Annotated in this window: 50 protein-coding genes (1 of these 50 running past the window's edge); 26 read left to right on the forward strand and 24 right to left on the reverse strand. The window is 57.9% G+C overall.

The features are described from left to right. Nucleotides 1-711, reverse strand: partial view of an FAD-linked oxidase C-terminal domain-containing protein gene (locus AC2FHX_RS17835; RefSeq protein ID WP_496703049.1) — the beginning only. 744 nt of this gene lie to the left of the window's left edge; the window shows 711 of its 1,455 coding nt (coding positions 1-711); its start codon is at nt 709-711; its stop codon lies off the left edge, out of view. A gap of 82 nt (nt 712-793) precedes the next feature. Here AC2FHX_RS17835 and AC2FHX_RS17840 point away from each other — a divergent pair, with 82 nt between their 5' ends. Beyond that, a complete protein-coding gene (locus AC2FHX_RS17840) occupies nt 794-1,504 on the forward strand; it encodes a DUF599 domain-containing protein (protein WP_496692691.1) in 711 nt (236 codons plus the stop codon). A 233-nt stretch (nt 1,505-1,737) separates the two neighbouring features. Here AC2FHX_RS17840 and AC2FHX_RS17845 read toward each other — a convergent pair whose 3' ends face one another. Next, nucleotides 1,738-3,273 carry a winged helix-turn-helix domain-containing protein gene (locus AC2FHX_RS17845; protein ID WP_496703047.1) on the reverse strand — a complete coding sequence of 512 codons (1,536 nt, stop codon included), beginning with the start codon at nt 3,271-3,273 and terminating at the stop codon, nt 1,738-1,740. A 131-nt stretch (nt 3,274-3,404) separates the two neighbouring features. Here AC2FHX_RS17845 and cysK point away from each other — a divergent pair, with 131 nt between their 5' ends. The 3 genes from cysK (at nt 3,405) to AC2FHX_RS17860 (ending at nt 6,514) form a co-directional block, all read left to right on the forward strand. Further along, nucleotides 3,405-4,451, forward strand: coding sequence for a cysteine synthase A (cysK, locus tag AC2FHX_RS17850; protein WP_496703045.1), 1,047 nt, complete (start codon nt 3,405-3,407; stop codon nt 4,449-4,451). Continuing rightward, entirely contained in the window at nt 4,451-5,929 is a 1,479-nt protein-coding gene (locus AC2FHX_RS17855) for a pyridoxal phosphate-dependent decarboxylase family protein (RefSeq protein ID WP_496703043.1), read from the forward strand. Before cysK ends, AC2FHX_RS17855 begins: the two co-directional genes overlap by 1 nt. 237 nt (nt 5,930-6,166) lie before the next feature. Further along, nucleotides 6,167-6,514, forward strand: a complete 348-nt coding sequence (locus AC2FHX_RS17860) for a hypothetical protein (RefSeq protein ID WP_142638371.1) — start codon at nt 6,167-6,169, stop codon at nt 6,512-6,514. A 2-nt stretch (nt 6,515-6,516) separates the two neighbouring features. Here the strand turns inward: AC2FHX_RS17860 and AC2FHX_RS17865 are convergent, their stop codons facing one another. From AC2FHX_RS17865 to AC2FHX_RS17880, 4 genes are all read right to left on the reverse strand, one after another. After that, entirely contained in the window at nt 6,517-7,002 is a 486-nt protein-coding gene (locus AC2FHX_RS17865; protein ID WP_496703041.1) for a flavodoxin family protein, read from the reverse strand. Nucleotide 7,003: 1 nt separating this feature from the next. Then, nucleotides 7,004-7,474 carry a 23S rRNA (pseudouridine(1915)-N(3))-methyltransferase RlmH gene (gene rlmH, locus AC2FHX_RS17870; RefSeq protein WP_496703039.1) on the reverse strand — a complete coding sequence of 157 codons (471 nt, stop codon included), beginning with the start codon at nt 7,472-7,474 and terminating at the stop codon, nt 7,004-7,006. Nucleotides 7,475-7,518: 44 nt separating this feature from the next. Continuing rightward, entirely contained in the window at nt 7,519-7,881 is a 363-nt protein-coding gene (gene rsfS, locus AC2FHX_RS17875; protein WP_496692685.1) for a ribosome silencing factor, read from the reverse strand. 161 nt (nt 7,882-8,042) lie between these two features. Next, nucleotides 8,043-9,395, reverse strand: coding sequence for a mechanosensitive ion channel family protein (locus AC2FHX_RS17880; protein ID WP_496703038.1), 1,353 nt, complete (start codon nt 9,393-9,395; stop codon nt 8,043-8,045). 102 nt (nt 9,396-9,497) lie between these two features. On the opposite strand from AC2FHX_RS17880, the gene AC2FHX_RS17885 reads away from it, so the two are divergent. The 6 genes from AC2FHX_RS17885 (at nt 9,498) to AC2FHX_RS17910 (ending at nt 14,507) form a co-directional block, all read left to right on the forward strand. Next, nucleotides 9,498-9,596, forward strand: a complete 99-nt coding sequence (locus AC2FHX_RS17885) for an isopropylmalate isomerase (protein ID WP_271950909.1) — start codon at nt 9,498-9,500, stop codon at nt 9,594-9,596. 52 nt (nt 9,597-9,648) lie between these two features. Next, on the forward strand, nt 9,649-11,052 hold the full coding sequence (leuC, locus tag AC2FHX_RS17890; protein ID WP_496697309.1) for a 3-isopropylmalate dehydratase large subunit: 1,404 nt from the start codon (nt 9,649-9,651) through the stop codon (nt 11,050-11,052). A gap of 37 nt (nt 11,053-11,089) precedes the next feature. Continuing rightward, the gene (locus AC2FHX_RS17895) at nt 11,090-11,644 is read left to right on the forward strand and encodes an HdeD family acid-resistance protein (RefSeq protein ID WP_271950915.1); all 555 of its coding nucleotides are present in this window, start codon (nt 11,090-11,092) and stop codon (nt 11,642-11,644) included. A 42-nt stretch (nt 11,645-11,686) separates the two neighbouring features. Next, nucleotides 11,687-12,292, forward strand: coding sequence for a 3-isopropylmalate dehydratase small subunit (gene leuD / locus AC2FHX_RS17900; RefSeq protein ID WP_496703036.1), 606 nt, complete (start codon nt 11,687-11,689; stop codon nt 12,290-12,292). Nucleotides 12,293-12,654: 362 nt separating this feature from the next. After that, on the forward strand, nt 12,655-13,485 hold the full coding sequence (locus AC2FHX_RS17905; RefSeq protein WP_496692682.1) for a hypothetical protein: 831 nt from the start codon (nt 12,655-12,657) through the stop codon (nt 13,483-13,485). Continuing rightward, complete coding sequence (locus tag AC2FHX_RS17910) at nt 13,482-14,507, forward strand: endonuclease/exonuclease/phosphatase family protein (RefSeq protein WP_496703034.1); 1,026 nt, start codon at nt 13,482-13,484, stop codon at nt 14,505-14,507. The genes AC2FHX_RS17905 and AC2FHX_RS17910 overlap by 4 nt, the downstream gene beginning before the upstream one ends. Nucleotides 14,508-14,513: 6 nt before the next feature. On the opposite strand, the gene AC2FHX_RS17915 is transcribed toward AC2FHX_RS17910, so the two are convergent. Continuing rightward, the gene (locus AC2FHX_RS17915; protein WP_496703033.1) at nt 14,514-15,413 is read right to left on the reverse strand and encodes a sugar nucleotide-binding protein; all 900 of its coding nucleotides are present in this window, start codon (nt 15,411-15,413) and stop codon (nt 14,514-14,516) included. Nucleotides 15,414-15,499: 86 nt separating this feature from the next. On the opposite strand from AC2FHX_RS17915, the gene AC2FHX_RS17920 reads away from it, so the two are divergent. Together AC2FHX_RS17920 and leuB are read left to right on the forward strand one after the other, a co-directional pair. Then, the gene (locus AC2FHX_RS17920) at nt 15,500-16,393 is read left to right on the forward strand and encodes a LysR family transcriptional regulator (protein WP_142638394.1); all 894 of its coding nucleotides are present in this window, start codon (nt 15,500-15,502) and stop codon (nt 16,391-16,393) included. Nucleotides 16,394-16,534: 141 nt separating this feature from the next. Next, nucleotides 16,535-17,638 (forward strand): 3-isopropylmalate dehydrogenase, encoded by a 1,104-nt coding sequence (gene leuB, locus AC2FHX_RS17925; protein WP_142638396.1) that lies wholly within the window; start codon nt 16,535-16,537, stop codon nt 17,636-17,638. A 176-nt stretch (nt 17,639-17,814) separates the two neighbouring features. On the opposite strand, the gene AC2FHX_RS17930 is transcribed toward leuB, so the two are convergent. Together AC2FHX_RS17930 and AC2FHX_RS17935 are read right to left on the reverse strand one after the other, a co-directional pair. After that, a complete protein-coding gene (locus AC2FHX_RS17930) occupies nt 17,815-19,152 on the reverse strand; it encodes a metal-dependent hydrolase family protein (RefSeq protein ID WP_496703031.1) in 1,338 nt (445 codons plus the stop codon). Between the two features lie 233 nt (nt 19,153-19,385). Continuing rightward, on the reverse strand, nt 19,386-21,569 hold the full coding sequence (locus tag AC2FHX_RS17935; protein ID WP_496703030.1) for a transglycosylase domain-containing protein: 2,184 nt from the start codon (nt 21,567-21,569) through the stop codon (nt 19,386-19,388). A gap of 258 nt (nt 21,570-21,827) precedes the next feature. Between AC2FHX_RS17935 and AC2FHX_RS17940 the strand changes: the two genes are divergently transcribed. Continuing rightward, nucleotides 21,828-22,166: a P-II family nitrogen regulator gene (locus tag AC2FHX_RS17940; protein WP_496694078.1), complete on the forward strand. Its 339-nt coding sequence runs from the start codon at nt 21,828-21,830 to the stop codon at nt 22,164-22,166. Between the two features lie 33 nt (nt 22,167-22,199). Then, nucleotides 22,200-23,522 (forward strand): ammonium transporter, encoded by a 1,323-nt coding sequence (locus tag AC2FHX_RS17945; protein WP_281973849.1) that lies wholly within the window; start codon nt 22,200-22,202, stop codon nt 23,520-23,522. Nucleotides 23,523-23,586: 64 nt separating this feature from the next. On the opposite strand, the gene AC2FHX_RS17950 is transcribed toward AC2FHX_RS17945, so the two are convergent. The 4 genes from AC2FHX_RS17950 to AC2FHX_RS17965 form a co-directional block, all read right to left on the reverse strand. Continuing rightward, nucleotides 23,587-24,771 carry an amino acid aminotransferase gene (locus AC2FHX_RS17950; RefSeq protein WP_496703028.1) on the reverse strand — a complete coding sequence of 395 codons (1,185 nt, stop codon included), beginning with the start codon at nt 24,769-24,771 and terminating at the stop codon, nt 23,587-23,589. After that, nucleotides 24,771-25,625, reverse strand: a complete 855-nt coding sequence (sseA, locus tag AC2FHX_RS17955; RefSeq protein ID WP_496692677.1) for a 3-mercaptopyruvate sulfurtransferase — start codon at nt 25,623-25,625, stop codon at nt 24,771-24,773. Before sseA ends, AC2FHX_RS17950 begins: the two co-directional genes overlap by 1 nt. An 80-nt stretch (nt 25,626-25,705) precedes the next feature. Continuing rightward, nucleotides 25,706-25,975, reverse strand: coding sequence for a CBU_0592 family membrane protein (locus AC2FHX_RS17960; RefSeq protein ID WP_142638410.1), 270 nt, complete (start codon nt 25,973-25,975; stop codon nt 25,706-25,708). Continuing rightward, nucleotides 25,972-26,535, reverse strand: coding sequence for a helix-turn-helix domain-containing protein (locus tag AC2FHX_RS17965; protein WP_496703158.1), 564 nt, complete (start codon nt 26,533-26,535; stop codon nt 25,972-25,974). Before AC2FHX_RS17965 ends, AC2FHX_RS17960 begins: the two co-directional genes overlap by 4 nt. 107 nt (nt 26,536-26,642) lie before the next feature. Between AC2FHX_RS17965 and ilvD the strand changes: the two genes are divergently transcribed. After that, a complete protein-coding gene (gene ilvD, locus AC2FHX_RS17970; protein ID WP_496703026.1) occupies nt 26,643-28,475 on the forward strand; it encodes a dihydroxy-acid dehydratase in 1,833 nt (610 codons plus the stop codon). Between the two features lie 184 nt (nt 28,476-28,659). On the opposite strand, the gene AC2FHX_RS17975 is transcribed toward ilvD, so the two are convergent. Next, on the reverse strand, nt 28,660-29,478 hold the full coding sequence (locus tag AC2FHX_RS17975) for a sulfotransferase family protein (RefSeq protein ID WP_282027281.1): 819 nt from the start codon (nt 29,476-29,478) through the stop codon (nt 28,660-28,662). Between the two features lie 142 nt (nt 29,479-29,620). Here AC2FHX_RS17975 and AC2FHX_RS17980 point away from each other — a divergent pair, with 142 nt between their 5' ends. Then, on the forward strand, nt 29,621-31,198 hold the full coding sequence (locus AC2FHX_RS17980) for a DUF5928 domain-containing protein (protein ID WP_282027282.1): 1,578 nt from the start codon (nt 29,621-29,623) through the stop codon (nt 31,196-31,198). A 38-nt stretch (nt 31,199-31,236) separates the two neighbouring features. On the opposite strand, the gene amaB is transcribed toward AC2FHX_RS17980, so the two are convergent. The 7 genes from amaB to AC2FHX_RS18015 all read right to left on the reverse strand — a co-directional run bounded on the left by amaB (nt 31,237) and on the right by AC2FHX_RS18015 (nt 40,983). After that, a complete protein-coding gene (amaB, locus tag AC2FHX_RS17985) occupies nt 31,237-32,733 on the reverse strand; it encodes an L-piperidine-6-carboxylate dehydrogenase (protein ID WP_496703023.1) in 1,497 nt (498 codons plus the stop codon). An 18-nt stretch (nt 32,734-32,751) separates the two neighbouring features. Further along, the gene (locus AC2FHX_RS17990; RefSeq protein ID WP_496703022.1) at nt 32,752-33,858 is read right to left on the reverse strand and encodes a saccharopine dehydrogenase family protein; all 1,107 of its coding nucleotides are present in this window, start codon (nt 33,856-33,858) and stop codon (nt 32,752-32,754) included. Nucleotides 33,859-33,997: 139 nt separating this feature from the next. Continuing rightward, nucleotides 33,998-35,707, reverse strand: a complete 1,710-nt coding sequence (locus AC2FHX_RS17995; protein WP_496703020.1) for an ABC transporter ATP-binding protein — start codon at nt 35,705-35,707, stop codon at nt 33,998-34,000. Nucleotides 35,708-35,711: 4 nt separating this feature from the next. Beyond that, a complete protein-coding gene (locus AC2FHX_RS18000; RefSeq protein WP_271950952.1) occupies nt 35,712-36,662 on the reverse strand; it encodes an ABC transporter permease in 951 nt (316 codons plus the stop codon). Continuing rightward, nucleotides 36,659-37,636 (reverse strand): ABC transporter permease, encoded by a 978-nt coding sequence (locus tag AC2FHX_RS18005; RefSeq protein WP_142638424.1) that lies wholly within the window; start codon nt 37,634-37,636, stop codon nt 36,659-36,661. The genes AC2FHX_RS18000 and AC2FHX_RS18005 overlap by 4 nt, the downstream gene beginning before the upstream one ends. Before the next feature lie 96 nt (nt 37,637-37,732). Beyond that, nucleotides 37,733-39,298 carry an ABC transporter substrate-binding protein gene (locus AC2FHX_RS18010; RefSeq protein WP_496703018.1) on the reverse strand — a complete coding sequence of 522 codons (1,566 nt, stop codon included), beginning with the start codon at nt 39,296-39,298 and terminating at the stop codon, nt 37,733-37,735. 104 nt (nt 39,299-39,402) lie between these two features. After that, nucleotides 39,403-40,983, reverse strand: coding sequence for an ABC transporter substrate-binding protein (locus AC2FHX_RS18015; RefSeq protein WP_185956712.1), 1,581 nt, complete (start codon nt 40,981-40,983; stop codon nt 39,403-39,405). 567 nt (nt 40,984-41,550) lie between these two features. Between AC2FHX_RS18015 and AC2FHX_RS18020 the strand changes: the two genes are divergently transcribed. The 4 genes from AC2FHX_RS18020 to AC2FHX_RS18035 are packed head-to-tail and all read left to right on the forward strand — an operon-like array spanning nt 41,551 to nt 44,774. Next, on the forward strand, nt 41,551-43,038 hold the full coding sequence (locus tag AC2FHX_RS18020; RefSeq protein WP_496703016.1) for an FAD-binding oxidoreductase: 1,488 nt from the start codon (nt 41,551-41,553) through the stop codon (nt 43,036-43,038). Next, a complete protein-coding gene (locus tag AC2FHX_RS18025) occupies nt 43,035-43,445 on the forward strand; it encodes a hypothetical protein (RefSeq protein WP_496692670.1) in 411 nt (136 codons plus the stop codon). Before AC2FHX_RS18020 ends, AC2FHX_RS18025 begins: the two co-directional genes overlap by 4 nt. After that, nucleotides 43,442-44,494, forward strand: a complete 1,053-nt coding sequence (locus AC2FHX_RS18030; RefSeq protein WP_496703014.1) for a hypothetical protein — start codon at nt 43,442-43,444, stop codon at nt 44,492-44,494. Before AC2FHX_RS18025 ends, AC2FHX_RS18030 begins: the two co-directional genes overlap by 4 nt. Further along, complete coding sequence (locus tag AC2FHX_RS18035; protein ID WP_496703012.1) at nt 44,484-44,774, forward strand: hypothetical protein; 291 nt, start codon at nt 44,484-44,486, stop codon at nt 44,772-44,774. Before AC2FHX_RS18030 ends, AC2FHX_RS18035 begins: the two co-directional genes overlap by 11 nt. Nucleotides 44,775-44,790: 16 nt before the next feature. On the opposite strand, the gene AC2FHX_RS18040 is transcribed toward AC2FHX_RS18035, so the two are convergent. Genes AC2FHX_RS18040 through AC2FHX_RS18050 form a run of 3 tightly spaced genes read right to left on the reverse strand, consistent with a single transcriptional unit; the run spans nt 44,791 to nt 47,899 of the window. Then, nucleotides 44,791-45,747 (reverse strand): sensor histidine kinase, encoded by a 957-nt coding sequence (locus AC2FHX_RS18040; RefSeq protein ID WP_496703010.1) that lies wholly within the window; start codon nt 45,745-45,747, stop codon nt 44,791-44,793. Then, entirely contained in the window at nt 45,744-46,421 is a 678-nt protein-coding gene (locus tag AC2FHX_RS18045; RefSeq protein WP_496703008.1) for a response regulator transcription factor, read from the reverse strand. Before AC2FHX_RS18045 ends, AC2FHX_RS18040 begins: the two co-directional genes overlap by 4 nt. Continuing rightward, the gene (locus AC2FHX_RS18050; protein ID WP_496703006.1) at nt 46,418-47,899 is read right to left on the reverse strand and encodes a DUF4153 domain-containing protein; all 1,482 of its coding nucleotides are present in this window, start codon (nt 47,897-47,899) and stop codon (nt 46,418-46,420) included. The genes AC2FHX_RS18045 and AC2FHX_RS18050 overlap by 4 nt, the downstream gene beginning before the upstream one ends. 158 nt (nt 47,900-48,057) lie before the next feature. Here AC2FHX_RS18050 and AC2FHX_RS18055 point away from each other — a divergent pair, with 158 nt between their 5' ends. The 6 genes from AC2FHX_RS18055 (at nt 48,058) to AC2FHX_RS18080 (ending at nt 51,569) form a co-directional block, all read left to right on the forward strand. Next, nucleotides 48,058-48,429: a YciI family protein gene (locus AC2FHX_RS18055; RefSeq protein WP_142638441.1), complete on the forward strand. Its 372-nt coding sequence runs from the start codon at nt 48,058-48,060 to the stop codon at nt 48,427-48,429. Between the two features lie 4 nt (nt 48,430-48,433). Further along, complete coding sequence (locus tag AC2FHX_RS18060; RefSeq protein WP_496703004.1) at nt 48,434-49,669, forward strand: RNA polymerase sigma factor; 1,236 nt, start codon at nt 48,434-48,436, stop codon at nt 49,667-49,669. A 67-nt stretch (nt 49,670-49,736) separates the two neighbouring features. Then, nucleotides 49,737-50,123 carry a VOC family protein gene (locus AC2FHX_RS18065; protein ID WP_142638446.1) on the forward strand — a complete coding sequence of 129 codons (387 nt, stop codon included), beginning with the start codon at nt 49,737-49,739 and terminating at the stop codon, nt 50,121-50,123. 24 nt (nt 50,124-50,147) lie between these two features. Further along, a complete protein-coding gene (locus AC2FHX_RS18070; RefSeq protein WP_496703002.1) occupies nt 50,148-50,546 on the forward strand; it encodes an MAPEG family protein in 399 nt (132 codons plus the stop codon). Further along, entirely contained in the window at nt 50,546-50,890 is a 345-nt protein-coding gene (locus tag AC2FHX_RS18075; RefSeq protein ID WP_496703001.1) for a TfoX/Sxy family protein, read from the forward strand. Before AC2FHX_RS18070 ends, AC2FHX_RS18075 begins: the two co-directional genes overlap by 1 nt. Nucleotides 50,891-50,906: 16 nt before the next feature. Beyond that, entirely contained in the window at nt 50,907-51,569 is a 663-nt protein-coding gene (locus AC2FHX_RS18080) for a DUF2461 domain-containing protein (RefSeq protein ID WP_496703000.1), read from the forward strand. Nucleotides 51,570-51,749: the final 180 nt, after the last annotated feature.

Raw genomic sequence — 51,749 nt, forward strand, 5'->3', positions numbered from 1 at the left:
AAACCCCATCAGGACGGGCCGTGCGCCTTCTGGCTTGCGCAGGATGCGCAGGGTCGCTTCGGTGACGACGCCCAGTTGCCCTTCGGACCCGCAGATCACCCCCAGCAGGTCAAGACCCGGCGCGTCCAGATGAGCGCCACCGATTTCGACTACGCAGCCATCCATCATCACCAGGGTCACACCCAGCAGGTTGTTCGTGGTCACCCCGTATTTCAGGCAATGCGCCCCGCCGGAATTCATCGCGATATTGCCCGCAATCGCGCAAGCCAGTTGCGACGACGGATCGGGGGCATAAAAGAAATCCTCTTCCTCGACCGCGCCGGTGACACTCAGGTTGGTGCGCCCAGTCTGGACCTTGATGAATCGGTTGTCATAATCAATCTCTAGCACGTCGTTCATCCGGGCCACGCCCAGTATGACGCAATCAGCTGTTGGCAGCGCGCCCCCGGCCAGCGACGTACCCGCACCACGCGGTACCACCGGCACGCCTTCGTCATGGCAAATGCGCAAGATATCCGAGACCTGCTGCGTGGTCGAAGGCAAAACCGCCAGCATCGGCGGGCATCTATAGGCGGTCAAAGCATCACATTCATAGGCGCGTGTCTCGGCCGGGTCATGAATGATCGCGTCGTCCGGCAGAACCCCCGACAGGCGCGCCACCACCGCATCTTTGCGACGCAGGACATCAGGGCTTGGCTTTGGCATTTCCATGGCAGGCTCCTTGGTTTGGTAAAATAATATTACCAATTTGTCAGTATGGCAAGTTCCGACTTCCGGAAGTACTGTCACGGCCATGACCTGGATTGACCGCGCCGCTCTGTTTGCCCCTTTGGATTTTGCCGCCATAACGCTGATGATGGGGGCCTGGCTGTGCCTTGGGTGGATGATCGAAAACCCGTCGCCAAAGAAGCGGTCAGTGGCCTTGATGATGGATGAGTATCGCCGCGACTGGATGCGCGAGATGGTCACACGCCAGCCAAGGATGTTTGACGCGCAGGTCGTGGCCACGATGCGGCAAGGCAGTACCTTCTTTGCCTCGACCACGATGATTGCCATCGGTGGTGGCCTGGCCCTGCTGGGCAATACCGAGCGTCTGGCCGGTGTCGCCAGTGATCTGGCCATCGGCAGCTTTCCAGCCCTGGTGTGGGAGATCAAGATACTCGCCGTCGTCCTGCTGCTGGCCAATGCCTTTCTGAAATATGTCTGGGCGCATCGTCTGTTCGGCTATTGCGCGGTACTGATGGCCGCGGTCCCGAATGAGCCCGAAGATCCCATCGCCTATCCCCGCGCCACGCAATCGGCCGAAATCTGCGTCACCGCAGCCCGCAGCTTTAACCGCGGGCTGCGCTCTACCTATTTCGCACTGGCCTTGCTTGCATGGTTTCTGGGGCCACTCGCGTTGATCGTCGGCACAGTTATCACTGCAGGCCTGCTTTACCGACGCGAATTCGCCTCGCAATCCCGCGCGATCCTACTGGCACAGGCAGACAATACGCCGTCGTGATCTAATGCCATGGCTGTGGCGTTACTGCGCCGCCTTTAGTTCTTCCTTGTTACGAGCTGGTTTTCGTGTGGGTCGAAACGAACTTTTTGATCAACGCACAATGAATTGCCGATTTGAGCCCAAAATGCCGATTGCTGCGCCTCAATCCAATGATTACTTATCGTTGGTAACGGCGCTCATTACTTTTTGGTCGCCCACCAAAACCAATCACGGCGCTGATTTCTGACGTAATCCTAGAATCCTAACGCTGTGAGCGCTGCACGTGTTGTGTTTCTTGCCTCACCCTTAGGAAGGGGGAAGGCCGCGAAAAAATGATCTAGTGACGCGTCCGGGCGACGCTTGCGGGCGCAATCAGCAAATCTACGGCCGTCTTCTATGTTTCCATTCGCCTGATGGGCCATAGCCGCTAACATATCGATGAGGAAATGCGCGCCGGGTGTGCGTGCAGACAGATCCCCCCAATGCGCGGCCTCTTCCCATTGGCAACTGTTGATCCGTGCCCATGCTTTCATGCCGTGCATTCCATAGAGCAACGGGTCTAGCGGGCTGAGGCGCGTCGCCAGATCTGCACGTTGGTCAATGTTATCACTGACGCCGTTCAACGCTTGCACTAGACCGAGCGAGTAGTGACCCTGCGCATAATTTGGATTTAGCGAAACAGCCTGTTGCAAGTAATGCACCGCGGTATCCAAATCTTGCTGAATCCAATAGCTGCGCCCAAGCACAAAATTGGAAAACGGGTCATCGGGGGCCTGTTCCATTGCCCGTTCAGCAGCAGATAAGGCATCCTGAGCGGCAACACCGCGATCGGCGCCGAAACCGGTAAACGCCTTCTGGAAAGAAACGAAAGAAAGCCCGGCATGGGCACGTGCAAAATTGGGCGCACGGGCAAGAGCTTCTTTGAAATATCTGGCAGACAAAGCGTTGTCTTCTTGGGTGAACCGATAAATGTGGTTTAGTCCAAGGTGGAAAAAGCTCCAGGCGTCGAGGGATTCAATATCCTGCCGTCGGGCCTCGGCGGCCTGGTGGCGCGGAACATGGAGTTCGACCGCTGCTACTACAGAATTGGTGACATCTGCCTTGATAGAAAAAATGTCATCAATCAGGCCAGTGTAGCGATCAGCCCAGATCACTTGTCCAGAATCCGCAGCAGCAAGCACCGGCGACACGGTCAGATTTGGTCCGTTAATCTCGACGCTACCCGACAGCACATATCTTACATCTAACTGCTCGCGCACACTTTGCGTGTTTGCAACGCTACCGAGTTGGAAACTTGAGGCGCGCGCAATGACCGTCACCCACTTTGTCAGCGACAACGACACAATCAATTCATGTGCAAGGGCCGGAGCGATCACCCTAGCCTGATCTGTTTCTCCAAAGGCCTGAAACGGCAACACGGCAATGGATGGAGCGACCCCTTCATTGATGATCAGCGTCTCTGCGAGGTTTGCGTCGACCTTTTTGGTCACCGGCAATTCGAACCGAAAGCCCTGTCCCCGGATCGTGCGGATGATGCTTTGCGTTTTCCCGTCATCCCCCAAAGCGGCACGGGCAGATCGGATACGGCTTGCAATAGCGGCGTCTGAAATTGGTGCGCCATTCCAGATTTTGGTGACAATTTCGTCCAATGTCGTCACGCGCGAGCCGTTTTGGACCAATAAGCTCAGCAACAGGAAAACTTGCCGTTCAAGGTGAACGCCTTGACCGTCCGAATACCGCAATTCAGCGGCAGCGTGGTCCAGCTCGAAATTGCCAAAACAGAATTTCATGAAAGAAATCTATCAGAAGTCGCGAAATTCTACACCATTTCTACAAGCTGTCTGCAAGCTTGTGCGCGAACCATGGGGCAAAGTCAGTACATTAATGCAGATCATCATCCATTCAAAGAGGGGCTAGGAAAGTGATTTACGCAAATATCAACGAAACAATCGGACAAACGCCGGTCGTCCGGATCAACAATCTAGCACCCGATCACGTAGAGCTTTTTGTCAAAGCCGAGTTTTTCAACCCCGCAGCATCTGTCAAAGACAGGTTAGCGCTTAGCATTATCGAAGAAGCCGAGAAAAGCGGGGCGCTAAAACCAGGCCAAACGGTTGTTGAGGCAACCAGCGGCAACACCGGAATTGGTCTGGCGATGGTGTGTGCTGCAAAGGGCTATCCATTGGTGATCGTAATGGCGGACAGTTTTTCCGTCGAACGGCGGCGCCTCATGCGGGTGTTAGGGGCGAAAGTGGTGCTGACACCGCGGGCCGAAAAGGCGATGGGAATGTACAACAAGGCGGTAGAGCTGGCCGAGGCCAACGGTTGGTTTCTGGCCCGTCAATTTGAAACGGACGCGAATGCAAAAGTTCATGAAATGACAACAGGTCCTGAAATTATCGCAGATTTCAAGGATAAGCGGCTGACGCATTTTGTAACGGGATTTGGCACAGGAGGCACATTGACCGGAGTCGCGCGCGTACTGCGCCGCGAGTCACCCGATACCCGGATTATCCTGACCGAACCTGAAAATGCCGGACTCGTAGGAAGTGGGATTGCGCAGGATCGCAATTCTGATGGCAGCCCTGTCGCCGGTCATTCGGCTTGGCAACCACACCCGTTTCAAGGTTGGTCACCTGACTTTATCCCGGCTGTGTTGCAAGAAGCTTTGGACAATGGATCATTTGACGAACTGATGCCTGTCGCCGGTCCTGGCGCGATCAAAATGGCACAGCAGCTTGCCCAGAAAGAGGGCATTCTGACGGGGGTGTCAGGTGGCGGCACGGTTCTGGCAGCACTGCAAGTTGCTAAGAACGCCCCGGAAGGATCCGTTATTTTGGCGATGTTGCCAGATACGGCTGAACGCTATCTTTCGACGCCTTTGTTTGACGACATCGAGGCCGAGATGACCAACGAGGAACGCGCGATTTCCCTGTCCACACCAAGTGCGCAAATGGCGGGCGAGTAATGGACAGAATGCTGCATCAGGAAGAAACACTCGACCCGGAAGACTGGGAGGCCATGCGTGCCACGGCGTACCGCATGGTGGATGAAGCTGTGTCTCGGCTTTCCAATGTGCGCGAATCTCCTGTTTGGCAAAACATGCCAGACAGCGTGCGCGCGACATACAAAGAAGCGCTACCGAGATCGGGAATGCCACTTGATACAGTCTTTGAAGAGATGAAAACCAACTTGCTGCCCTATCCAATGGGTAACATCCATCCCAGATTTTGGATGTGGTATATGGGTGCCAGCAATTTCACCGGCGCTCTCGGCGACTTTTTAGCTGCCATTCTGGGGTCAAACCTCGGCGGCGGAAATCACGCCGCAGCCCTTATGGACCAGCAAGTGGTGGACTGGCTCAAGACCATGGTCGGGTTCCCGGCTGGTGCTAGTGGAACCTTGACCAGTGGTGGCTCCGTAGCCAACCTGATAGGCCTCACGGTTGCGCGCAACACAGCTCTCGGCCAGCAAACCATCAGGGAACATGGGGTCGGCGGTGCTAGGCTGGCGTTTTATGCGTCCGATCAGGTTCATGGCTGCCATCTGACTGCAATGGAAGTGCTGGGCCTTGGATCAAATTCCCTGCGGTGCCTGCCATCCCGATCAGACTATACGATGGACGTTACAGCCTTGCGTGCACAGATTGCCGAAGACCGCGCGCATGGCATCCAGCCAGTCGCCATTATCGCAACAGCTGGAACTATCAACACCGGCGCAATTGACGATTTGTCCGCACTCGCAGATGTGTCCCGGCGCGAAGGTCTCTGGCTTCACGTGGACGGTTGCATCGGAGCACTAGCCGCTATTGCTCCTAAAAACGGAGATAAGCTAAAAGGTCTGGACAAAGCTGACTCTGTTGCGCTGGACCCACATAAATGGCTGCATGCACCGTTTGAGGTTGGCTGTTGTGTGGTCAAAGACAAATCGCAACATGTTGATACTTTCGCACTTAGCCAGTCATACCTGGAGAAGGAACCACGTGGCGTCGCCGCTGCCGATTGGCTACATGATTTTGGCATTCAGACATCGCGCGGGTTCCGGGCGCTTAAGGTTTGGATGAGCCTGAAGGAGCATGGTGTCGAAAAATTTGGTCGGCTGATCGACCAGAACATCAACCAAGCAGAGTATCTGGCGGATCGCATCCGAATGGCACAGGATATCGAACTTTTAGCCGATCCTGTGTTGGACATCGTGTGCTTTCGCATTTGCCTGCCCAACATGACGGAATCCAATCTCGAAGCCCTCAACCGAGAAGTCATGCTGCGACTGCAGGAAGATGGGGTTGCGGCGCTCTCTGACACGAGAGTTGGGTCGACCTATGCGCTGCGCTGCGCCATTTCCAATCACCGAACGCAACTGAGTGATCTTGACATACTTGTGGAGCAAATAGAGGAATTGATCCCGACATACAGATCGACCTTGCTCGATAACGAACCATACTGAAGGTATTGGTTGTGCGAGCAAAATACGTTTCATATGATGCTCTGATACCATAGTGATTGCAACTGGTTGCATAGAAGTTGTCCACGTGCTGTTGGCGATCTGGCAGCACTAGGATGTCGGTTTGCTGCCGTGGACAATTCCCCAGCCCTCCGTTTGGAGTCGGATCTACCCGCGTAAAACGCTATGTAGCCAAAAAGAAAACCTTTGTGGGGCCCGCCAAGAGTTTAGGATCGAAACATGCGATATGTGATTCTCTGCACCTTTCTGGCCAGCCCCACCTTAGCCGATCCGCCAACGATCGAGCAGGTCAACGCCTCGTCTAGCGGTGGCAGTTGGCGTTTCGACGTGACGATCCGGCATCCGGACACCGGATGGGATCACTATGCCGATGGCTGGCGTGTGCTGGATATGGATGGGAATGAGCTGGGGATGCGTGTGTTGCATCACCCACATGAGACGGAACAGCCCTTTACCCGCTCGCTGGGCGGGGTGGCAATTCCGGATGGTACATCGCAGGTTCAGATACAGGCCCGTTGCAGCGTGGATGGCTGGGCGGACGAAACCATTGTTGTGCCGCTGAACTGACCTCAGAACACGCCCAACGTCAGCCCTGCGGCCATCGCCTGCCCCAAGTCGCGGCATGTCTGCAGCGCCTCTTCGGGGATGCGTTTTTCGGCCAGGATCGCCTCGGGCGTTTGTGCATGGGTGCATATGATCAACGGCAACTGAACTTCTTTCAGCCGCCATCCGGTTGCAATTCGGGCCGTCTGTCGTGCCGCATTCTGCCCGTCTGACCCGGCACAGATCATCTGGGCATAGGGGCGACCTTCGATGCGACCAAGAACCGGATAATAACAGCGGTCGTAAAACTCTTTCATCACGCCCGAAATCGCCGCCAGGTTTTCGGGTGCGCAGAAGATATAACCATCTGCGGTCAGCAGATCTTGGGGTCCGGCCCGCTCTGCGGGCTTCAAAACGGTGTCGGCCTCATCGCGCGCGCCTTCGGCTGCAGCGTCGGCCATTTGGTGGCTGCCGCCGGTGCGTGAATGGTAAACGATCAATAGCTGCGCCATGTCAGACCCGGTGATAGGGACCGCCCGACAGGATGGTTGCGGCCCGATAAAGTTGCTCGGCCAGCATCACACGGACCAGCATGTGGGGCCAGACCATGGACCCGAAAGAGATGGAGAAATCCGCCTCGGCGCGCAGATCAGGATCTATTCCGTCGGCACCGCCAATGATCAGCGCCAGATCCTGCCGCCCCGCATCGCGCCAACTGCCCAGCTTTTGGGCAAAATCGGGCGAGGACATCACCCGCCCCCGTTCATCCAGCGTGCAGATTACGGTGCCTTTGGGCAGCGCCTTGCGCAGCAATGTGGCCTCGGCCCCCATCCCTGCGTTTTTCTTGTCTTCGACCTCGATCACCCGCGCAGGCCCAAGGCCCAGCGCGCGGCCGGTCCGATCAAATCGGGTAAGGTAATCATCAAGCAGGGATTTCTCGGGTCCGGCACGCAATCGCCCGACCGCAACTATGCTGATCCGCATATCTCTCTCGCCTCCGGCCCGTTAATGCAGGCCGGGATAGCGCCTCAGTTCGCCGAGGCGCTGCTGCCCGCAGGCTGCCACATCTTTTCCAGCTGATAGAATTCACGCACTTCGGGGCGGAAGATATGAACGACCACGTCGCCCGTATCGATCAGCACCCAGTCGCCGGCATCCTTGCCTTCGACCTTCGAGGTGAATCCGAATTCCTGCTTGATGCGATCCGTAAGCTTTTCCGCCATGGCCGAGACCTGACGGGTCGACCGACCCGAGGCAATAACCATGTGATCCGCGACAGACGACTTGCCCTGCAGGTTGATCTGCACGACGTCTTCGGCCTTGTCATCGGAAAGTGAGGAAAGGATACGTTCAAGCAGCTTGTCGCTGATTGACTGAGAGTGGGCCATCATATTGGCCCCATCTTCGGCGGGCAAACCCGCCTGAGTGTGTAGAGACAGGACATAGTCCTCCTTTGCTGCGCGCCATGATATCCCGGCGCCGGGGTACTAATAAGGTAGCAAGGAGATTGCAACATTTCAATGAACACAGACCAAAGGGTCGCAACGATTGCTTAGTCGGTGGCAAGCTGTTGCGCATCCGTGTCGTCATTCAGCACGCGCACCTCTCGCTGCGGGAATGGGATCGAGATGCCTTCGGCCTGAAACGCGTCCCACAGCGCCAGATAGACATTGCCCCGTATATTGGTCAGCCCTTTGGTCGGATCGCTGATCCAGAATCGCAGCACGTAATCCACGCTGCTGTCGCCAAACCCCGTAATGTGGCAGACCGCGTCATGTCCGTGGCCACTGAGCACACGCTCGACAGATTTAACCGCTTGGATGGCCGTTGCCCGCACATTATGGGGGTCATCCGTGTAACTTGTGCCAAATGTCAGATCCAGCCGCACGAACCGGTCCGAATGCGACCAGTTCACCACCTGATTGGTGATCAAATCCTCGTTCGGGATCAGGTATTCGCGCCCATCCCGCGTTACCACCGAGACATAGCGCGCGCCCAGCGCGTTGATCCAGCCAAACGTGTCGCCCAGCGAAATCACATCGCCCGGTTTAATCGACCGATCCATCAGGATGATGATGCCCGAGATCAGATTCGACACCACTTTCTGCAAACCAAAGCCGATGCCGACACCAATGGCCCCCGACAACAGCGCAATACCAGTCAAATCAAAGCCCAGCGTCCGAATGGCGGCCATGAAGACGGCGCCGTAGATGACGACCTGTAATCCCTTGGCCAACAAGACCTGCATTGACGGCGAGATATCGTCATTGCGTTTGAGGCCACGTTCAGCAGCACCGGTGCCAAGACGGGCCAGCGTCAACAACACGCCAATCAGCAAAAGCGCCTTGAGGATACCCAACGCCGAGAGGTGCAGATCCCCGATCGAGATCGCCACCCCATCCAGAAACCCAGCGACGTCATCGGTCAAGTTCAGCGCAATCAGCGTCGCATAAGCCCACATTGCCCATTTGAAAATTCGCCGCAGCGTCCGGTTTCGGACCAGACGGGCCACTAACGCAATCGCCAGCCAGGCGGTCGCCAATGTTGCCACCACCCCGATGATATAGCTGCGCGATGGCCAGGTGATCTGCTGCATCACCAGATACAGCATCCAGGACAGCGTGACGAAATAGACAAGTGTCAGACGCTGCATCAGCTGGATCAGCGTGCGCAACCGCCATTTGGGCCAACCAGAGCGGGCACGGGCCCAGGCCTCCCATCGGCCCTGCGTAACCAGCTTCAACACATAGGCCAGCGCCCAGAGACCCAGGATGATGACCAGCTGATGTTGACGCCAGCCCGGTGTAATGACCAGATCGACCAGTCTATCGAATTGCAGGGAAAAGGCCTCGATCATGGTCTGATACAGATCAGACAGCGAACTGGGTATCAGGTCTGGGTTCATGCACGTCTCCTGCTTGCCAGCTTGGACAGCGTTGACGCATGATGCAAGCCCGTCGCCGGATTGCGCCTTGATTGACGGACTGACGCGATATATCTGATGCGCATGAGACTCAATCTGACCCCAGCACCTACGTTGCAAGACCGCACGCGACTGCGTGAACGGTTCTTTGGGGCCGCCCGCACGGTTCTGGCCCGCCTATAAGCGGCGTCCAGCCACTCGCCAGCTAAATCTCAATACATACGGGAGAGGACCGATGTCCCCCAAAACACTCTATGACAAGATCTGGGATGCCCATGTCGCGCACGAAGCCGATGATGGCACCTGCCTGCTGTATATCGACCGCCATCTGGTCCACGAAGTGACCAGCCCGCAGGCCTTCGAAGGCCTGCGTATGGCGGGTCGCCCGGTACGCGCACCGGAAAAGACCATCGCGGTACCGGATCACAACGTGCCCACCACGCCGGATCGCGTGAACGGCATCGAAAACCCCGAATCGCGCATTCAGGTCGAGGCACTGGACAAGAACGCCAAGGATTTCGGCATTCACTATTACCCGGTGAATGACGTTCGCCAGGGCATCGTGCATATCGTCGGACCCGAACAGGGTTGGACCCTGCCCGGCATGACTGTTGTTTGCGGCGACAGCCACACCGCTACCCATGGCGCGTTTGGTGCTCTGGCCCATGGCATCGGCACCTCTGAGGTCGAGCATGTTCTGGCCACGCAAACCCTGATCCAGAAGAAATCCAAGAACATGAAGGTGGAAATCACCGGCACACTGCAGCCGGGCGTGACCGCCAAGGATATCACTCTGGCCGTGATCGGCGAGACCGGCACTGCTGGTGGCACCGGCTATGTCATCGAATATTGCGGCGAAGCGATCCGCAATCTGTCGATGGAAGGCCGCATGACCGTCTGCAACATGGCCATCGAAGGCGGTGCCCGCGCCGGCCTGATCGCCCCGGATGAGACCACGTTCGAATATGTCAAAGGCCGCCCACACGCACCGAAAGGGGCCCAGTGGGAAGCGGCGATGGACTGGTGGAAAACGCTGTTCACCGACGAAGACGCGCATTTCGACAAGGTCATCACCCTGCGCGGCGAAGACATCGCGCCGGTCGTCACCTGGGGCACCAGCCCCGAGGACGTGCTGCCGATCACTGCATCCGTGCCTCACCCCGAGGATTTCGAAGGCGGCAAAGTCGATGCGGCCCGCCGGTCGATCGAATATATGGGTCTGGAAGCCGGTCAGAAGCTCAGCGACGTTGAAATCGACACCGTCTTTATCGGGTCCTGCACCAACGGCCGCATCGAGGACCTGCGCGCCGCTGCCGAGATTCTGAAGGGCAAAAAGATCAAGGACGGGATGCGGGCGATGGTTGTGCCCGGTTCAGGCCTTGTCCGCGCGCAGGCCGAGGAAGAAGGTCTGGCCGAGATCTTCAAAGAGGCCGGGTTCGAATGGCGTCTGGCGGGATGTTCCATGTGCCTTGCGATGAACCCCGACCAGTTGCAACCGGGCGAGCGCTGCGCTGCAACCTCAAACCGCAACTTCGAAGGCCGTCAGGGCCGCGGCGGGCGCACCCACCTGCTAAGCCCCGCAATGGCTGCCGCAGCGGCAATCACAGGACGGCTGACAGACGTCCGCGAGTTGATGTAAGCTGCCCTCATAACTGGATATTTGAGGGATTTAAGACATGAGTGACTGGATCAAATGGCTCCTGATGGGGCTTCTGTCCATAGTGTTCGGCCTTTTTGTGCTGGGCGCGCCTGCAGTGGCGTCGATTGCCGTAACGGTGGTGACCGGCGTACTGCTGCTGATTTCAGGGGCATTGCAGGTGGTCGGCGGGTTCACCGTCGAGGGTACCGGCAACAAGATCCTGTCGCTTATTATGGGTGCGGTGATGCTGTTTCTGGGCTGGTCCTTCCTGGATCACCCGCTGCAGGGCACCGTGACGCTGGCGACGGTTTGTCTGATCCTGTTCATGGCAGGCGGTATTGCGCGGGTCATTTTGTCGTTCCAGATGAAAGGTACGCAGTATTTCTGGGCGACACTGATCTCGGGCGTGATGTCGATTGTTCTGGCGATGCTCATCTGGCGGTTCGCAGCAACCGATCCCGTCGTGCTGTTGCAACTGCTCGGCATCCTGTTGGGGATCGAAATGGTGTTCAACGGTCTGGGCCTGGTCTTCATGGCGCTCTTCATCAAAGACGCACCCAAAGGCGAAACAACTGAAGCGAAACAAGCTTAAACGCGGGGCATGGGCGCGGCCCTCCCCCGCAGGAGTGTAGACATGGAAAAGTTTGACAAAGTCCACGGGGTGGCCGCCCCGATGCCATTGATCAATATCGACACCGATATGATCATTCCGAAAGTGCACCTGAAAACGATCAAACGATCCGGCCTTGGCGTCGTACTGTTTGACGAGATGCGCTATCACGATCACGGCGGTGAGAATGAAGAGTTCATTCTGAACAAACCCGCCTATCGGAAAACCGAGATTCTGGTGGCCGGCGACAATTTCGGCTGCGGCTCATCGCGCGAACACGCGCCCTGGGCGATCAAGGATTTCGGCATCAAGGTTGTGATCTCGACCAGCTTTGCCGACATCTTCTTCAACAACTGCTTCAAGAACGGCATCCTGCCCATCGTGGTCGAGGAAGAACATCATGCGGTTCTGATGGAAGACGCGCATAGAGGCGAAAACGCCCGCATGACCGTGCATCTGGAAGATCAGCAAATCACCACATCCGATGGTGTCGTGATCGAATTCGAGGTGGATTCTCATCGTAAGCACTGCCTGCTGAACGGTCTGGACGATATTGGCCTGACGATGGAAAAAGACCATCACATCGAGAAATTCGAGGATCATGCGGGCCAGGCACGCCCCTGGGTGTGATTCTGGGAACGAATCTGTTGATACTCAACTTTATGGGGACGCCACGGCGTCCCCATTCGCCTTCTTGGGGTTCTGAACGGCGAAACCACTACATATAGGTCTCGACTTGAAACACACGTCGGATTTGCGTCAAAAATGATGCAATCCCGCACCAGTTGCGCCATCATTTTGCCCAAAATTGAGTGTTTTCTGCCACCTGGCTTGAGCGAAATGTCGCTTATCGCCAATGTCGGCGGGTACAGGCACCCACCATGGCAAAACATTGGTGAGAGATGACATCTGCTGCAACGGTAACGTGGCAGGCACAAGTTGGAATGAAGTCGGCAAAGAATCGGCTAATCCAGTTTGAAAGGGTTCGGATAGTGATTGCGCGCACAACAGGGGCGGCAATTCGGGGAATATTGGTTGCACTTTTGGTGCTGACACCCGCGTTGTACTTGCCCGTATCATCAACGAATGGGACCGAGATTGTCGTCTTTCTCGCCATTCTCGCGTTTTTCCTGACCTTCGCCGAATATAATTCGGCCTTCCCAAGCTTTATTGAATTTCGCGACGCACCACCAGTGAACCGCTTGCGCTTTGTTGGGCTGGTTTCGATGGTCGCTTTCCTGACGCTGATCTGCAAAAACGCCTATTCGCCGACAGAATTGACCTCAGGTTTTTATGTGATCGGGTTGGGCGTCGCCAATGTGGTCGATTTCCCCTATTCACCCGTGCGTCTGATCGTGTTGATGCTGCCTGTCAACGCAAGCGCGCCGCTGATCGAACTTGTTCGTATCGCTGCCAGTGTGGCCTATGTCGCAGCTATGGTCACAATCGCCAGTTTCTACTACGCGGTGAAAATACGTGGTTGGCCCACCGGAAACGGAGCCTTCAACGTCTGGACCAATCTGCCGCTGTTCGATCCGACCAAGGGTGGCGATGTCGTGACCCGTCTGCAGCGTGATGGACGGTTGAACATCTCGATCGGCGTCCTGCTGCCGTTTGTAATCCCGGCTCTGATCAAGATCCTGACCGATTATGTGAGCCCGATCTCGCTGAACAGCCCCCAGACGCTGATCTGGACGTTGAGCGCTTGGGCCTTTCTGCCTGCTAGCATGATCATGCGAGGAATGGCGACACTGCGCATTGCAAACCTGATTGTCGAAAAACGCCGCGCCTATTCTACGACTGAAACAACACAGACCGCATGATTCGTGTTTTTCTGCTGCTTTTGCTGCCATTCGCAGCACAGGCAGAGACGATACGCATAGCCACCTTCAACACCGAACTCAGCCGTAAAGGACCGGGCATTCTGCTGCGCGATATCCGGCGCGGGGATGCGCAGGTTCGTGCTGTGATGCGGGTGTTGATGGAAACCCAACCCGATATCGTTGCCTTGCAGGGCATCGACTGGGATCTCAATGGCGAAACGCTGACCGCATTCGGTGAGGCGCTGCGCGACGAGGGGCTGGACTATCCCTATCACTTTACCGCCAAGCCTAATTCAGGAATGGAAACCAGTCTGGATCTGGACGGGGACGGGCAGGCCAATGGACCAAGAGATTCCCAAGGCTATGGCGAGTTCACCGGTCGGGGCGGGCTGGCCATTCTGTCCCGGTTTCCCATAGGCCATGACGTGCAGGATTTCTCGGGAGTACTGTGGCGCGACCTGCCGGGGGCTGATCTGCCGACGGTCGATGGCACGCCATTTCCCTCTGAAGCCGCCCAGCGCATTCAGCGACTGTCCTCGGTGGCACATTGGATCGTACCAATCGAGTCCCCGATCGGCCACCTGAACCTGATGACATTTCACGCGACCCCGCCCGTTTTCGACGGACCCGAGGACCGGAACGGGTTGCGCAATCGTGACGAAATTCGCTTGTGGAACGCTGTGCTGGACGGTGCTCTGGGCCCTGCCCCACTCGGGCCCTTCGTGATTGCTGGGGATGCAAATCTGGACCCCACGCGCGGGGAAGGCCGGAAAGAGGCTATCCAGGGCTTGCTGGCAGACCCGCGGTTGCAGGATGCAAGGCCTGCCACCCCCTCGGGGGCATTGGCCACGGTTGAGTGGAAAGCCGTCGGAGAGATGCGGGTTGATTACGTTCTGCCCTCGGCAGATCTACGCGTTGTGGATGCGGGCATCTTTTGGCCCGACACGGGCGCAGACCTGCGCGCAATCGCCGAACAGGCCAGCCGGCACCGGCTTGTCTGGGTGGACCTGGGACATCGCTAACGCTGGTCAGGCCCGGGCAGTTCTGACCAAAGTCGCTTTCTGCTTGGCTGTTTTCGGGATCGCAGAAGCCATCGCCGTGTCCAAGTCGGTCGTCTGAAATCCAGGGATAAGGTCGTCAAAGAATGCGCCGTCCAAACTATGCGGCAGATCCCATAGATAGCGCATCTCAACCAGATGTGGCGCCAACTTCCAGAAAGGCCGCAGTGCCTGAATCGGCCACCATTTCATGGGGCTGACAGCTATTTCGGCACCGGTCACCCGCGACAAGGATTGCGCAATATCCCGGCCGGTCAGGGTAAACCCGGCATAAGGAACCTCGCAGAAACGGGGAAGGTCCTGGCGGATATCAGCCAACGCAACGGCCGCTCGGGTCAGGTCGGGCAGATAGGCCCAGGCGTGTGGTATATCCGGGCGACCGGGATAAACCATCTTGCCGCGTGCCAAAGGCTTGATCATGACCTGATCGAACCAGTTCCCCGAGGCGCAAGTGTCAATAAAATCACCTGCCCTGAGAAGAATCGTTCTTACCGAGGATTTTCGATAGGCTTCTTCCATCTCAACCCGGATCCTGCCCAGGGGATTATGCGCCGCATGCGGTGTTGCACCCGACCATGGCCCCGGCGTTTGCGCGCCAAAAACATAGACATTGCCGGGAAGGATCACAGTTGCACCGTGATCCGCTGCCGCATTGATCACGTCACGATGCAGTTCGGGGACTTGTCGCGCCCAGTCCGGATAGGCCGGATTCCAGGCATTGACGACAACATCCACCCCTTCGACAGATCGCTTCAGGTCCTGCGTCTTGCGATCAAAGCAGTGTACGGTCCAGCCCGCCTCGCGAAAAGCTATTGCGGCATTGCGTCCAAACCGACCCGTCGCACCCAGAATAAGGACTGTTCCCGTCATATAAGCCTCCTCTTGTCCATCTAATATGAGCCATTCAGTTCAATTCAGGAATTGCCGCCAAACGCAGAACGTGTATTCATTTTTGAATGGACAAATCTATCACCCACTCTGACTGGTCTCTGATCCAAAGCTTTCTGGCCGTAGCGGAAACCGGATCTTTGTCTGCCGCTGCCCGGCAGTTGAACCGCAGCCAGCCCACCCTGGGTCGCCAGATCCACGCACTTGAGGATGAACTTGGAGTCTCGCTGTTTGACAGGCATGCGCGGGGCTTGAAGCTAAGCGAAGTTGGGGCGCAACTTTTCCCGATGGCACAACAGATGCACGTAGCCATGAACGCGTTCAGCCTGACGGCCGCAGGCCAGTCTCAGGAATTGGAGGGGTCGGTGCGCATCACCGCGTCGGTCTTTGCCTCTCATCACCTGCTGCCGCCGATTCTGGCCCAAATACGGGCAGCAGAACCCGCGATACAACTGGAACTGGTCGCCACCGATGCCACCGAGAACCTGCTCTACCGCGAGGCCGATATCGCAGTGCGGATGTTTCGGCCGGAACAGATGGACATCATCACGAAACATCTGGGGGAAATCAGACTGTGCTTTTGCGCAAGCCGGTCCTATCTGGATCGTGCCGGCCGCCCCAATTCTCCCGACGATCTGTTGAGCCATGACCTTGTCGGGTTTGATGCGAACGAGCAGATCATTATCGGCATGCGCGAAATGGGCTGGCCAGTGAACCGGGACAGCTTTGCCACACGCTGCGACTTTCAAACAGCCTATTGGGAACTGGTCCGCGCGGGCTGCGGTATCGGTTTTAGCGCCGTGAGAGTTGCCGAGGCCGACCCAGAGGTAGAGGTTTTGGACATAAACGTCGAAATCCCTGCGCTGCCGGTTTGGCTTGCCGCACCGCAGGCGATGCGGCAAACGACACGAATCCGACGAGTCTGGGATATGTTGGCCGAAGGGATAAAGGCCGATCTCTGACTGATTCACACTATCCGTGACGTAGCAAGGGCACGGAAACCCGATTTCCCGTGCAGAACCTGCGTTTAGGCCGGTTCGTCTCATTGACCCGATGCGGCGCAGGCGCTAGGGCCTTTGCTGTCAAACGCAAGGAGATCCTTCATGTCCAACCCCTCGCTCCTCATCCTGCCCGGAGACGGAATTGGCCCCGAAGTCATGGCCGAAGTGCGCCGTATCATCGACTGGTTCGGTGCCAAGCGCGGCCTGGAATTCGACGTGAGCGAGGATCTGGTCGGCGGTGCCGCCTATGACGCCCATGGCAAACCGCTGTCGGACGAAACCATGGCCAAGGCGCAGGAGGCGGACGCAGTTCTGCTAGGTGCTGTTGGTGGACCCAAATACGACGATCTGGATTTCAGTCTCAAGCCCGAGCGCGGCTTGCTGCGGCTGCGCAAAGAGATGGACCTGTATTCGAACCTGCGCCCGGCACAATGCTTTGACGCGCTGGCGGATTTCTCGTCGCTGAAGAAAGACATCGTTGCCGGTCTGGATATCATGATCGTGCGCGAGCTGACCTCGGGCGTCTATTTCGGTGAGCCGCGCGGCATCTTCGAGGAAGGCAATGAACGCGTCGGCATCAACACCCAGCGCTATACCGAATCCGAGATCGAACGCGCCGCACGCTCGGCTTTTGAGCTGGCGATGCGCCGGAACAAGAAACTGTGCTCGATGGAAAAGGCCAATGTCATGGAATCCGGCATTCTATGGCGCGAAGTCGTAAACCGGGTCGCTCAGGACTATCCCGAGGTCGAGCTGAGCCACATGTATGCCGACAATGGCGCGATGCAGCTGGTGCGTGCGCCCAAGCAGTTTGATGTGATCGTCACTGACAACCTGTTTGGTGACATCCTGTCGGACTGTGCCGCGATGCTGACCGGTTCACTGGGCATGCTGCCGTCCGCCTCCTTGGGCTCACCAATGGCCAATGGCCGCCCCAAGGCGATGTACGAGCCGGTCCACGGTTCCGCCCCCGATATCGCCGGTCAGGGCAAAGCCAACCCGATCGCCTGTATCCTGAGCTTTGCCATGGCCCTGCGCTACAGCTTCGATCAGGGGGCCGAGGCTGACCGTCTGGAAGCTGCGATCGAAAAAGTCCTGGCCGATGGTGTCCGCACCGGCGACCTGCTGGCCGACGAAGGGGTCACGCCGGTTTCCACCACGGAAATGGGCGACGCGATTCTGGCAGCGCTGGACGACAGCCTCTGATCAGAGGTCACACCCGAAAATAGAGGCGGCGCCAGATGCGCCGCCCATCTATAGCCGATGGCGTGGATCACTGGCACGTAGTCTGCTCGGGCTCTTGCCACGGACGACGTTAGTCCGCTCTGAGCCCAAAGCAGTTGTTACAAAGTTGGCTTTGAGCAAAGGACTTCATCTGGAACTCAGTCCAGCGTGTTCTTGTAGACTTTGCCGTCTTTCATGATCAGATCGAAATTCTCATGCGGGTCTGCGATCAGGTCGATATCTTGCAGCGGATTGCCGTCCACAAGGATTAAGTCGGCATAAGCGCCCTTTGCGATTACACCCAAATCGCCTTGTTGATAGGGGTGGCGCGGGCCTGAGAGTTTGAGCAGTTCAGCATTGGTTGAAGTCGCCATTTTCAGCACCTCGTATGGCGTGTACCAGCGCTGCAACTTGGCAAGGAACGCGCCTTGACGTTCGGCCAGTTTGGGATCGAACAGGATGTCGGTGCCGAAAGCGACTTTCACGCCAACTTCTTTCGCCGTTTTGTAGGTGAAATCTGTACCGTTGGTGACGTCGATCCATTTCTGCTGGCTAACAGGGTCGTCGAAAGAAAAGCCATCCTCGTCATCCAGAAGAGGCTGCACTGACAACCACACGTCGTTGTCGCGCATCAGTTCCATCGTTTCGCGGCTCATCAAGAAGCCATGCTCGATGGACTTAACGCCAGCGGCAACGGCTATCTCCACTGCCTCGTCCGTGAAGACATGAGATGCAACATAGGTGTTGTAGGTGTCAGCCACCTCTACGAATGCCTCGATTTCGGCCTTGGTGTATTGGCGTACATCCAGAGGGTCATAGGTAGATGACACCCCGCCGCCGGTGGAAATCTTAAGCTGGGTCGCGCCCATGCGCATGATCTCACGCGCGCGTTTGACCACTTCCGGAACACCATCAGCCTGCGCCATCAAACCAACGCTGTACCAGTACCATTGCGAATCCGCGCCGTTCGTCGGAACCGCTTGGTAGGGGCGATAGTCAAAGTGGCCGCCGGTTTGTGTCACGGGCGGGCCGGACGGCAGGATACGAGGGCCTTCGATCTCGCCTGCGTCAATCATCCGTTTTATGGCAAATGAATTGCCGCCAACGTCGCGCACCGTAGTGAAGCCGCGCATTAATGTGCCTTCGGACCCGATGGCACCCCGCACCGCGACCTCAAGAATATCGCCGGTCACAACCACGCTCTGCGGATTGCAGCAGTAAAGCGTGTGCCAGTGTACGTCGATCAGGCCAGGCATCAACGTGCGTCCACCGCCGTCGATGACGATACCATTGGCGACGGCGAGGGGTTCTGAGGACACATCTGTGATCAGATTGTCGGTTACAACGACATTGGCATTTGTAATCAATTCCTCATTCACACCATCAAACACGTTGACGTTTGTGAACAGTATCGGTCCCCCATCCTGGGAGAGCGCTTGCGAACTGGTTATTGCAAGAGCAATCGACGAAACCGCGGCAAGTTTGGGAAAATGCACTCGAAATTCCTCAGAAAATTCTGTCGGAGAAACCATCCCAGCGGAAGCAAGATTTTTCAAGCATTACCTCGCTTTTCTCCAAGGTCGGCTTTGTCCGCATATCGGAAGTTGCAATGTTGGCAGCGGCAGAGCAGTTCAGAGATGGAATTCACATTGATACGGATGCGAATCGGGCATTCTGCACCATATGCTGTCATTGGCTGACCCTGCGCGCCGACTTTTCCTTGCCTACATCAGTTGCCAAAGATGTTGTTCAGTAGGTTGTTGATCGCATTTTCGAACCCATTGCCCTGATTGCGGCGCTGACGTCTGGGTTGCGCTTGCCGGACGGGCGGATCGGGGGCCAGCATTGGCAGCGGAGAGGGTGTCATCCCCTCGGTCACGCGCACCATCGTCTCTTTCCAAATCTCCGCAGGTAACCCGCCGCCGGTCACGCCGGACAGGGGGGTGTTGTCGTCATAACCCATCCAGACTCCGGTCACATAATCAGCCGTGAACCCGATGAACCAGGCATCCCGCGCCGCCTGGGTGGTGCCGGTCTTACCTGCCACTTGCCAGCCGGGCAGTTTCGCGCGCGCGCCCGTGCCTTCGGACACGACACGTTCCATCATCCAGGTCAGTTGCTTGGCTGCCTTATCGTTGATCACCCGCTCACCGATGCCGGTGCTCGTCGCCATCAGAGGAGCGTCGTCTCCCAGCAGCTTCAGCTCGGTCAACCCATAGGGCTCAACTGCAGAACCGCCGTTCAGGATACCGGCATAGGCCCCGGTCATCTCAATCAGCGTGCTTTCCGATGCGCCCAGCGCCAGCGCGGGTCCCTCGGCCAGATTGCTTTCAATGCCGAACTCACTGGCGACGGTACGGACATTTTCCAGACCGGCAACCTCGGCCACTTTCACCGCCGGGATGTTCAACGAGTTCTTGAGGGCATCAGCAAGCGTGACGCGGCCATAGTGCTTGTTGGTATAGTTCTTGGGGCACCATTGCCCCGACCCGGCGATATTGATGCAATAGGGCTCGTCGACCACCGTATCCAGCGGCGAATAGCCCAGCTCCAGCGCTGTGGCATAGACGAAGGGTTTGAAGGATGACCCTGTTTGCCTCAGCGCCTGTGTGGCCCGGTTGAATGCGCCCGATACGCGGGTCTTGCGCCCGCCGACCATCGCCCGCACGGCCCCATCTGCGGACATCACCACGATGGCAGCTTGCGCCTTGGACCCTTCGCGCACCTTCTCCTCAAAGATGTATTTCAACGCCTCTTCTGCGGATTTCTGCAGGCGCTGGTCCAGCGTGGTTCGGATCACCACATCATCGGTGGTGTCCGAGCCGAAAAAGCTGGGCAATTCCGTGATGACCCAATCGGCAAAATACCCACCGGCGCGTGCAGCCGCAGCCTCGGACAGTTGCGCTGGGTTGCTGCGCGCGCCACTGGCCTGGGCCGAGGACAGATAGCCCTGCGCCTCCATCAGCCCGATCACCAACTGCGCCCGATCCTGCGAGCGTTGCAGGTTGTTTGTCGGCGCATAGCGCGTCGGCGCCACCAGCAGACCGGCCAGCATCGCCGCCTGCGAGGGGCTGACCTCGGCTGCGGAGATTCCGAAATAGCGCTGGCTTGCGGCCTCAAATCCGCGTGCGCCAGATCCCAGGAAGGCGCGGTTCAGATAGATGGTCAGGATTTCATCCTTGGAGTATTTGACCTCCATCGCCATCGCATAGACAGCCTCTTTGCCCTTGCGCCACAGGGATCCCTGACGGCAATCAGCCTCATAGGCGGCCTCAGACTCCCATTCGCTTGGCACATAAGGCACGCCCAGACACAACAGCTTGGCCGTCTGCTGGGTGATGGTCGATCCGCCATGACCAGACAGCGGACCTCGGCCTTCGCGCAGGTTGATACGCACAGCGCTAGCGACACCCCGAGGACTGACGCCGAAATGGCGGTAGAATCGCTTGTCCTCGGTGGCGACCACTGCATTTTTCAGATACGGAGAAACCGTGTCCGCGGTGATTACCCCGCCGAACTGATCCCCGCGCCAGGCAAAGACTTTGCCATCCCGATCCAACAACGTGACCGACCCGCGCGCGCGCCCGTCTAGCAAAGCATCGACATCAGGCAAAGACGTATAGACAACCCCGACAGCCAGCGCCAGCAACAGGGCAGCCACAGCGCCCACGCGCCAACTTACCCCCCAGATCAGGCGCCAGACCCAGCGAAACAACCGGCGAAAAAAGCCACCACCACCGCCGGATTTCCGGCGTGTCTTTCTCCGTGTGCTTTTGCGGGTTGTCGTTTTGCGCGCCGCAGCCTTTTTGCCTGCGGGTTTCGCAGTGCGTTTGGTCGCCGTGGGTTTTCGCCCCTTCGACGCGTATCTTTTGTCCGCCACAAGCGGTGCCTTGCGGCGCCTGGACTCAGTCATGCTCAAACTCTGCCCGGTTATCGTTTTGAGGCACCATACCCTGCTATACCGATGAAGTAGAGGTCTGAATTTCCGGAATACACCCTCTCTAACTCGCCTATAATTTAGTCGATATGCAGAATCTGTGCAAAAATTGTGCACTCACTCACCAATTCCTCCCGAATTTGACCACTGAACCGTTCCTTACACAGCTTCGGCACGCTCTTTTTCTGCAGGTGCAAACACGCCGGACAGACCGGGGAAGCAGAGGGGAACAGCGTGAAACTGATTATTGCAACAATCAAACCGTTCAAGCTCGAGGAGGTGCGCGAGGCACTGACCGACGCGGGCATACGCGGCATGATGGTAACCGAGATCAAGGGCTTCGGCTCGCAATCGGGGCACACGGAAATCTATCGCGGCGCCGAATACGCGGTGAACTTTGTACCCAAGATCAAGCTTGAGATCGTGGTGCCCGCCATGATGGCCGACCAGATCGTAGAAACCATCACCAAATCCGCCAAGACCGGCAAGATCGGCGACGGCAAGATTTTCGTCCTCGACGTTGAGCAGGCCCTGCGCGTGCGGACCGGGGAAACGAACGAAGAGGCGCTGTAAGCGCCCCCACTCAACACTATTCGAGGACTGACAATGAACCTGATGAAATCTCTCATCCCTGCCGCCGCGATCGTCGCGCTGCCGCAGATTGGCCTAGCGCAGGAGGCCGCCACCGGCGAAGCCGCGCTGCACACACAATACATCTTCACCACGCTGCTGTTTCTGATGGCAGGATTCCTGGTGTTCTTCATGGCCGCCGGCTTTGCCATGCTCGAAGGCGGGCTGGTGCGGTCGAAAAACGTGGCCATGCAGATGATCAAGAACGTGGCGCTGTTTTCGTTTGCCGCGATCATGTACTGGCTGATCGGCTTCAACCTGATGTACCCCGGCGACGGCTGGACCATCGCGGGGTGGGTTGGACCGTTCTTCAAAACCACGGTCCTGGATCCGGTGGGCGTGGGTGCTGACGCCGCGGCATTGGATTATGCTTCGGTTGGTTCGGACTTCTTCTTCCAGCTGGTGTTTGTGGCCGCAACCGCGTCGATCGTATCGGGTGCTGTAGCTGAACGTATCAAGCTGTGGCCCTTCCTGGTTTTCGTGATTGTTCTGACCGGCGTCATGTACCCGATCTCTGGCTCATGGCAGTGGGGCGGTGGCTGGTTGTCCGAGGCTGGTTTCTCGGATTTTGCTGGCTCGACCATCGTGCATTCGGTTGGCGGCTGGGCAGCTCTGGCAGGTGCCCTGATCCTGGGTCCGCGGATTGGCAAGTACAAAGACGGCAAGGTTCATCCGATGCCCGGTTCGAACCTGGCGCTGGCCACTTTGGGGACATTCATCCTGTGGCTGGGATGGTTCGGCTTCAACGGCGGCTCGCAGCTGGCGATGGGAACCGTGGGTGACGTATCCGACGTGTCGCGCATCTTTGCTAACACCAACATGGCCGCAGCGGCAGGCGCAGTGGCAGCCCTGATCCTGACACAGCTGCTGTACAAAAAGCCTGATCTGACCATGGTGCTGAACGGCGCGCTGGCCGGCCTGGTGTCGATCACTGCGGAACCGCTGGCCCCGACGCTGTTCGGCGCGCTGTGGATCGGTGCCGTAGGCGGTATCATCGTGGTCTTCGCGGTTCCGATGCTGGACAAGTTCAAGATCGACGACGTTGTCGGTGCCATCCCGGTTCACCTGTTCGCCGGGATCTGGGGCACCATCGCCGTGATCTTTTACGGCGAAGCCAGCCTGGGTACGCAGCTGTTGGGTATCCTCGCCTACGGTCTGTTCACCTTTGTCGGCGCTTTGATCCTGTGGTCGATCCTGAAGGCCACCGTCGGCATTCGAGTCAGCGAAGAGGACGAGATCAACGGCCTGGACATGGCGGAACTGGGCATGGAAGCGTACCCGGAGTTCTCCAAGGGCTGATATCCAACCCAATCCAACAAAAAACCCGGGCGGTGTCGCCCGGGTTTCTTTTTTTTCCGCAGATTTATACTCCGACGTCGATAATCGCTTTGGCCAGAATCGGAACCGTGTTGGCATTCAGCCCGGCAATGTTCAGACGGCTGTCGCCGACCATGTAGATGCCGTGATCAGCGCGCAGTTGTTCCACCAGTTCCGGTGCCGCGCCCAAGCGCGAGAACATGCCGCGATGCTGGGCGACAAAGCCGAACCGGTCGGAGCCGCTGTGGCGTTGCAGCTCATCGGCCAGTTGCTGGCGCAGCCCCAGCATGGACAAGCGGATCTCTTCCAGCTCGGCCTCCCAGTCGGCCCGCAGGACGGGGTCGGTCAGGATCGTGGTGACCACGCGCGCGCCGTGGTCGGGCGGGAATGAATAGTTCTGGCGGTTCAGAAAGGCCAGCGTGCTCTGGTTCAACGCGGTCTGTCCCGCATCTGCGCTGATTGCCATCAATAGGCCCGTGCGTTCACGGTAGACGCCGAAATTCTTGGAACACGACGCCGCGATCAGGCATTCCTTGACCGAAGAAGCAACAAGGCGGGTCGCCTGCGCATCCTCTTCCAGACCGTCGCCAAAACCCTGATAGGCAATGTCGATCATCGCCACGAGGCCAAGCTCGTTGATGATGTTCACCACTTCCTGCCACTGCACCAGGTTCAGGTTGGCCCCGGTCGGGTTGTGGCAACAGCCGTGCAACAACACCACGTCGCCCGACTTGGCGGTTTTCAGATCGGCAATCATGCCGTCGAAATCGACGCCACGAGTCTCGCCATCGAAATAGCGGTATGGAACCGCTTCGATCCCCAGGTAATTCAGGATCGACAGATGGTTTGGCCAGGTCGGGTTCGAGACGAACACGCGGGCCGAGGGGTTGGCCATGCGGATCATCTCAAATGCCTGACGGCAAGCACCGGTTCCGCCGGGCGTAGCCACAGCGGCAATGTTGCCACGCGGCACCAATGTGCGCAGGATCAGGTCAATCATCGCATCCGCATAGGCCGGATCACCAGCCAGACCGGTATAGGCCTTGCTTTCCTGCTCTTCCAGAATGCGCTTTTCGGCGGCCTTGACCGCGCGCATCACTGGCGTGATACCTTCGGCATTCTTGTAGACGCCAACACCCAGGTCGATCTTCTGATCGCGCGGGTCTTCGCGGTACATCTGCATCAGCGCTAGAATCTTGTCGGCAGGTTGCGGTTTGAGATGTTCAAACATCAGGTCTCTCCGGTTGCGACGGGCAGGGTCGGGAAGGCACCCCATTCAGCCCAGGAGCCGTCATAAAGCGAGTGGTCTTTCTTGCCCATGCGCTCGAGCGCAAGGCTGAGAATCGCGGCAGTCACACCCGACCCGCATGAGGTAATCGCCGGTTTCGACAGGTCGACGCCAGCGGCCTCGAAAATGGCGCGGCATTCCTCGGGCGATTTCATCGTGTGATTCTTGTTCAACAAGGTGCCGAAGGGGACGTTTCGTGATCCGGGAATACGACCAGACCGCAGCCCTTCGCGCGGCTCGGGATCGGTACCCGCGAAGCGACCGGCTGCGCGTGCGTCGATGATATCGTGATCCCCCAGCTTGGCTGCGGCAGATACCTGCGTGACATCGCGCACCAGATGGTTCTGAACCCGCACGGTCATGTGGCGGTCGCGGATAACCGGCGGCAGGTCTTCAACCTCTCGCCCCTCGGCCAGCCATTTCGGCAAGCCACCGTCCAGCACGGCAATGTTGTCCTGCCCCATCAGGCGGAACATCCACCAGACCCGCGCAGCCGAGGACAGCCCCGAGCCGTCATAGACCACCACCTGATGGCCATCCCCCACGCCCATCGCCCGCAGGCGCGACATGAATTTCTCGACCGGAGGCACCATATGCGGCAGGTCCGACCGATGATCGGCAATATCATCAATGTCAAAGAATCTCGCGCCGGGGATATGGGTCGCGTCATATTCCGCTTTGGCGTCGCGTCCGTGTTGCGGCAGATACCATGATCCGTCCAGAACCCGCAGGTCCGGATCCTTGAGATGGGCCGCAAGCCATTCGGTTGAAACGAGGGTTTTGGGATCGTCCTGCATCAATGCCTCCCCTATGCGCGCTTGGTTTGTCCCTATACGCGCGCGCATGTCTGTTCAAGGCTGGATGGCGGCCTGTACCGCTAACGGGCCCGCCTGAGGCGGAAAAACTGAGCGATCCCGATCAGACTGATCAAAATCCAGAAGGATTCGATCAGCATCGAGGCTAAATTGAAATTCTCAAACAGCGAATAGACGATCAGAATCGACCCCAATAGGTTTACCACCGGAAAGGCCAGGTCGTCGGAATTCATCATCCGCATCTGCGTGGCGAAATACGCAGCAACCACGATCATCGCCCCGATTGAGCCGATTCCATCCGCGATGGTCAAAGTGTCAAGAAACGCAGTCATGATCTGCCCTTGCCGTTTTCAGGAAACTCGCTGTGTTGCCCATAATGGTGCATGTTCAAAAACGCAGCCCCTTGCGCGCCTGCACGATAGCCATGCGGCAGGTCGGCGGCAAAACGCAGCCCCTGTCCAGCGTTTAGCGGCACCCAGGCCTCACCCCGCAAGATTTCAAGTGTGCCGGAAAGGACAAACACCTCTTCGGTCACGCCCGTCGCATGGGCAGGCGACTCGTGGCTTTGGTTCGGGGTCAGGCTGACGTGAAAGGTTTCGGCCCCTAGCGCGGAATCAAACGGAAAGACGATCTTGACCTCGATGCTGCCCGGAAAAGTCACGGTCTGAAAAACAGAGGGGTCCCCATTCGCGGTTTCAATCAGCGCGCTCAGCGGCAGTTGGAACCCCTTGGCGATCTTCCACAAAGTGGCGATGGTTGGGCTGGATTCGCCACGCTCGATCTGCCCCAGCATGGCTTTGCTGACGCCTGTCATCTCGGCGACTTTGGACAGGCTCAGCCCGGATGCCGCCCGCATGTCCCGTAATTTCAGCGTGATCTCGTCCGGTGCCATGATGCCGTCTTTCGAATCCTCTTGTGCGTTATAGCGCACATGTGGTACGTGCGCTATAACGCACAAACCCCAAGACATGCAACCCGAGGCAATAGGGAAACAGCATCATGCCATTGTACCGATCCAGAACCTCAACCCATGGCCGCAACATGGCCGGTGCTCGCGGCCTGTGGCGTGCCACCGGTATGGGTGACGACGATTTCGGCAAGCCGATCATCGCTATCGTCAACTCGTTCACCCAGTTCGTGCCGGGCCACGTGCACCTGAAGGATCTGGGTCAGATGGTCGCCCGCGAGGTAGAGGCCGCGGGTGGTGTTGCCAAGGAATTCAACACCATCGCCGTGGATGACGGTATCGCCATGGGCCATGACGGGATGTTGTATTCGCTGCCCTCGCGTGAGGTAATCGCGGATTCTGTTGAATATATGGTCAACGCGCACTGTGCTGATGCGATGGTCTGCATCTCGAACTGTGACAAGATCACGCCCGGCATGCTGATGGCCGCGATGCGCCTGAACATCCCCGCCATTTTCGTCTCGGGTGGGCCAATGGAGGCGGGCAAGATCGACATCGCCGATCTGGACGCCAAAAAGATCGACCTCGTGGACGCTATGGTGGCCGCCGCTGACGACAAGTTCACCGATGAGCAGGTTCAGCATATCGAGGAAAACGCCTGCCCGACTTGCGGGTCGTGCTCGGGCATGTTCACCGCCAACTCGATGAACTGTCTGGCCGAGGCGCTGGGTCTGGCGCTGCCGGGCAACGGCTCGACTCTGGCCACACATGCGGACCGCAAAGAGCTGTTCCTTGAAGCCGGTCGCCGGATCGTCGAGATCACCAAACGGCACTATGATCTGGACGAGAAAGGCTTCCTCCCGCGCGAAATCGCCACGTTCGATGCGTTCGAAAACGCAATGAGCCTGGATATCGCTATGGGCGGATCGACCAACACGGTGCTGCATCTGCTGGCCATCGCGCATGAGGGCGAGGTGGATTTCACCATGACCGACATGGACCGTCTCAGCCGTCAGGTGCCCTGCCTGTGCAAAGTCGCACCCAATACCGAAAATGTGCATATGGAAGACGTCCACCGCGCCGGTGGCATCTTCTCAATTCTCGGGGAACTCAGCCGCGCCGGGCTGCTGCACGAGGATTGCAGCACGGTCCATTCCGGCACGATGGGTGAGGCGATTGCCAATTGGGACATCAAGGTGGCCAACAACCCCAAGGCGCAAGACTTGTTCAAGGCCGCGCCGGGCGGTGTGCGCACCACGCAGGCCTTCAGCCAGTCAAACCGGTACAAAGAGCTGGACACCGACCGCGAAGGCGGCGTGATCCGGTCGAAAGAACATGCGTTCAGCCAGGATGGCGGTCTGGCGGTTCTGTTCGGCAATATTGCCCGCGACGGCTGTATCGTGAAAACAGCCGGTGTCGATCCGGCCAGCCTGACCTTCACCGGGTCGGCCTATGTCTGCGAAAGCCAGGATCAGGCGGTGAACGACATTCTGACCAGCAAGGTCAAAGAGGGCGACGTGGTGGTCATCCGCTATGAAGGCCCGCGCGGCGGTCCGGGGATGCAGGAAATGCTGTACCCGACGTCTTACCTGAAATCCAAAGGTCTGGGAAAAGCCTGTGCTTTGCTGACGGATGGACGGTTCTCGGGTGGAACCTCCGGCCTGTCGATCGGCCACGTCTCACCCGAAGCAGCCGAAGGCGGTGTGATCGGGTTGGTGCGTCAGGGTGACCGGATCGAAATCGACATCCCGAACCGCTCGATCCATCTGGCAGTCTCAGATGAAGTGCTTGCCGAACGACGCCAGGAGCAGGATGCAAAAGGCTGGATACCGGCAGCGCCCCGCAAGCGCAAAGTCTCAACCGCGCTCAAAGCCTATGCCAAACTGACAACAAGCGCGGCAAAAGGGGCCGTGCGGGAGGTCTAAGACATAAGGGCCGGACACCAAATCAAGTGATCCGGCCCAATCAATTCCCAAAGCGCTCCCGCGCCTTCTGGCGCTATCGGCTTCGGTCTTGGGCCTGGGGCGGCGCATAGCGCGGCGCCAGGCCCAACCAGAGGAGATGTTTCGCAAGATACATTGCCGATGGGCGGAGAAGGTGATTTCCAGCTCAATCCCCAAGCTTGGCGTGGACTTCATCCAGATCAATCTCGGCGATCGGCATCTTGTTGGCCGGATCTTCAAAATCGTATTTGAATAGATCGAAATCCTGTTTGTAGATCTCGTAGACAAGATGCATCGACAGGTCGTCGAAATAGTCCTCGACAGGATGCTTTCGTTTGGGTCCGTGGCCTTCGGATTCGTTGAACCGCGGGATTTCGGACAGGGCCACCTTGTGTGGCGTTTCCAAGTTGCTCAGAACACCTTGCATCCCATCGTTGAACTTCTCGGTCCAGAAGATGCGATCATATCGTCCGCCATTTGCAATAAAGGTCGACACATGGCCAGACATGGCGGACCAGTGGATATCCGGATCCATGGGCCGGCGCCACCTGATCGTGTCACGAGCAAATAACAGGAATCTGCGGAAACTGGCGACCTGGTCAAAATCACCCTGACCGTCCTCTCCGCCAACCTCGATGCCGTAATTGTAGATCAGCGTCGGCACCAGATTGCCGCGATACCGTTTGCCGTTGCGCTGAATTCCACAGATCTTATCAAAAAACGAACTGAGAATTCGCGTGTACGGGTTCCGCACGCAGGTGAAAGAAAAGGAGTTATGATTTCGGACATTTGTCGAAATCGGCTCCTGGCTGGGACCGAACGCCCATTTATGCATCCCGTCCTTGGCATCGTGGATATCGCCGTCAAAAAACCGGCCATGATCCGAAAAATACATGATTTGCCCGATGGTTGAGCATGCACATTTCGGGACAACACGGTAAACCATGCTCTCGCTCTCGGTCATCCATGTACCGGGAAAACCCATTTTCTGCGCCTCCTCAACAGGTCGTAACTCACTATTCGCGCCTGCTTTTGTATCTACAGAACCAAAAATAATCTGTTTATTCAATCGCTCATCATCAGTATCACAGAGGGAACCGGGCAGAAACGGATAACAAAGAACTGAAATGGCAAAAATTGCCTACATTTTGTTGTGCCACAAGGACCCTGACGCAATCATTGCGCAGGCCGAGCAGCTAACCGCCGCTGGCGATTGCATGGCCATACATTTTGACGCCCGCGCAAGTCGCGAGGCCTATGCACGCATTCAGGGCGCTCTTCAGGCCAATTCGAATGTCACTTTTGCAACCAAACGCATCAAATGCGGTTGGGGCGAGTGGTCTTTGGTACAGGCCACATTGAACGCAGTGCAAGCCGCCCTCGAGGCCTTTCCCCGCGCGACGCATTTCTACATGCTGTCAGGGGATTGTATGGCGATCAAAACAGCGGAATACGCGCATCAGTTCCTGAACGACAACGACAGGGATTTTGTCGAAAGCCACGACTTTTTTGCCAGTAACTGGATCAAGACCGGCATGAAAGAAGACCGGTTGATCTATCGCCATTTCTTCAATGAACGCACCCAGAGCAGACGATTCTATACATCCTATGACGTACAGAAAAAACTTGGTCTGACCCGCGAGGTTCCGGCTGACATCCAGGTCATGATCGGCAGTCAGTGGTGGTGTCTGCGCCGTCATACTGTTGAAATGATCTTTGAATTCCTGGCCCAGCGCCCGGACGTAATCCGCTTTTTCTCGACCACCTGGATACCGGATGAGACTTTCTTTCAAACGCTTGTCCGCCACCTTGTTCCCCGTGAAGAGATCGACAATCGAACGCTCACATTCCTGATGTTCTCGGACTACGGAATGCCCGTGACATTCTATAACGACCATTACGACATGCTGTTAGGGCAGGATTTTCTGTTCGCCCGCAAAATCAGCCCCGAGGCACATGAGCTGAAAGACCGGTTGGGCCAGCTCTATTCTGCGGATGGGGTGGATTTTCACATCTCGGATGAAGGTCGCAATCTCCATAGTTTCTTAACCGCAAGAGGGCGCGTCGGACGCCGCCACAAGCAAAGGTTCTGGGAGGCCGGAAATACGCTGGGACCGGACCGCGATGTTTTCCTGATCGTGTGCAAGAAATGGCATGTGGCCAAGCGCCTGGTCGATCAGATTAAGTCCGAAACCGATATCCCTTGTGTCGAGTATCTGTTCAACGAACAGGATACGGCTCTGCCCGATCTGGGCGGCATCGAAACGACCTTGCTCAAACGGTCCCGCCACCGGCGTGCTCTTGTGCGGATGCTGTTTGACAGTTTCGAAACCGACCGGCTGGTTCTATGCATCGATCCCTCAGATATCGAAATCATTCAGGACTTCTGTGCAGATCAGGTCAAAACCCATGTGCTTGAAGTCGAGTGTGAATATTCCGACGATTACCTGATCGGCCACGCCCGCCGTGTGGGGTTAGCCGGTCAGGACAGCCCGACCGAAACCGTGGCACGGCTTGTCCCAACCTTGCACAACGCGATGGAATACGAATCCGAATTGATCCGGGGCACCGCGTTGGATCGACATGCACGCCTGCGGGAAACCAGCGACCGGGCAGAAAACGAAGACGCCATTGTCCAGTTTCTGAATGTTTCACAGGAACAGGCGCAGGCCATCATGCGACTGGATTATCTGTTTGCAGATTGATGAGCCGGCGGTACCATCAGGTACCGCCGACAGCACGATCAGATGTCGAACTTGACGCCTTGCGCCAGCGGAAGCTCGGCTGAGTAGTTTACGGTGTTGGTTTGGCGGCGCATATAGGCCTTCCACGCATCCGAGCCGCTTTCGCGCCCGCCACCGGTTTCCTTCTCACCACCAAATGCGCCACCGATCTCGGCCCCCGATGGCCCGATATTGACATTGGCAATGCCACAATCCGATCCCGCTGCGGTCAGGAATTGCTCGGCCTCGCGCATGTTCAGAGTGAATACGCAAGACGACAGACCTTGCGGTACGTCATTTTGCAATTCGATGGCTTCGTCGAACGCGTCGTACCCCATGACATAGAGGATCGGCGCAAAGGTTTCGGTCTTTACGGTTGCTGTCTGGCCAGGCATCTCGACAATCGCGGGCTGCATATAGACACCGGCGGGGACGTTTTCGGTCACGCGGTCGCCACCAAAGACTGCGCCGCCTTCGGCCTTTGCAGCGTCCAGCGCAGCGGTCATGGCCGCGCCCGAGGCTTCGTCCACCAGCGGACCGATCAATGTGCCTTCGGTCAGCGGATTGCCGATTGGCAGACCGGCATAGGCTTTTTTCAACCGGCTCACCAGCTCCTCGCGGATCGAGTTGTGAACGATCAGTCGGCGCAGCGTGGTGCAGCGTTGACCGGCTGTGCCGACAGCAGAAAAGACAATCGCACGCACGGCCATTTCCAGATCGGCCGAAGGGCCCACGATCATCGCGTTATTGCCGCCAAGCTCGAGAATACATTTCCCGAACCGCTGCGCCACGATGGGGGCTACTGCACGGCCCATCCGTGTGGACCCGGTCGCCGAAATGACCGGCACGTCCTCGCTGGCCACCAGCGCCTCGCCCAGCGCGGCACCTCCGATCAGGGTCTGCAGCAGGTGGTCGGGCGCATCGCCAAATCGGGCCAGTGCACGTTCAAAGATCTTCTGGCAGGCCATCGCGGTCAACGGCGTCTTTTCAGACGGCTTCCAGATCACCGGATCACCGCAGACCAGCGCCAGCGCGGCATTCCACGACCAGACCGCCACCGGGAAGTTGAAGGCCGAGATCACGCCCACCGGTCCTGCCGGGTGCCACGTTTCCATCATCCGGTGGCCCGGGCGCTCAGATGCGATGGTCAAACCATAAAGCTGGCGCGACAGGCCGACGGCGAAATCGCAGATGTCGATCATCTCCTGCACTTCACCCAGACCTTCCGAGGTAATCTTACCAGCTTCCCAGCTGACCAGCGCACCCAGATCGTCCTTGGCGGCGCGCAATTCCTCGCCCAGCAGGCGGATCAGTTCGCCCCGGCGTGGGGCCGGAACCGTGCGCCACGCCTTGAATGCCGTCTTGGCATTGGCAAACACCGTGCCCATCCCTGACGCAGGCGTTTCATGTACCTCGGCCAGAATGCCGCCATCAATGGGCGAGCTTACAGCCAGCGTGCCGCCCATCAGCTCAGCGGCTGTCAGGTCCAGATTTGCAAGGGTTGTTTGGGCTGTCATAGCGATGTCTTTCATATCTCAGGCCGCCTTGTTCTGTTTGGTTATGTCCCCGGTGCGGTAAAGCTGACCGAATTCGGTGTTCAGGAAATCAGACAGGTTCACCTGCTCTTGCCGCACGAACCCTTTGCCGGGCAAAGCACCCGTTCGCATCAGATCAACCACACCCAGAACACCGGCAGCAGTGGTGATCTGAATGGCGCTCCAAACCTGACCATTGAGGGTACGGGCATAAGATTTGTTGATCAGGGATTTCTCGCGCAGAGCCCCATCGATCTTGCCTTTTGCGGTGCAAAAAACCAGAACCACATCCTGATCGGTTCGCGGCAGCGCGGTCTCGAAGATTTCCTTCATCAGGTCGCGACGACGTTCCAATCGAAGATCATTCAGCAGCAAACGCAGAATATCACGGTGTCCCGGGTAGCGGATCGATCGGTACGACACGTCCCGCGCCTTTCCGTCCAGGGTTTCTGGCAACGTGCCCAACCCGCCCGAGGTATTGAAGCATTCATATTCCACCCCGTCATGACCCAAACGCTCGTAATCCTCGAGCGGAGCGGTCTTGACCCGTTCGCCATTCACGATGGCATCGCACGGGTTGCAATATTCGTTGATCAGCCCATCGGTGGACCAGGTCAGATTGTACTTCAATGCGTTGGTGGGATAGAGCGGCAGCGCCCCGACCCGCATATGCAGGCTGTCCAGCGTATCGAACTCGGCAGCCAAGGCCGCGCCGGCGATGCCGACAAAACCCGGTGCCAACCCGCATTGCGGCATAAAGGCCGTTTCGCTGTCAGCGGCCAACTCGCGCACCGCGTTGGTGGCGGCAACATCTTCGGTCAGGTCAAAATAATGCGCGCCGGCCGATTTGGCGGCTTTGGCAATCCGTGGGGTCAGGAAAAACGGAGCCGCCGAGATAACCGCATCGAAACCGTTCAGACCCTCAGCCAGCTGCGTTTCATCGCTGACATCAATCTGGCGGGTCGAAACTCCCTGCCGATTCAGCACGGACAACGCCGCCAGATCGCGGTCGGCAACCGTGACCGAATAGTTGGATGAAGATTGCAGCAAAGTCGCGATCATCTGACCGATCTTGCCTGCTCCGATGACACAGATATTCCAGCTCAAAACGCGCCTCCTCTTTCGTTTCAGAAAGTATGAAGGCACAGTTGTTCAATCTGCAGAGGCAATCTTGACGAAAACGTCAAAACTATCGCCATATTGACGGACCTTCCGTCATACCGCCAATACTGGAATCGTCACTGCCTCAGGATTCCGCGTCCAACCCCTCGGTCGACAGGTCATCCAGCCTGGGCATCAGGCGCAACAATTCGCGGGCATAATCTGTCTGGGGGTTGGCGAACAAGTTATTGGTTTCCTGCAACTCGACAATTTGGCCCTGTTTCATCACCGCCACTCGGTCGCACATCTGACGTACCACCGGCAGGTCATGACTGATGAACAGCAGGGTCAGGCCCAGATGTTCCTGCAGGTCCTTCAAGATGTTCAGAATCTGCGCCTGAATGGACACGTCCAGCGCACTGGTTGGCTCGTCACAAATCAGGAATCGCGGTTGCGTGGCCAGCGCACGTGCAATCGAGATACGTTGCCGCTGTCCGCCCGAGAATTCATGCGGGTATTTCTGCCCGGCCTCATGGCCGAGTCCCACCTGATCCAACAACTCATCGACGCGGCGTTTGATATCTGCACCTTCCATCAACCTGTGATGGCGGATCGGCTCGGCCACGATCTCATCCACCCGCATACGGGGATTGAGCGAGGAATACGGGTCCTGAAAGATCATCTGGATGTTCTTGCGATAGGCATCCAGCGCGGTCCGATTGGTCAGGTCGCTGACAACCTGCCCGTCGAATGTAATCGTGCCGCCATCCACAGGGTACAACCCTGCAATCATCCGTGCGACAGTCGACTTGCCCGAGCCGGATTCACCCACAACGCCAAACACCTCGCCTGCGCGGATGTCGAAACTTACCTCGTCAACGGCGGTGAAATAGGTGCGGTCCCAGGGCAACAGGCCTTTGCGCTGCAGGAATTTCTTGGTCAGGTTGCGGATCTCGAACACCGGTTTGCTGGTGTCATTATCCACCTTGGGCCAGTGGCGGGCCATGTCTTCGATGGCAAAGCGTGTCTCGCGTCCACCATAGCTGATCTGGGGAAAGCGATGCAGTTTCAGGGTCGGGCGCGGCACGGCGGCGATCAGCGACTTGGTGTATTCATGGGTGGGTTGCCCCATTACTTGCGAGGTCGGGCCGGATTCGACCACCTTGCCCGCATACATCACCGTCACCTTGTCCGTCGTATCCGCGATCACGCCCATATCATGGGTGATCAGAATGACGCCCACCTGACGTTCCCGCGCCAGCTCCTTGATCAGGTCCAGAATCTGCGCCTGAACCGAGACATCCAGCGCCGTGGTCGGTTCATCCGCGATGATCACATCCGGTTCGGTACATAAGGCCAGTGCAATGACCACACGCTGCCGCATCCCGCCCGAGAACTGGTGCGGGTATTGATCCAGCCGCGTGTCCGGATCGGGGATGCCAACCCGGTCAATCAGGTCGCGCGCCCGCTGGTTCGCCTCGGCATCGGTGCCGCCCAGATGGGCCTGAATGGTCTCGGTCAGTTGTTCGCGCACGGTGAATAATGGGTTCAGCGAGGTCAGCGGGTCCTGAAAGATCATCGAAATCTTTTTGCCGCGCAGCCCCCGCATCGCCTCGGCATCCAGGCCACTGATCTGGTCACCGCTCAGCTGGATCGTGCCGCTGGCAATACGGCCGGGGCGATCCAACAATCCCATGATGGCCGCGCCAATGGTGGATTTTCCGGCCCCGGATTCGCCAACCAAGCCGTGGATTTCTCCGGGTTCAACCGACAGGTCCACATGGTCCACGGCGGTGAACAATTTGCGGCGGGTGGGGAATTCGACCGTCAGGTCATTGATCGTCAGAAGGCTCATGAAATCACCGCAACTTGGGGTTCAGCGCATCGCGCAGCCAGTCGCCCAGCAGGTTCACAGACAGGGCCAGCGCCAACAGGGTGCAGGCCGGGAAGAACAAGATCCACCACTCACCCGAGAACAGGAAGCCCTGCCCGATGCGGATCAGCGTGCCCAATGACGGCTGGGTTGGTGGTGCCCCTACGCCGAGGAAGCTCAGCGTGGCTTCGGCAATGATCGCCAGCGCCAGTGAGATCGTGGCGATGACCAGAACCGGGCTGAGTACATTGGGCAGGATGTGGCGGAACATAATCGGGAAAGAACCGCGCCCGATCAGGCGGGCGGCCTGCACATATTCCTTGTTCTTTTCCACCAACGCAGCACCGCGGACGACCCGGGCAAACTGCACCCAGTCGGACAGGGCAATGGCGATGATCAGTACATAGATCGCCATCTCGTCACGATATTCGGGTGGGGTCACGCCTTTGGCGATGCCAAAGATCAGCATAGCGACCAGAATGGCCGGAAAGGTCAGCTGCACATCTGCGACCCGCATGATCAGCGTCTCGACCCAGCCGCCGAAATAGGCCGCGACCAGCCCCAGAACAACTCCGATGATCAGCGCCAGCAGCACCGCCGCAGCGCCGACAAACAGGGATATGCGCATCCCATAGAGGATGGTCGAGAACACATCGCGCCCCTGATCGTCGGTGCCCAGCAGGAACGTGTCCTGCGTAAAGGCATTCGGCGTGCCCGGCGGTGTAAATCCGTTCATCAGGTTCAGCGTTGCCGGATCAAACGGGTTATGCGGCGCAATCAGCGGAGCCAATATTGCCGCCAGCACCAGCAGAACCACAACAAATGAGGCAACCATCGCCACGGGTGAATGACGGAAGGACCATGCGAAATCGCTGTCCCAGAACTGGGCCAGTCGTGATTTGGGCACTTGTCTCGAAGTTTCAGAAGTATCGGTCATGTGGCCCTCGCGTCGACACGCAGGCGCGGGTCAATGGCATAGTACAAAAGATCGACGATCAGATTGATCGACACGAACATGACCGAGATCAGCATCAGATAGGCGGCCATGACAGGGATATCGACAAACTGGATCGCATTTATGAACAGCAGGCCCACACCGGGCCACTGAAACACCGTCTCGGTGATGATGGCAAAGGCGATGATCGAGCCCAGCTGCAACCCGGTGATGGTGATCACCGGCACCAGCGTATTTTTCAGCGCGTGGCGAAAATTGATCACCCGGTCCGACAGCCCGCGCGCACGTGCAAAACGGACATAGTCGGCACGCAGGACCTCAAGCATTTCCGACCGCACCAGCCGCATGATCAGCGTCATCTGATACAGGCCCAGCGTGATCGCCGGGAGGATCAGCGCCTTGAGCCCCGAGGTCGTCAGGAACCCCGTGGACCAGCCGCCAATCATAACGGTCTCGCCCCTCCCAAAGCTGGGTAAAAGATCCAACTCGACCGAGAATATATAGATCAGCAATATCCCGATCAGGAAAGTTGGCAGGGAAACCCCGATCAACGACACGGTCATGATGATATTCGCCGCCACCCCCTGTCGTCGGATCGCTGTGAAAACACCCAGCGCGATGCCAAGGGTGATGGCCAGAAAGCCCGACACAAAGGCCAGCTCCAATGTCGCGGGGGCGCGTTCGGCTATGATGGTCGAAACCGGTCGGCCTTGCCGGTAGGACACGCCAAAATTGCCCTGCACCGCGCCTTGCAGGAACTTGAAATATTGCACCGGAAACGGCTGATCCAGACCAAGATCGGACCGCAGCCGGTCGATATCGGCCTGTGTACGTTCCTGCCCCAGCATGTTGTCGATCGGATCACCGACAAAGCGGAACATCGAAAAGGCAACCAGACCCACGATCAGCAGCACGATCACGGATTGGAACATCCTTTGGACAATATAAGCGAACATTCGTTTTCCTCGTTGATCGGACTGTCTATGCAGGCCCGGGCGGGGTGGTCAAGATACCGCTAACGCATGCTAGCGTTTTCTGGCCCCGCCCCGGTTTCAGTTCACCGTTACCCAGCGCAGCAGAAAGAAGTTGTCCGGGCGCTGCGTCAGTTCGACATTGCTGCGTGTGCCCCAGACCAGAGGTTGCACATACATCGGCACATAGACTTGTTCGTCCTGAATGATCTGCGTGACCTCATCCAGCATCGCCTGCCGTTTGCCCGCATCCAACTCGGACTGGATCATCGGCAGCAGCTCATCCACCCGCGCGTTCGAAAATCCGCCGAAATTCCAGCTGCCCAGCTTTTTCTCTTCGTTTGGAGTGGCCACAAGGAAGCGCACGGGGTGTTCGGCATCAAATGTACCGGGGCTCCAGCCCAGCAGGTACATATCGTATTTGCCTTCCCGGAGTTCCGGCCAGTAGTTACGGACCGGCATGGCATCCAGTTCCGCAGTGATCCCGATCTGGGCCAGCATGCTGACAACCGCCTGGCAAACGGCCTCATCATTCAGATAGCGGTCATTGGGGCATTTCAGCCCGAACGAAAACCCATCTGCATATCCGGCCTCGGTCAGCAGGGCCCTGGCGGCATCGACATCAAAGGCGGGACGGTCTGCATTCGCCTCGGAATAACCACTCATCGCCGGGCTGACCAGTTGCGAGGCCGCTTCGGCATTCCCCCGCATGATAGTCGCAAGAATGGCATCCACATTGACCGCCTGTGCCACTGCCTTGCGGACGCGCGGGTCACGGAACGGGTTCGGTTTGCCCGCATCGTCGGTGTATTTAAGCACCTCGGCCTGATGATCGAACCCCAACATGATGACCCGTGCCTCGATCCCCTGAATGACGTCGACATCCCCGTTTTCCTTCAGGCGCGCCACGTCCTGAATCGGCACCGGGTTGATCATGTCCACATCGCCTGACAACAAGGCTGCAACCGCTGTCGCCGGGTTTTGGATCGGAGTGAACTCAGCACTTGTGATGTTGTGGTCGGCCTGATCCCACCAGCCGTCAAAGGGCTCAAGAACCGTGCGCAGGCCGGGCTCTCGTGCCGCAAGTTTGAAGGCGCCTGTGCCGTTGGCGTTCAGGGTGGCGTAATTCCCGACCTCTTTGTCGGGCACCGCTGCGTCATTGGCCTCGGCCCAGCCCTGATCCATGATCATCCAGTTGGCGATTGAGGATGGGAATAACGGGTTCGGCGCAGTCGTCATGAAATCGACCGTATAGTCGTCGACCACGATCACCTCGCTGATGGGCGCGAACCAGCTGCGGGTGTCTGACGCCTCGCCCGAGGCGCGCTGATAGCTGAATAGAACGTCCTGCGCATCAAAGCTGCTGCCGTCATGGAAGGTCACACCCTCACGCAGGTTAAAGCGCCAACCTTCGCCGTCACCAATCGTCTCCCAGCTGACGGCCAGCGCGGGTTGAACGCTCATGTCCTTGTCGCGACGCACGAGGCCCTCATAGACATTGTTCAGAAACCCCAGAACCGGGGCCGAGTTGACCGCGTGCGGGTCCATCGTCTGCGGGTCAGTGGTCGAGGCCCATTTGAATTCGGCGGCCTGAACGCTGGTGGTGGCCAGCAAGGCCAATGCAATGGCGCTGTTCCTGAGGGTCATGGCGAAATCTCCCTTTGTTGCCCCGCAATGCGGTGTTGCGCTTAACAATAGCGCAAAAGGCAGGGCGCGATACCGCGCCCTGCCAAATCACTGATCTGAATGGCTTAGTTCAGAGTGAAGTATTTGACCTTGGGTTGATCTTCGGCATCCACTTCGATGCCCACACCGTCGGCCATGCCCCAGTTCAGAACCTGGTGATGAATGGGGATGTAAAGCGCTTCGTCCTGCACAACCCGCCAGATGTCGGCGATGTCGGCATTCCGAGCGTCAAGATCGGTATTCGAGGCAAGCGACTTGATCTTCCCGTCCAGCGCATCGTCCTGATAACCGGTGCCGTTCCACGTGCCGATGTCATCTTCGCGTCCATGAACAAGGAAGTTGAAGATGTATTCCGAGTCATATGTCGGCACACCCCAACCCAGCATGTAGAAATCTGTCTTGCCATCGGTGATCAGCGGGAAATGCTGCGCCTTTGGCTTGGCGTCCAGATTCACGGTCACGCCGATCTGGCCCAGCATCCCAACAGCCGCCTGACAGATAGCTTCATCGTTGATGTACCGATCATTCGGGCAGTCCAGCCGAAGCGAGAAGCCATCGCCATAACCTGCCTCTGCCATCAGTTCCTTGGCCTTGGCCAGATCGGTGGAGGATTCGCCGTCCATGTCAGAGGTCCAGCCATTCACAAAGGGCGGTGCGATCATGCCTGCAGGCTGCGACTGGCCGCGCATCACGACCTGCTTGATCGCATCACGGTTAATCGCCATCGACATCGCTTGACGCACCCGCACATCGGCCAGAGGGTTCTTGCCGTCCACGTTATCCGCCTCGATGTCGTCGGCACCCTGGTTCATACCAAAGAAGATCACCCGGTTCTGCGGGGCTTGCTTGACCATCAGACCGTCGACACCATTGACGCGTTCAATGTCCTGCACCGGCATATCCTGGAGGAAGTTCACCTCACCCGACAGCATCGCCGCAACGCGAGTCGCAGCGTTCTGGATCGGGGTATAGATGATCTCGGTCACTTCCATCGGGAACTGGTCGATGCCCCAATAGTTGTCGTTGCGCACCATCACCGTCTTGATGTCAGGCTCGCGGCTTTGAAGAACATAGGGACCCGTTCCGTTGGCATTGGTGGTGGCATAGGTGATTTCGCCACCTTCGAAATCCTGAACATTGACGGTGTCATTCGACTCGGCCCAGCCCTTGTCCAGAATGAACAGGTTTGTCAGGTTCGACGGCAGGATCGGGTTCGGACCATCTGTGACAATCTCGACGGTGAAATCGTCAACTGCACGCACTTCGACGATCGAGCCGATCAGCTCTTTCATGTCGGAATTAGGTTGCTTGGCACGGGTAAAGCTGAACACCACATCTTCGGCGTTGAAGTCCGCACCGTCATGGAATTTCACGCCTTCGCGCAGCTTGAAGACCCAAACATTCGGGTCATCGGCCTTGGGGCCCCACTCGGTCGCCAGCGCGGGCTCGAATGCACCGGTCACGTCGCGGATGATCAGAGGCTCGTAAATCTGGTGTCGCACGGTGTGCGTCGGACCTTCATTCTGCGAATGCGGATCCAGCGTCAGCGCATCACCGGCCCGCGCCCAGCGCAGCGTTTCCGCCGAAGCGCCCGCGGCCATCAGCGCCGTCGCACTTGCAGCGATCATCAGGTTTCTTAGAATCATTTGTAACTCCCCTTTTTGTTAATATCGCCCTTTGGACGACAGACCATTTTTACGGCCTTGGTGGTCCTGATCATCCAGATCATCGTTACAGTTGCAACACCTGATTGAGCATAAAAACGGCAGTTTGGCGGATGCCCCGACGCAAATCTGCCGTGCGCGCATGAACTTACGTAGCGGAAAGCTTACGCCAAACTGTGACCGCTGACCGTCTTACAAGTACGGATTTCCGCAGTTTGCAAAACATGCCTTCCGGTTGAACATTCCGGGAATGAAGCCAAGTTTCGAGCCACTTGCGGTCAAAAAACTGGTCCTTGGACCTTGCCCGAATCTGCTGACCACGGCGGATCGCCATGCTGCAGGTACCCGTCGGCCTGATCTGGGGCAACTAGGACACCTTTGCGCCGGTACAGCAGGCCATGGACTTGCACATTCTTTGACCCGATGCCCAAATGGACACCTTGGCAGGGGTCAGGCACATACCCCGGATTGAGGCCCGCAGGAATTTCAAACTGCGCTTAAAATCATTCTTGATCAGATGTCCCAGTTAACTTCGGGAGAAATCGAACGATGAAAACATTTACCAGAAGGGCGGCCTTGTTTGCCGGCGGAGGGTTGGCAGGATGGGTTGCGTCACGGTGGCTGGGACCGGACCTACCTGTCTATGAAGGCACAAGAAGGACATTTGCGGAAACCGGCGACAAAGTGATGAATGACGCCAGCGGACTGTCACCGACACCGATCCACAAACATCTGGTGCTCAGCGATGACCCCGGAGACACGCTGATCGCCGCCATCCGGCAAGAGCTTTCGGAGGCCAGATCAGAAGGACGCCCGGTCAACATTGGGGCCGCGCGGCATTCCATGGGTGGGCAAGCCATTCCCCGCAACGGCACAGCGATTACCTTTGACAATGGATCGGTTCAGATCGACGGTTCTGCCGGGACCTATCTGACCCATGCCGGAGCCCGCTGGTCACAGGTCATCTCAGCGCTTGATCCCGCAGGCTGGTCCCCCAAAGTCATGCAGTCAAATAATGATTTCGGTGTCGCCGCCACTTATTCGGTCAATGCACATGGCTGGCCGGTTCCCTTTGGGCCGATGGGGGCGACGGTCCGGTCGTTGCGCATGATCTTGCCCTCGGGTGAGTTGGTGACCTGTTCGCCCACCGAGAACGCCGAGCTGTTCAATCTGGCGATGGGCGGGTACGGGTTGATCGGCGTGATCGTGGACCTTGAGGTCGAGATGGTTCCAAATTCACGCCTGACGCCGGGTTTCGACATTCTGGAAGCAGGAGCGTTTGCCTCGGCCTTTCGTGCGGCGATTGACGACCCGGCGGTCACAATGGCCTATGGCCGCCTGAATGTTGAACGCGATGCGTTTTTCGAGAAAGCGCTATTGGTGACATATCGCGAAGGCTCGGACCAGTCGGACCTGCCACCAGCGTCCGGGTCGGGGTGGATGTCGCATGCGGCCAGCCGTCTGTACCGGGCTCAACTGGGCAGCGAGCCCTTCAAATCCTTCCGTTGGTGGAATGAAACACGGCTGGGCCCAGCGCTGGGTTCGGGTGAGGCGACGCGGAACACTTTGATCAACGAACCGGTTGTGACTCTGGACGACCGCAACCCGGATCGGACCGACGTCCTGCACGAGTATTTCGTGGGGTTCGATGCGTTCGACGATTTCTTATCAGTGTGTCGCGCGGTAATTCCGGCCTCGTATCAAGAGTTTCTGAACGTAACGCTGCGCTATGTCGCACAGGACGATCAGGCTGTTCTGTCCTATGCAAGCGAACCGCGGATCGCCGCTGTCATGTCGTTCAGCCAGGAGCTGACCGAACGCGGCGAAGCCGATATGGCGCGGATGACCCGGGCGCTGATCGACGGGATCGTGGCGATTGGCGGAACCTATTACCTGCCGTACAGGCCACACGCGACACTGGATCAACTGACTGCAGCCTACTCCAATGCGGAAGGGTTTGCGCAGGCAAAACGAGAGCTTGATCCGCAACTGGTTCTGCGGAACAACCTTTGGGACAGCTATCTGGGGCGTCTATGAGCAACCTTCAAAAACTCTGTCTGATTTACTTTGTCGCGCTGATGATTGCCGCATCGCTGAACTATATTCCCGGCCTGACGGATCAGGATGGTCTGGCCTTTGGCATTTTCGCACTGGATATCTATGACGATGCGCTGCACGTGGCCTCGGCCCTTTGGGCGCTGATCGCCGGGCTGTTGTCACACCGCGCGGCTCGTAGCTTTCTGATCCTGTTCGGGCTGGCTTATCTGGGGGACGGCGTGTTCGGGTTTTTCACCGGTTATGGCTATCTTGATCTGGGTATCTTTACAAACCCATCGGCCGGGCCGGAATTGTCGCTGCCCCGCCTGTTTGCCAACCTGCCGCATCTGGCGCTTGGCGGCGTTGCCGCCTGGGCCGGGCTGCGGGACCGGAGACACACCGCATGAGGTTCCTGCTGTGGTGGACCAAACGGCTGATTCTGGTGTTGATCCTTGCCGGGATCGCGCTGGCTGCTCCGATCCTTTATGTGGAAACAAGCTGTCGTGGCGCGGATCAGCCGCTGGCCTATGCCTCGCTGATCGACCCGGCACATCACCGGGCCGAAACCCGCACGCTGATGACCTATCCCGAATGGCACATTGTCCACGCCTACGAGGATTACGCCGAGGTTCTGCGCACTCAGGACCCCCATGATTACGGGTTCTGGAGCGGCATCACCGGGTTTTGGGGGTCACTCTGCGATCTGAACCGGAACGCCTCGACCCTGGGTGAGGTGGATGGCGCCACCAAACAGATGGTCTATGTGATCGGTGCCAGCTTTTCCGCCGAGCTGGCGCTGAAGGCCGCCTATGAGGAAACCCTCGGTCGGCTGGCCACTGTTTTGCGGGGCTCGCAACGGGCGCCTCTGGATGATCTGTCAGCACAGCAGGCCGCCGCCTATGCCGCGTTTCTGCAACAGGTTCCCTGGTATAAATGGCCCTTCGCCGACGACGCCCAGAGCCTGGTCGAACAAAACAGCGGCAGCCTGCGCGACAGCGAAAGAGCGATTGCGCTGGGTCTGGAATACGGTGCCAAACAGGCCTATGCGGGCGTGATCGAACAGGCTGTTGCGCAGGTCGGCGCTGATGAGCTGACGCTGCGGATGATCATCACCGGCGCCAGTGCAGACAGCCTGTCTGCCTATCCCGGCGTGAAGGTTATCGCGCAAGGCCCAAACGGAGTTGAGATCGAAACGCCGCGCTACCGCACCCTGACCAACCTACTGGCGGAAATGGCCGGCGCTGGGGTCGAGATTGTCGAGATCGCCGGCAATGACGACATTCTGTTCACCGCCCTGTCGGATCAACCAACCGCGCCGGATGCGATCTTTAGCGCCAAACGACAAGGGTTCCGCGACTATCGCCATCTGATACTGGTCAAGGTTCCCGACCTCTCAAAGCGCCTGCGCCAGATCCCGGCGGACGGGCTGACGCTTGAGCATATCCATGACTATTAGATCGCTCCTGACAGCCATCCCCCTTATGGTGCTTGGCTGGCTGTCGGTTCTGATCGTCGTCGCATTGATAACGGATGAGGCCCCGGCCTATGTCGTGGTCTTTCCTTCACAGGGGTTGATGCAAAACCTGCCCGATGACGCCGCGGTCATCGGGACATCCGGGATCAGCGTGACGGTCACTTCAGAGAGCAGCGGGTTTGCCCAATCGCTTTACCGGCACGGCGCATGGTTGATCCTGCCAGCGGGCCTTCCCGGATGCCTTCCGCTTCCGGCGCAGTAACAGATATCTGCGCAGGTCAAAGCCTTTGAAAACTCAGATCAAACCGTGCACCGGTTGGGACGGGGCGGTTGGCGATGTCTCCGCGATGGGCCGAAAGGATGTTGCGGACAATGGCCAGCCCCATCCCGGTGCCACCGCTTTCCCGGCGGGTCGTAAAGAACGGATCGAACACCCGGTCGGCGTTACCGGGTGAAATCCCCGCGCCATTGTCCGAGACGGTCAGGATAACAGCGTTTCCAACCTCTGAGGCGCGCAGATCAACCGCGCTGGCCCCATGATCTTTGGCGTTTTGCAGGATATGGCCCAGAACGATCCGCAACCCCTCGGCCGAGATCGGGAATGCGATATCATCCGCCCCGGACAGGGTTAGCTTTAGCTGCCCCTCCGGCAGCGCATCGCGCAGGGTTGTCGTGCCGACATATCGCGCCTCACGCGCACGGGCGGCATCCCGAAGTGCTGCAAGCTGGGTCTCGATCTGCTGCCGCGCGCCGTCGATCTGCGTGATCAGGGCTTTGGCCTCATCGCCCCCGTCCGGCATGTCTTGCAGCAGCTCAACCGCAGCGCGGATTGCGGTGACCGGCGATTTCAGCTCATGCGTGACGTGATCGGTATAAGACCGGATGGTCGCCTCGCGGTCGCGCAGCGCCTCGGCCATGGTGACGACCTGAGTTGCGGTCTGGTGCAGCTCTTTGGTGCCGAAATGCTGGATTGAGGCCGCCTGGGTACCCGCCTCTTGCGCCCCGGCATAGGCCTGCAGGGCTTTGATCGGGCGCAGCAGCAGGCGGACCAGCAACCAACCCAGCCCCGACGTAGCCAGAAAGATCACCCCGCCCAGAACCAAAGCAGAGTTCCGAAATCCGAATTCTGGCCCCAGATAACGCAGAGCCACCAGACCCGCGAAAGACAGGCCCAAGGTTCCGACCAACGCACCGCCCAGCACAAATCCCAAGGAAGGCCGCCAGCGCCGGGTCACCCCAGCCTCCTCATCCGGATACCCTGACCATGTACGGTTTCCACCGAGTCCGACAAACCAACCTGCGCAAATTTGTTCCGCAGGTTTCGCAGGTGGCTGTCCAAGGTCCTGTCCGAGACCTGGCTGCGCGCGCCCCAAATCTCGGCAATCAGGGCCGTGCGAGGAACAAGGCGACCCGGTGTTTCCATCAACATCACCATGATCTGAAACTCAGTACCGGTCAGGGCAATTTCCGTGTCGTGGCAAGCACAGAGTCTTGCGGTCCGGTCCAAGGTCAAGGGGCCGTGCCGCAGATTTCCCGGCGCCGCCAAAATGCGATTGGTGCGCCTTAGGATCACCTTGACCCGCGTCACCAGTTCGCGCGGGCTAAAAGGCTTGGTCACGTAGTCATCGGCCCCAAGCTCCAGCCCCAGAATCCGGTCGACCTCATCATCGCGGGCGGTCAGGAACAGGATCGGGACGTCCGAACGGGTTCGAATTTTCTGGCATACGGCAAAGCCATCCAGTTCGGGCAGGCCAACATCCAGAACGATCAGGTCCGGTTCGTCGCGAAACGTGCTGATTACGGCTTCCTGACCGTTGGCGGCGGTCGAAACGCTGTAGCCAGCGCGTTCCAGCCCCAAACGCACAACTTCACGCAACCGCGGATCATCATCGACAACTAAGATATTCATATACCCGGACCGATACTGCTCAGATCGGCACCATAGCGGGACAGGCGCCACTTTCGAAAGCCCCATTCCTGCCAGCTGTTGATCGGGTCGGCTTCAAAATAGCACAACGAATTCGGATACCCGTAGCTGATATGCATCCCGGTCATGGGCCCCAACGAACACAGATAGGCATAGTCCGGTTCGGACAGTTTCAGGTTTCGGGTCGCGATCACATGGGCAAAATTCACAAAACTGGCGCAATAGAGGACCAGAACGCTCAGAATGCCGGTTCGCGCGATCAACCAACTATTGGATTTCCTGAACGCTATTTGCCACCCAACCAGCGCCAGACCTGCCGCAACAAGACCCATCCAGATCTGCGCATAGATACGCAGGTAGGTCAGGCCATAGGTGCCGACATATAAATCCAGACGCATCAATGCCGCACCGCACAGAGCCACATTTTGTGCCAGCCACAACACCATCAGCGGTTTCAGCACCCGATTTTCATCCAGAAACGGCCGCGCCGCCAGGGCGAATGCACCGGCCAGCAGCGCCGTTACCAGCAACGGATATGCGCCGCGATGGGCATAGGATGCATAGCTCATCCCCTCGGGCAATGAGGCCCCGCCCAGCAGAATCGAAAGGTCCAGCACAGTCTGAACACCAATCAGTGCATTGAACACCCAGAGCGCCCGCAGGACCGAACCACCGTTGAGGCCGGGGATCGTCTGAGGACCTGCGAATGGTCGCGGGTTCAGTCCGCGAAGCGGGTGGTTATCAACAAACGGCCAGATGATCAGCGCAATCCCGCCCCAGAACATGGCGCGCTGCAGCAGTTGACCGAAAGCGATATCCGGGGTGACAAGGGATTGGAATACCGGGTTCGCCTCGGCCAACAGGGTAACAAAAACCATCGTCCCGCCAATCGGCAGACCCCAGTTGCGCAGGAACTGCCGAACCCGCGTCCAGCCGCCTCCGGCATCGTTGACAATCGTGGTTTTCAGGCCGGGTATCGCGCGGGCTGGGCCAAGCCAATTCTTTGGAAGATCAGTCAGAAACCCCAGCGCCAGCAAAAGCAGTTCCAGAACCTGGCCTTTCGGGTGCCTGACCCAGACAATCGCAAGGACGAGCCCGGACAAAAGAAACGCGACCGATAATGGTTGAACGAAATCCACGACCGGCAAAACACTCAGCACCAAAACCGTTGCGGGCATAAGCACCCCTTTGCCAGACCGATCCGCGGGCAGGCCGCACAAAAAGACCGCCACAGCAAAGACCGCCAGAGACACACCCGCCTGATGTCCCCAGAACAGGTAGTCCGCCAGCGCGACCAGCAAGATAAACCCGATCACGCGCCATGCGCGACCATCGGTGGCAAACGCCGGGGTTGAACCCGGCGGGCCCTTGGTGCCTGAAATCACCGTCTCTTCCGACAGCCACCAAGCGTCCAGCGCCACAGAATTCGGAACTCCAGAAATTATAAGTTGCTGCGCCATTTCTTCCCTCTTGTTTTTTAAGGGACTGGTTTGACCCAAAGGTCGGGAAGCTCGGGTGCAGAAGATCTGCAGAAACTGTGCAGATCGGTGAAATGAGTGTCGGATTTGCAAAGGCTCGCGCGTCCTAGCAGGATGAAACCAACATCGCGGAGGTAAAAATGATCTATGCAATCTCGATCTATGGTCAGGCGGGTGTGTTCGAAGCGTTGCCACAGGACCGTCAGGACGATGTCATGGCAGGACATACGGTGCTACAGAATGCCCTCAGGCAGCGCGGGGATTTCCTGTCCGTCAAACTGATGCCCCCGACTACGGCTGTCACAGTCGAACCCGCGGCTGCCGAGACTCTGCAACCTATGATCGTCGACGGCCCGTTCGCTGAGACGAAAGAAAGTTTTCTGGGCTTATATCTGGCCGAGTTCAACGATCTGGATGAGGCGCTTGAACATGCGCGAATGATCTCGTCACCTGTTGCCCGGCTTGAGGTCCGCCCCGCCGCTTGGGCAGGCGGGTCGATGACCTTGGATTGACCGCGTGTCGGATTGGCTAGAGGCCACGTTCTTGCAGCAACGCCCGCAGGCCATCGCGGCCCTGACGCGGTATTTCCGGAACATCGACCTTGCCGAAGATGCATTTGCCGAAGCCTGCCTAAAGGCCTTGACCGTATGGCGCAAACAAGGCGCGCCGCGCGATCCGCTGGCTTGGCTTTTGACCACCGCCCGTAATGCCGGGCTGGATGGTTTGCGCAAATCCCAACGCCGCAGCGCAATCCTGACCCGCCACAGGGAAGAATTTCATTCCACGGCTGATGACCCACCAGATCCGGACGAGCTGCGCGACGATGTTCTGCGCCTGCTGTTCATCTGTTGTCACCCGGACCTAAGCCGGCAAGACCAGATTGCGCTGGCCCTAAAAATTGTTGCCGGGTTGCGTGTGGAAGAAATCGCCCGTGGTTTCCTTGTCAGTACAAAGGCAATGGAACAGCGAATTACCCGCGCCAAGAAAAGGATCGCAGGAAGTTCTGTCGCTTTTGAAACACCCACGCCACAGGAGCGGGCTGCGCGTTTGGGCGAAGTGTCTTTGATGATCTACCTGATGTTCAACGAAGGCTGGTCAACCTCGGGTGGCCCGGTGCAAATCCGGCTCAAACTATGCGATGAGGCGATACGTCTGGCCCGGCTGCTGGTTGCCTTGTTCCCGACGATGGCCGAGCAGATTTCACTGCTGGCCCTGTTGCTTCTGCAACATGCCCGTCGTGAAGCACGGCTAGACGATCAAGGTGATCTTGTAGCCTTGGAAGATCAGGACAGGGCCCTTTGGGACAAGGCCAACATCGCCGAAGCGACAGCCCTGATGCAAAAGGCCGAACGGCTGAACCAAGTGGGTGTTTACGGTATTCAGGCCGCAATCGCCGCCGTTCATGCGCATGCCCAATCGACAGAAGATACCGACTGGTCTCTGATCGAGGCGCATTATGCCGCGCTCTATCGCCTCCAGCCCTCGCCGGTCATCCGCCTGAACCAGATCGCCGCCGGGTCCAGGGTTCATGGCCCACGCCGCACGCTTGTTGCGTTAGATACCTTGGCGAATGATCTGGCGTCTTATCGCTGGTTCCATGCCTTGCGCGCGGCAATGTTGCGAGAGATCGGCGATCTTCCCGCCGCGATCCAGTCCCTTAACCGCGTATTGAACCTTGGCCCGACGGGACCGGAACGTGTGGCGGTACTGAAAGAAATCGCCGCCTGTGAAAAAGATTTGAACCAGTTGTAGGAAAGGCCGATCCTCACGCGTCCTTTGTTCAGTCCCGCATGCAGCGGGCAATCAAAGGGAGATAAAGATGAGCATTCTGGACATGACCACCGTTGGAAACTCGGGCTGGATCGGGCATTCCGGGCCAGACCAGACCAAGGCCAAGCAATTCTACAAAAATGTGCTGGGCTGGAACATTAACGAGATGCCGATGCAGGACGGGTCAAGCTATGCCGCCGCGGTGGTTGGTGAAACGCCAATCGGAGGGTTCTCGCCCATGCCCGAGACGGATGGAAACTGGACGATCTATTTTACGGTTGCTGATGTCGATAACAGCCTAGCAGCCGCAGTTGCACAGGGAGCCTCAGTCTTGCAACCCGCCATAGATATGCCCGGGGTCGGCCGGATGGCAACTCTGAACGACCCACAAGGCGCTCGGTTTGCGTTGATTACTTATGAAAGCATGGCGTCTTAATCTTGGACAGACAGGAGAATTCCCATGGAACACACACCGCAAATCGCTCTGCTTGTGACAGCAATCTTTGTGCTTATGAGTATTCCGATGGGAATTCTTGTAGGCATCAGACGATCCCAGACCGGAGTTTTACTGCTGCACGGGGATGACGACGAGCTGCTGCGGCGGATTCGGGCACATGGGAACTTTACTGAATATGTTCCACTGGCCCTGCTGGCTTTGGCGGGGGCGGAGATTGCCGGTGCCTCAGACTGGCTGGTCGGGGGATGCGGTCTTGTGCTGTTGTTGGCCCGCGCCGTGCATTATGTCAGCCTGCGTTCCACCCCCGACGGCAAAGGTCGGGTGATCGGTGCCGCACTGACAACATTGGTGATGCTGGTCTTGTCCCTGTCAATTCTTTGGCAGTTGGCGGGATCAGTCTGATGCCGAATGATGAACACCTGAACCAACGTATGCGCCTCGCCCTCGAGGCGCATATTGGAATTTCCGAAATGCGGATGATGGGTGGCACCTGCTTTTTTCTGAACGGCAATATGTTGTGCGGCGCGCGCCGCGACAAAGACGGGTTTGGACGGTTCATGTTCCGTGTAGGCAAGGCCAAAGAGACCGAGGCGCTTTCTAATCCGTTTGCAAACCCGATTGTCCACGGAAAGCGAAAACTCGGTGGGTTTGTCGTTGTAGACGAGGCCAACTGCGATCCGGCTGCGCTGGGTGACTGGCTGAGCCTGTGCCTGGCGCACGCCGCCAACCTGCCGCCGAAAAGTTGAATATCAGGAGAAGATGATGGATCAGTACCGCTGCTTTTCGCCCGAGGCCCTTCAGTTTCTTTCTAATCTGCGAGCCAATAACCGACGCGAGTGGTTTCACGCCAACAAACAGATCTATGAGGCCGCGATCAAGCAGCCCGCAGAACAATTTGCGGCCCAGATGTCACAGGCGCTGGCCGAGATGACGCACATGCCCCATTCGGCCAAGATCTATCGTATTCATCGAGACGTGCGGTTCTCAAACGACAAGTCACCCTATAATCCTCATCTGCGCATGTCTTTCATACCCGGGGATTGCGGAGATCAGCCCCCGCTTTGGCATTTCGGGCTGTCCCCGGATTGCCTGTCCCTTGGGTGCGGCGTCTTCCAATATGAAAAAGCAGCCCTAGAGAGGTATCGGACCGGCGTAGCAGGACCAGCGGGCAATGATCTCATGGCAATCATCAATGATCTTACAGCCAGGAATGTCAGGATCAGCGAGCCCGAGTTGAAGCGCGGACCGTCAGGCTATGCGAGTGATCACCCCCATCTGGACCTTCTACGCCGCAAGGGGCTTACCGTTTGGACGGATCTTACCGCCCAACCCACCGTAACCCAGGCAGGTCTTAGGGAAGAATGTCTAAATCAATTTCAGCTCTTCCACCCGGTGTTTCGGGCCTTGCAGTCCCTTGGCACCTAGCCGACCTAACACAGGATCATGGTATCCCTTCGCCTTCTTCAACGCCAAGGGTCTCACGTTGAGCGGGTCAGGCAGCGAGGGTGCGTCACCAACATTGCTGCCCGTTTCCTACGGGTTGGCATTATCTATTACGGGTCTGTCACAGTGTTTTTCTCGTACTGCTTGCTTCCACGGTGCTTC

Source organism: Ruegeria sp. CDSC042 (assembly GCF_059610745.1).

Bases quoted from the DNA above. Each gene is read 5' to 3' on its own strand.
- AC2FHX_RS18035 (WP_496703012.1), top strand. From the start codon at position 44,484: ATGACTATTAGATCGCTCCTGACAGCCATCCCCCTTATGGTGCTTGGC.
- AC2FHX_RS17865 (WP_496703041.1), bottom strand. From the start codon at position 7,002: ATGGCGCAGCTATTGATCGTTTACCATTCACGCACCGGCGGCAGCCAC.
- AC2FHX_RS17980 (WP_282027282.1), top strand. From the start codon at position 29,621: ATGGCAAAAATTGCCTACATTTTGTTGTGCCACAAGGACCCTGACGCA.
- ilvD (WP_496703026.1), top strand. From the start codon at position 26,643: ATGCCATTGTACCGATCCAGAACCTCAACCCATGGCCGCAACATGGCC.
- AC2FHX_RS17965 (WP_496703158.1), bottom strand. From the start codon at position 26,535: ATGGCACCGGACGAGATCACGCTGAAATTACGGGACATGCGGGCGGCA.
- AC2FHX_RS17895 (WP_271950915.1), top strand. From the start codon at position 11,090: ATGAGTGACTGGATCAAATGGCTCCTGATGGGGCTTCTGTCCATAGTG.
- leuD (WP_496703036.1), top strand. From the start codon at position 11,687: ATGGAAAAGTTTGACAAAGTCCACGGGGTGGCCGCCCCGATGCCATTG.
- AC2FHX_RS17915 (WP_496703033.1), bottom strand. From the start codon at position 15,413: ATGACGGGAACAGTCCTTATTCTGGGTGCGACGGGTCGGTTTGGACGC.
- AC2FHX_RS17885 (WP_271950909.1), top strand. From the start codon at position 9,498: ATGAGACTCAATCTGACCCCAGCACCTACGTTGCAAGACCGCACGCGA.
- rlmH (WP_496703039.1), bottom strand. From the start codon at position 7,474: ATGCGGATCAGCATAGTTGCGGTCGGGCGATTGCGTGCCGGACCCGAG.
- leuC (WP_496697309.1), top strand. From the start codon at position 9,649: ATGTCCCCCAAAACACTCTATGACAAGATCTGGGATGCCCATGTCGCG.
- AC2FHX_RS18010 (WP_496703018.1), bottom strand. From the start codon at position 39,298: ATGACCCTCAGGAACAGCGCCATTGCATTGGCCTTGCTGGCCACCACC.
- AC2FHX_RS18000 (WP_271950952.1), bottom strand. From the start codon at position 36,662: ATGACCGATACTTCTGAAACTTCGAGACAAGTGCCCAAATCACGACTG.
- AC2FHX_RS17880 (WP_496703038.1), bottom strand. From the start codon at position 9,395: ATGAACCCAGACCTGATACCCAGTTCGCTGTCTGATCTGTATCAGACC.
- AC2FHX_RS18030 (WP_496703014.1), top strand. From the start codon at position 43,442: ATGAGGTTCCTGCTGTGGTGGACCAAACGGCTGATTCTGGTGTTGATC.
- AC2FHX_RS17845 (WP_496703047.1), bottom strand. From the start codon at position 3,273: ATGAAATTCTGTTTTGGCAATTTCGAGCTGGACCACGCTGCCGCTGAA.
- rsfS (WP_496692685.1), bottom strand. From the start codon at position 7,881: ATGATGGCCCACTCTCAGTCAATCAGCGACAAGCTGCTTGAACGTATC.
- AC2FHX_RS17950 (WP_496703028.1), bottom strand. From the start codon at position 24,771: ATGTTTGAACATCTCAAACCGCAACCTGCCGACAAGATTCTAGCGCTG.
- AC2FHX_RS17860 (WP_142638371.1), top strand. From the start codon at position 6,167: ATGCGATATGTGATTCTCTGCACCTTTCTGGCCAGCCCCACCTTAGCC.
- AC2FHX_RS18065 (WP_142638446.1), top strand. From the start codon at position 49,737: ATGAGCATTCTGGACATGACCACCGTTGGAAACTCGGGCTGGATCGGG.
- AC2FHX_RS17920 (WP_142638394.1), top strand. From the start codon at position 15,500: ATGGACAAATCTATCACCCACTCTGACTGGTCTCTGATCCAAAGCTTT.
- AC2FHX_RS17855 (WP_496703043.1), top strand. From the start codon at position 4,451: ATGGACAGAATGCTGCATCAGGAAGAAACACTCGACCCGGAAGACTGG.
- AC2FHX_RS17945 (WP_281973849.1), top strand. From the start codon at position 22,200: ATGAACCTGATGAAATCTCTCATCCCTGCCGCCGCGATCGTCGCGCTG.
- AC2FHX_RS18005 (WP_142638424.1), bottom strand. From the start codon at position 37,636: ATGTTCGCTTATATTGTCCAAAGGATGTTCCAATCCGTGATCGTGCTG.
- AC2FHX_RS18045 (WP_496703008.1), bottom strand. From the start codon at position 46,421: ATGAATATCTTAGTTGTCGATGATGATCCGCGGTTGCGTGAAGTTGTG.
- AC2FHX_RS18070 (WP_496703002.1), top strand. From the start codon at position 50,148: ATGGAACACACACCGCAAATCGCTCTGCTTGTGACAGCAATCTTTGTG.
- AC2FHX_RS18055 (WP_142638441.1), top strand. From the start codon at position 48,058: ATGATCTATGCAATCTCGATCTATGGTCAGGCGGGTGTGTTCGAAGCG.
- amaB (WP_496703023.1), bottom strand. From the start codon at position 32,733: ATGACAGCCCAAACAACCCTTGCAAATCTGGACCTGACAGCCGCTGAG.
- AC2FHX_RS18025 (WP_496692670.1), top strand. From the start codon at position 43,035: ATGAGCAACCTTCAAAAACTCTGTCTGATTTACTTTGTCGCGCTGATG.
- AC2FHX_RS17935 (WP_496703030.1), bottom strand. From the start codon at position 21,569: ATGACTGAGTCCAGGCGCCGCAAGGCACCGCTTGTGGCGGACAAAAGA.
- AC2FHX_RS17960 (WP_142638410.1), bottom strand. From the start codon at position 25,975: ATGACTGCGTTTCTTGACACTTTGACCATCGCGGATGGAATCGGCTCA.
- AC2FHX_RS18050 (WP_496703006.1), bottom strand. From the start codon at position 47,899: ATGGCGCAGCAACTTATAATTTCTGGAGTTCCGAATTCTGTGGCGCTG.
- AC2FHX_RS18020 (WP_496703016.1), top strand. From the start codon at position 41,551: ATGAAAACATTTACCAGAAGGGCGGCCTTGTTTGCCGGCGGAGGGTTG.
- AC2FHX_RS18075 (WP_496703001.1), top strand. From the start codon at position 50,546: ATGCCGAATGATGAACACCTGAACCAACGTATGCGCCTCGCCCTCGAG.
- AC2FHX_RS18080 (WP_496703000.1), top strand. From the start codon at position 50,907: ATGGATCAGTACCGCTGCTTTTCGCCCGAGGCCCTTCAGTTTCTTTCT.
- AC2FHX_RS17995 (WP_496703020.1), bottom strand. From the start codon at position 35,707: ATGAGCCTTCTGACGATCAATGACCTGACGGTCGAATTCCCCACCCGC.
- AC2FHX_RS17975 (WP_282027281.1), bottom strand. From the start codon at position 29,478: ATGGGTTTTCCCGGTACATGGATGACCGAGAGCGAGAGCATGGTTTAC.
- AC2FHX_RS17910 (WP_496703034.1), top strand. From the start codon at position 13,482: ATGATTCGTGTTTTTCTGCTGCTTTTGCTGCCATTCGCAGCACAGGCA.
- AC2FHX_RS18015 (WP_185956712.1), bottom strand. From the start codon at position 40,983: ATGATTCTAAGAAACCTGATGATCGCTGCAAGTGCGACGGCGCTGATG.
- AC2FHX_RS17840 (WP_496692691.1), top strand. From the start codon at position 794: ATGACCTGGATTGACCGCGCCGCTCTGTTTGCCCCTTTGGATTTTGCC.
- sseA (WP_496692677.1), bottom strand. From the start codon at position 25,625: ATGCAGGACGATCCCAAAACCCTCGTTTCAACCGAATGGCTTGCGGCC.
- leuB (WP_142638396.1), top strand. From the start codon at position 16,535: ATGTCCAACCCCTCGCTCCTCATCCTGCCCGGAGACGGAATTGGCCCC.